Raw genomic sequence first — 57,671 nt, 5'->3', positions numbered from 1 at the left:
TGGTGAGACTGTTGGCAAAAGGTTGTTTCAGGCGCATGCGAATATGATGGAGTTGAATTCGCTCCGGCTTCATCGGCGCTTCTCCTCCTGTACCAATCTCGCTTTTAACTTCCGCCGCAACAATTTATTGGAGGCATTGCGTGGAAGATGATTGGTTTGGATGATGCGAACCGGCACTTTATACCGGGCCAACCGTTCCCGACAATGCTGAATAAGCACCTCTTCAACCAACTCCTCCCCTGCACGCAAAACGACAAAAGCGACAGGCACTTCCCCCCAGCGATCATGGGGTTCCCCCACCACACCCGCTTCCGCCACGGCAGGATGAGACAGCAGTGCCGCCTCCACCTCCGCCGGATACACATTTTCTCCTCCCGATAAAATGAGATCACTGCGTCGATCCAACACATACAAATAACCGTCTTGATCCACATATCCGATATCACCGGTATACAACCATCCTTCTTGGATCGCCTGCTGCGTCGCCTCCGGCCTGCGCCAATATCCAGGTGTCACATGGGGACCGCGCACAGCGATCTCCCCCTCTTCACCAGGTGACAACTCCCGCTCCCCTTCACGGATGGACAATTCTCCCGGAAACAGCGGTTTGCCCGCAGAACCCAACTTGGCCAAACTATCTTCCGGCGCTAAGGTGACGGACTGGGAAGCCGTCTCTGTCATCCCATATGTTTGAAAGACGGGCACCCCCTTTGCCTTGCATCGCTCCAACAAAGGGCGGGGTGCCGGACCTCCTCCCATCAGCATACAGCGAAATCGATCAGGATACACATGCTCCCCCAACTCATCCAGCATTCGTGTCGCCATATTACTAACCACCGAAATAAGGGTCACATGCCGCTCGCAGATGGCGCGATTGGCTTCCGCCGGATCAAACTGTGCTTGCACCTCGACCGCAATCCCATAGATAACGTTTCGCATCAGGATGGAAAGACCGCTCATATGAAACAGCGGCACACACGCCAACCATTTGTCATCCGTCTGTAAACCGAGATTGAGCACTGAACCAATGGCGCTCCACCAATGGTTGCCATAGGTAAGGATCACACCTTTGGGACGGCCGGTGGTGCCGGAGGTATACATAATCGTAGCCGGATCATCCATCTGGATACGCTCCAACAATGACGTCTCCCCACCCGATGCTGATGCCGCTTCCACTTCCGCTCGTGAAAGGCAAAGCGTTTTTGTTTCCAACGTGATCGCTTGCACCGTTTGCGCAAAGGATTCGTCAAACACCCACACCTTCGCTTCAGCATCCGTCACCTGCCATGCCCATTCCACCGGGGCAAGGCGGGTATTGAGCGGAACCGCCACTGCCCCTAAAAAAGAGAGACCATGGATAAACGCGGCATATTCCATGTGGTTATATAGCAACAGCGCAACCCGATCACCACTTTTTACGCCAAAACCGGCTAATTTTTGGGCTAGTGCTTCCGCCCTTTCATGTAACTCTTGAAACGTCCACATCCTGTAACCATCGGAGATCGCTTCCCGCTCGGGGGTCAGAAAAGCCCGCTTTGTCAACCAATGCGGCATCTCGTTAACGGTGGGAACCATTTTGCTTCACCTCTTCATTGCTACGTACCGTTTGTATTTCTTTCTATTATACCTGACGGCATGAATCGTTTCTAAATGGGGTCACCGTACCATTTCGGGTAAAGTGTACGCTAAGACACATTTTGGATATAAAAAAGCCGACATCCTGTACGTTAAGGAAGTCGGCTTTTTTCACAGGGGTCCTTAACCAGATCCCTCGCCCTGATCCTCTTAGCGTGCCTCTCAGGGTGTTTTATATCTACCTGAATACACGGAGTTAGTCGGGGCTGGGGTGGATATTGCTATAGTTGCAGAATTAGTTGGTCACGCAGATATAAATATGACCAGGCGATACGCCAAACCGTCACCGAAAGAACTGGAGCAGACTATCGACAAGGCGTTTCGTTCTTGCAAATGATTTTAATCATTTCAGTACGAGAAAAACCCCCTCAACTCTAGCATACACATAGTTGGGGGGGTACATATGGAACGAATTACACAGACATTAATGGTTCTGGAAATTGTACAGTGCCATGTACTTTCTCCAATGAATTTTTTTTCAATTCACATACCATAAATGTCTCATTTGGAACTTCAAAAGGTGCTTTGATTCCTTTAGTTATAGCCGGGATAAACCCAAATCTCGGATAGTAATTGGGGTGTCCTAATACAACAACATGTTTAAATCCCATTTTTCCACATCTGTTTAAACCTTCTCTTATTAATGTAGAACCAACACCTTGACTCTGATACTTTGGTGTAATAGCCATAGGTGCCAACACTAAAGATTTAACAGATTCTTCTTTTGTTTGAATCGAAATGATACTAAACAGAATATGTCCAACAACCTCTCCATCTCCTGTCTCTGCAATTAAAGACAGTTGCGGAATAAAGTGAGGAGATTTTCTGATAGCATCAACAATATTCGATTCGGTTTCTCTTCCAAAAGCAAGATCATTTATTTCCTTTATCTTTCTCAAATCTATTGATTTTTCTTCTCTGATTTTTAAATCCCAACCTAATCTCATTTTTGTCCTCCTATTTCATATAGAAGGATAGAATTAACAGTTCGTTAAATATTTCCCCATCCTTCTGATAAATTTGGAACATTCAACCCATTTACTACAATATCCATCATCACCACTCCGATCTTAAAGATAATACAATTATATATTTGAATAGATACATTAGGGGGAATTAATTGTATCTGAAATGGAACGGTCCAGCGTGGCTCCAAAGTTGAGTGCCGCTCCCTCTCCCGCAATTATGAAGGTTCAGCGCATCGAAATATACTCCTAGCGGGGAATATATGGTGCGATAGAATAAATAACCGATGATCCCATAGCGTACGAGATGTCGGGTATTTTGCGGTCTGAAATATGTCAGCGTACATTTTGCCCGAAATGATCCGGTGACCCCTAAATGGCAACAAAAAAGACGGCGAAAGAGCCGTCTTGAATCATTAATAAACCCCAGCCCGATTATCCCGAATATCCATGCAGCGGACTTCCCGGTGAAACCTCACTCACCTCACTCCCACATCCGCCTCTATTTTCTCATGATCCCATGCTTTCCCTACATTAATTTTCCGAATCACATCCAAGTTAATCTTGGGTTGACGATCATAGGTTAAGAGGCCGTTGATCTCTTGTTCCACGTCGGTCAACTGTGTATAGCAAAAACCTTGTACCAGCGGGGATTCCAGCAAGGCGGAAACCACCGCTTCATATCGTTCGGCAAAATCCTGATCATCGGTGGCCCCAGAGTAGCCCCAACCTTCCCAGTCGCTCTTTTTGTAGGCGATTCCCCCAAATTCCGTTACCATAATCGGCTCACCTTGGTACGTGTGACCGGGAATATACAGGGGACGTTGTGCCGGCAAGGAGGAGGTCAGATGGTTATAGGCGGCATAGCGCTCTTTTAAAACATGTTTATAAGGATGATAGTCATGGACGGTCAACAGATCCGAGTCAGCGTGTTCCCAGCCGTCATTGGAGACCACCAATCTTGTCGCGTCCAGTGATTTCGTCAAATGAACCATCGCACGTAAATGAGCTTGCTGCTGGGAGTCGGTAAGTAAGTGTGGCACTCCCCAGCTTTCATTGATCGGAACCCAGACCACTACCGAGGGGTGATTGTAATCCCGTTCCACCGCTTGTTGCCACTCCTGTGTCATCCGGCGAACCCCATCGGTTGAATACGTGTAACTATTGGCCATCTCTCCCCATACCAACAGACCTAAACGGTCCGCCCAGTACAAATAGCGTGGATCTTCCACTTTTTGATGTTTACGTACACCATTAAAGCCCATCTCTTTCGTTAATTGTACATCACGGCGAATCGCTTCATCCGACGGCGGCGTCAACAGCCCGTCAGGAAAATACCCTTGATCCAGGACTAATTTCATATAATAAGGCCGGTTGTTTAAACAGATCCGCCCCTGTTCAATCGAGATCTTTCTCATTCCAAAATAACTTTTTACCTGATCCAAGTTCACCCCGTTCCGCCTCAGGGTGAAGGTGACATCGTATAAGTGGGGGTGTTCCGGTGACCATATCCGTCCTTCGTGGTGCACATGAAAATCATTGAGTCGTATCGCCCGCTGTGATCGTTGATGATGGAGTTGAATCAATTCTGTCGCCACTGGATTGCCGTCAAAGGTGATTGCGATCTCCAGTTGATCATCGGGGAGTGGGTTTCGCACTTGATACTCGATCACAATCTCATCCCGGTCAATGTCAGGGGTCATCCAAACGCGCTCCAAATGGGTGGGAGAGACTGCCTCCAGCCAAACAGTCTGCCAGATTCCCGTCGTGCGCGTATAAAAAATCGATTCCGATTCTTCTTTCCAATACTGTTTTCCGCGCGGTTGATCCAAGGCGTCGGAAGGATCTTCTGCACGTACCACTACCTCGTTTTCCCCTTCGCGTAAAAAAGGTGTAATCTCGGCGTGGAATGGCACATGCCCTCCCTCATGGAAACAAACCTGTTGTCCATTGATCCATACCCACGCCCGATAATCGACCGCTCCAAAATGGAGAAAAATCAACTGGTCGTTCATCTGCGACGGGATGTGAAACGTTCGTTTATACCAGACGATATCGTGAAATTCCACCTCCCCGATCCCGCTCAATTGGCTTTGGTAGGCAAACGGAACCCGAATGCCGCGGGAAAAATCCTTCCCGTGAAACCATTCCTCCTTGATCCCCACATCGTGATCATCAAATTCAAACTGCCAGATACCGTTAAGATTGATCCATTCGTTGCGCTGAAATTGAGGACGCGGATAATCGGGACGTGGAAGTTTGCTCATTCTCTGCTCACACTCCTATCAAGGTAAATTGAATCAAGGGGAACGAAGTGACCATAGCGAGACTGGTGCAGTAGGTGCTCGTTTCCCCTTCCGTGACGTTTTCACTAAGTGGCACAGGAAAGGCACTTCGTTTTCAGATATTCCCCTCCATCACCATGAGACTGTTCTCCCCCCTCTTGGACTCCACCCTGCATAAGGGATACTGAATTTGCCTACTTCCATACTGGGCCTGTCATCGGCTCTGTGCTGGGAACCAATCCCTCCACCTGAGGCCAACCATCTTTCCAACGCAATCGATCGATCAACAGGGGACGTCGCGTCGCTCCTCCCAGCAAGTAAGGATTGGTAGGATCGATCCCATGGTAGACAATCCAGTCAGTCCCATCATCATCACGGAACACGGCGTTATGACCTGGGCCGACGAATCTCTTCTCTTTTTCAGCCTCCTGATCCCCAACCAAAACCGGGCTACCGTTGGAATGGAGCAGATCATTTCCTTCCCGATCACGATACGGGCCCTCAATCGCCTCCGCCCGACCTACTGCCACATGGTACGTGCTGGATTCTCCTTCACAGCAGGAACCAAGAGAGACAAAAAGATAATAGTTGCCGTCCCGTTTAATCAGATACGGGGCTTCAAAGGCGTTGCCCGCAATCGGAAATTTTTCGCCTTCCGTTTTTAAACCGTCGTCAGACAGACGAATACCATAAATTCCATGAAAGCTTCCCCAGATAAGCGTGGGTTTGCCGTCATCCACAAAGAACATGGGGTCTATCGAGTTGTCTACACCAATCTCCTCGCTGGTAAACAACGGTCCCTGATCCTGAAATGGACCCGCTGGATGGCTGGCTGTCGCCACACCAATTCCAGGATTAGGATCTCCCCAAGTGGACATCGAATAATAGAGGAGATAGGTGCCCTGATGATAGGCGATATGGGGTGCCCATAAACCGCCCTCCTCTTTCCAGTCCGGCTTGGATGCAAAAGCGTCATCCACATACTCCCACTCTGTCATATTGTCGGAGCGAAGGATCGGGATTAAGTGCGGACCGGCCCCATCCCCCCAATCATCCTCAGTTCCATAAGCATAAAAGGTTCCATCCTCCGCCCGAATCAACGTCGGATCGGCCAAAACCGGCTCAAACACCGGGTTTTCATATTGCGATACAGACTCTGCCACTGTACTCACCCCCATCATTCCTACACCCAGCAATAGCAATCCCAGCGAAATAATCTTTTTCAAATCATACGCACCCTCTCTTTAGCCCTTAATTCCGGAGAGCGTGATTCCTTTGATAAAGAATCGCTGTGCAAACAGAAATACCACCAAAACGGGAATTGCGGAAATCACCGTCGAAGCGGTTAGCTTCCCGAACTGAATGTTGTAATACCCTTGCAGCAATGACAGCCCCACCGGCAACGTCCGCATCTCCAAGCTATTGGTTACAATCAGAGGCCACAAAAAATCGTTCCAGTTGCCCATAAAGGTAAAAATAGCCAATGTAACCAAAGCCGGCTTAGACAGCGGCAGAAAGATACGGCTAAAGATCTGCCAGGAATTTGCACCGTCAATGCGAGCCGCTTCCTCTAGCTCCACCGGGATGCCGACAAAGAATTGGCGCAGCAGAAAAATACCGAATACACCGCCCAATCCGGGAAAGATCATCGCCCAGGGAGTATCGATCCACCCCAACTGATCCACCATGGCATACAAGGGAATATAGTTGAGTACCGGCGGGAACATCATCGTTAACATCAACAGCCAAAACAGCCACTCGCGGCCGGGAAAGCGCATCCGGGCAAACGCATAAGCGGACATTGCGTTAAACAGGAGCATCAATGCGGTGTGGGCAGTGGCGATAAACAAGCTATTGCCAAACCAGCGCAAGATCGGGCTGTTGTCCGTATTGGTCAAAACCTGGGCGTAATTTTCCAAGGTGAAGGTTTGCGGGATCCATGTCAGCGGATTGGCAATCACCTCGCTCTCCGGCTTCAAAGAGGAAGACAATACCCACAGCAGAGGAAAAATCCACACCGCCGCCATCACCAGCAAAAAAACCGTCGTAAAAATGCGCAACCCTCGTTGATTGTTACCATTTTGCATGGTTGCCCCCCCCTTAACGGGAATCCGTCCGGGTATGAAAACGAAACTGAATATAACTGATGACAAGTAGAAATACGGCCATGATCAGGGCCATTGCTGAAGCGGAGCCCATCTGAAAATCAGAAAAAGCGGTCTTGCGAATCAGCATCATCAATACCTCCGTTTCCGTCCCAGGTCCCCCTTGTGTGGCCATATGTGGCTGTCCAAATACGTTAAACGATGCAACAGTCGTCATAATGGTGATAAACGTAAAGGGGCCGGACAGCCCCGGCAGCGTCACATGCACAAATCGTTGCCAAGCGTTGGCTCCGTCGATCCATGCCGCTTCATACAGGTGATCAGGGATATCCTGCAAACCGGCTAAAAACAGAATCATGTTGGTACCTACCGTCCACCAAACAGTGATTACGACGAGCGAAACCCAGACCCACGGGGTATTACTCAGCCAGGGAATCGCTTGATCCAAATAATAATTGACAACTCCAGCGTTGGTATCTAAAATCCACACCCAGATGAGGACAATCGTGGCCACCGAAAACATCGTCGGAATAAAAAAGATAGAGCGAAACCAGTTACGTCCCCTCACATCGGTGTTGACGCCTAATGCCAGCATCAGAGGGATGACGATCAACAGGGGGACGGTCAGTACCACAAAAAAGAGGGTATTTCCAAATGCATTCCAAAATTCCTGAAACTCGATCGATCTCGGCATCCATAGCAGTCGTTGATAGTTTTCAAGACCGACGAATTCAGGCTCCGTCAGATAATTCCAGTTATGAAGGCTGATGTAGATGCCGTAGAATACCGGAACGACCAGAAAAACGATAAAAAAGAGCAGATGGGGGGCAAGAAAGAGATACGGGGTAACTTTACGATGCATCTTTTTTCTCCTCCTTTCCAGGCACAGGGAGCGATGAAAGAGAGGAGAGACTCACATTCATTACCCGGCTCCTCGCAACCTGGCAGGCCAAATGTGGGTAGGGGCATCCCGTATACCACCTTGCCAAACGTAGCTGGGGCCAGCGAAAGAAGTTGTTCTCCCCATTTCATCGCTTCTCCCCTCTTTCGATCTCCCGTTTACCTCGCTGCCGCCTCCGCTTTCTTCTCCCCTTTGTCCGCCGCTTGTTTTAACGCTGTTTTCGCCTCTTTTTTACCCAACAAAATTTCATTGAGCGCTTCTTCCGCTGGTACCCACACATCTACATAGGTGGGGGAGGGATACGGGAACACCAATGTATCTACATCGGCAAAATGCGACTGGAATTTTATATCTTGAAACTCCTCGCTCTCCCGCACCGAGTTTTTCGCTGGAATTTGCCCGGCATGAGCCCATTCGATACTATGGTCGGTCACGTATTCGATAAAGGTCATCGCCGCTTCAATCCGCTTAGGATCCGTTTTTTTCTGTCGTGGTAGCACAAAATTGTGGGAACCGGCCCAAGTGGCCGACTTCTCGCCAAAGGTAGGCATCGGAGCTACATCGAAGTTGAGTCCCTTCTGTTCCTTGAAGGCGTTGATCATCCAAATCCCGTTGATATGCATCGCCGCTTTTCCCTGACGGAAAAGCGTTACTTCCCCATCCTGTTGAATGTTTTTGGGAGAGACTTGATGCTCACTGATAAAGCTCTCCAACAACTGGGCGGCTTTTACCCCTTCCGGGCTGTTGTACAAAGCTTTTAAGCCGTCCTTCGATACCGCCTCCCCACCCATTTGATACAGCGTCGAAAAGTAGATCATACCACTGGGCCACTTGATAGGCATGGGAAAGCCCCACTGATCGATCTTGCCGTCACGATTGCCATCGATTGTCGTCGCTTCTGCCACTTCCAAGAATTCCTCCATGGTTGCAGGCGGCTTCTCAAATCCTGCTTCCTTTAACAAGTCGACGTTATAGTAAAGACCGATCGGATGGACATCGAGGGGAATGGCATACCGCTGATCCTTATACATGCCCGCCTCCCATACCGCAGGCAAAAAGTCTTCTTCTTTTAGCTCAAAATCCTGGATATACTCATCAATCGGCATGATCACGCCCAAATCTGCTTGCTTCGGCAACTGATCCACATGCATAATCGCCACATCCGGCGCTTGACCGGAGGAGACCACCGTCCGGATTTTATCGTAATATTCGCCCCAAGGCATAGTTTGGGCTTTGATTTGAATCTCGCCTTTGTGTTCTTGATTAAATTGGTCGATGATCCGTTTCATATCTTCTCCATCCGGACCGGTAAACCCATTCCAAAAGGTGAGTGTTAACTCCCCTCCATCCGCTACCTGCTTCCCCCCGGAACACGCCGGCAACAATGCGATCACCGCAACCAACAGCAGTATCCAGCCTTTGCTCCACTTCATCTTCTGCATCTTCAACCTCTCCTTTGTGGAGTGATGGTGTAAAAAAGCAACCCGTGCCGCCCGGACCCCCTCAGAGTTGGCTATGCTACTGAATAACTCCCACTGGTAGGGGAGAAATTGTGGCTAACCCAGCGATTGAATCAATCTGTGGTATGCTTCCGCTGCCGGTGTCGAAGTTCGCTGAAACACCTGCCCCCGTTTTTCCAAGCTCCACAATCCCATCGGTTCCACAAACTTTTCCACGGGATCGCTGCTTTCCCGGTAATCCCAATTAATCAAATCAAACAAGGGCCACCACGTATAACCGATGATGGGGATCGACTTCCGCATCTCCCTGATCGATTTCGTCGATTGTTCCAACCAATGAAGACGCTGGGCCGCAGAGCCATTGGTACTGGTCTCCGTCAGCATGATCGGCCTTTGATAACGCTGATAATAGCTTTGCAACAGCTGCTCCAACGCCCATGTTCCACCCCATCCATCGGTAAAAACCTTCTCTCCCTGTAGAGACACTTCTTGAACCGAAAGGTCGGGGTAATAGTTAAGCCCCATCACATCCACTTCGATCGCATGTGTGACAAACCAGTCAAAATCCGCTTCCGACACGCCGTTTACACGCAACCACTCATAGAGTGGATGGGAGGAATCAACTCGACCGGTGATCCAATCGAAGTAGAGAAAGCGAAGTGCCTGCTGATGCTCAATCCATGGCTGCATAGAGTGATCCTTTGTCACCAGCAACCCGGTTGCTTCTACATGGACCATGACGCTGTTCGGCTGTATCGCTTTCAACGTACGGACCGTTTCCACCGCCCCGCGGGCCAACTGCTTCATCAGCCGTATAAAACCGTCATCCCCGGTATCATAGGGAGGCCAACGGCCTGTTCGACCACAAAACTCCGCATGGATAAACGGCTCATTTAAAGGTGTGTACATCTGGACAAAATCGCCGTAACGCTGAGCGAAAGCCCCTACGTAAGCGCTTACATATTTCGGGTAATCACGATGAAGAAACGCATCCTTCATCCACAGGGGAGTGCCATAATGAACCAGGTCGATGATTGGCTTCAATCCTTTTGTCTGCATCCATGCCATCACCTCATCCACCCATTCCCATCGAAACCTATCCGGCTGTGGATGAACCTTGTACCAAGGGATTCCATAGCGAATAAAATCGACTCCTAACTCCTGACACAACGCCAAATCATTTCGCCACTGTCCGTCATGTTGGGTCAACTCGTACTCGTCCAATCGGCGGCGGCCCGGTTCGCTCTGAGGAACGAACGTATCTTCAATCCCGACTCCCCATTGAAACTTCTCCATTCGCTTCACCCCGCTGTCGATGCAACTCTGTTAAATATTCAATAAAACATAAATTATATCGAACTATATTAAAACTTTGCTCAAAAAAAGGGGGAGCTTATTTCCGCTGGTAATGGATTCGTAGCAGCAGATCCAGCTCATAATTGCCGAAGCGTCGCCCAAATAGGTTGATTCCACCGATATTGTCCGCTTCGTCTTTCACCCCTAAACGAACCGTCAAATACGATTTTTCATAAAGGTTTAACTCATTTATCGTTATAGGCGAAAGGGGCTCACCGTCGATATAGCTCCCCTTGCCATTGATTCGCCATTTTTTTAACAAACCGAACTGTGTGCTGTCCGTATCCCACCATTCCGGCGTTAACATCCCCCGCTCCCCGCCAAAATCACCAGGGCTCAACCACGTTCCCACTTCCACTCCATTTACCCACAGAGAGAGATCCGAAGGCCATTGCTCTTGATGCAACGGGGCCTCTGAACAGACTTCCATCGTCAGTTCCAGCGACTGCACAACGGAATCTGACGGTGTTTTATTGGGAAAACGGTATTCGACATACCCCTTGCGGAACCAGAGAAGCTGGGCTTGAGTCCGTTCCGGTTCATAAAAGGAAGCAGGATCATCCAACAACCCGATAATGCCGTCCTCAGAGAGCAGCCCACATGTGGGACTTACTTCACAGTCGACAAAGTTGCCAATCGGCATACTGATGGAAACGGAATTATCCTCCTCCTTTTGCCCCCCTTCCATATCGATGACAATACGGTCATAAATGGCAGAACATACCTTTTGCGATCCGCGGCTACCTGGTAACAGTTCGGTACGAATCAGACCGGCTTCTTCCAACTTACGGATATTGACAGTCGCCGAGGAGGCAGGCATGTTAAAGCGTTGACTGATTTCGTTGACATTCATCGGTTGCTTTTGCAGTGCGCGAAAGATATCGATTCGCACTTTGTTGGAAAGCGCTTTTGCAATCGCTTCCATCTCTTCGAGCTCCAACTTTAGTTCTCGAACCATCGCTCGTCTCCCAACATCAAAATCAATTGTTTAACCAAAAATGAATTTAATCAATATTATTTGTATTAAAGCTAGCATGTAAAACAGACTGCCGTCAAGTCCTAAAATACATCACAAAAAACAGAAGATATTGTTATGTGAATAAGCTTGACGAGAAAGCGTAAATGGGCATCACCTCTCCACGCTCTTCCGTTGACCACTCTGGTCTATTCATGATATATTCGACTCGACCAGTATGGTCTAGGAAGAAAAAGGATGTGGGAAGTTGAAAACCTTCGAAAGTCTAGAAGAAGAAAAACGGCAACGAATTTTGAACGCTGCATTGCAAGAATTTGCGGAAAAAGGATTTGATGAAGCATCGACGAACACGATTGTGAAACAAGCCAATATTGGAAAAGGGATGCTCTTTTATTACTTCAAAAATAAACAAACACTGTATGACTATTTAGTGGATTATGCAATAACAACTGTCGATGAACAATACGTGCAAAAAATCGATATGGATAATCGTGACTTTATCGATCGCCTGCAGGATACCGCAAAGAAAAAACTTGCTTGTTACAACGAATATCCACACCTGTTTACCTTTTTAGGAAATGTCTCTTTAAATGAAATGACGTTGTTAAAAAAAGATTTACACGATCGGATGCTCTCGTTACAACAGCTAGCACAAAGCAAAATGTACGATAACATCGATCTGACACGATTCCGCGCGGATGTCGATGTCGAAAAAGCGTTACAACTAATGAAATGGGCGATAGAAGGGTATCAACAACAACTCATGCAAACTTTTCAAGCCCAATCGATCACAAAGATTGATTTTAGCCCCTATTGGGATGAGTTTGATGAGTATTTGGCGGTTTTAAAAACAAGCTTTTACGCATAGGGGGAGTTGCGATGGCTGTTGTACAGACAAATGAAATAGTGAAAAAATTTGGCAAGCAAACGGTATTGAACGGTGTGAACATACAAGTAGAGGAAGGCGAAGTGTACGGGTTCATCGGTCCAAACGGTGCTGGAAAATCGACAACGATTCGCATCTTACTCGGCATGTTAAAAGCGACTTCTGGCACGGCGACCATTTTTGGTCACGACGTGTGGCGGGATGCGGTTGCGATTCATGAACGATTGGCGTATGTGCCAGGGGATGTAAATCTGTGGCTAAACTTATCGGGTGGCGAAGTGCTCGACTTATTCGCCTCCATGAAAAAGCAGTATAGCAAAAAAAGAGAACGTTTCCTCATTGACCAATTCGCTTTAGACGTATCAAAAAAATGCCGCACGTATTCAAAAGGGAACCGACAAAAAGTTGCGCTTATCTCTGCGTTTGCTTCCGAAGCGGATTTGTATATATTGGACGAACCGACGTCTGGTCTCGATCCGTTAATGGAACGCATTTTTCAAGAATGTATCCTCGATGCGAAATCACGTGAAAAGAGCGTATTGCTGTCCAGTCATATTTTGTCCGAAGTTGAGCGACTTTGTGACCGCATCGGCATTATTCGTCACGGTGAAATCATTGAATCGGGTACCTTGCAAGAAATGCGACATTTAACCAGAACCAACTTACGCATGACGACAGTGAAGCCACCTATTCAGTTAGAACAACAACCAGGTGTGCACGAAGTCGTCAAAGAGGGGGATATCGTCACGTTTCAAGTCGATACCGAACATCTCGCATCCGTCATTCAATACGTCAGTTCCTTCGGTGTCACCTCACTCGAAAGTGCTCAACCGACGCTAGAAGATTTGTTCATGCGTCATTATGAAGGAAGTGAGCAACGATGAAAGAATCATACGCCCAAATAGGGAGGATGTCGCGTTTCATCTTAAAACGTGACCGTCTTCGTATCATCATTTGGATAATGGCACTCGCTGCATTCACATTTTTAGTCGCAAGCTCTTTTACAGATTTATATGCGACGGATGCGGCGCGCCAAGGAATCGCTGAAACGATGAAAAATCCGGCGATGACCGCAATAGTCGGCAAAGGATACGGCCTTACTGATTACACGATTGGCGCGATGATGGCCCATCAAATGTTGCTGTTTACAGCACTCGCCGTTGCAGTGATGAATATTTTGCTCGTCGCTCGTCATACGCGCTCCGATGAAGAAAATGGTACGATGGAAATGTTGCTTGCACTGCCGATCGGACGACAAACGAGTTTAGCGGCAACCATGGTCGTCAATGGTGGGTTGAATCTGTTGTTAGCACTCATCATCGGTTGCGGGTTGTACGCACTTCGCATCGATAGTCTCGATTTAGAAGGATCACTTTTATACGGAGCTGCACTTGGTGTCGTTGGGATTTTCTTCGCAGCTGTCACCGCTTTGTTTGCACAATTGTCGGATAATGTGCGTGGTACAATCGGCTTATCCTTCGCTTTACTGGGTATATCTTATGTGCTTCGTGCCGCAGGTGACTTAGGGGATGAAAGGTTAACGACCGTGTCACCACTCGGATTAGCCACATTAACGAAAGTGTACGTCCACAATGAATGGTGGCCGCTTTTTATATTAGCTGGCATCGGCGTTGTCTCTGTCATCCTTGCGTTTTATTTACATCAAAAACGTGACATGGGTGCGGGGTTATTGTCGCATAAAAAAGGGCGCATGCACGCATCCGTGTTTTTACAAGGCCCCGTCGGGCTATTCGCTCGTTTACAACGAACGGCGCTCGTATCGTGGGCACTTGGATTATGTTTATTAGGCGCCTCATACGGTTCGGTTCTCGGGGATATTGAATCGTTTTTTGAACAAAATGAGATGATTGCGCAAATGATGGAGGCGACAAACGGCTCATCATTAACGACGACGTTTGTGACGATGATTATGTCAGTGTTGGCGATAATCGGTACCATTCCTGTCATCACAGCTGTCTTAAAAATAAAAGGGGAAGAGAAAAAAGGCCGTATTGACCATTTTTTTAGTCGCCCGATTTCTCGTACACGTTTACTGAGCAGTGCGACACTACTTGCTTGTATCGTTGCACTTACCATGATGTCACTCGCCGCGATTGGGCTCGGTGTTGTTGGCACGTCTATGATCGAAAAAGAGATGTCTTTGCGCACCTTTTATGAAGCGGGTATGGTTTACGTACCAGCGATACTCGTCATGATGAGCATCACGGTTTTATTAATCGGTGTGGCACCGAAATTGACAGGTTTAACGTGGATCTATTTGTTATATTCATTTGTCGTCGTTTATTTAGGCGGATTGCTACAATTCCCTGATTGGATGGCTAAACTCACACCCTTCGGTCATGTACCACAATTGCCAGTTGAGGAAATGGACTGGATGGCGATGATCACACTGCTCATGATTGCTGTCGGATGCACAGCGATCGGTTTCAGCGGCTATCAGAAGCGTGATATACAATGAATCCGGCTTGATGTTTTCGGATCTGTTTAGGCATCGACCCTTGCAGATGTGAGTAAATGGCCCAGGAAGTCACTTCGAGGTGAGACTGTTCAAATAACTGAAAACGTCGTTTAAGTTGGTAAGCTTTACCAAATCAGAACAAGCGTCTTTGATATTTACTACGAGCGAAATTGCAAAAACCCGTCTCCCCAATTGAGGAGCCGGGTTTTCCATATCGGTTTACGGAAAGCGTGGGAACTTGCCGAAGTCCGGTTTCCGTTTCTCTTTAAAGGCGTCGCGTCCTTCTTTGGCTTCATCGGTGGTGTAATAGAGCAGGGTAGCATCACCGCCAAATTGTTGTAAACCGGCTAGGCCGTCGGTGTCGGCGTTAAAGGAGGCTTTAAGAAAGCGCAGTGCCGTAGGGGATTTCTCCAGAATTTCTTCACACCACTGGATCGTCTCTTCCTCCAGCCGCTCCAGGGGAACCACGGTATTGACCAGCCCCATATCCAATGCTTCCTGGGCATTGTACTGCCGGCACAGATACCAGATCTCCCGCGCTTTTTTATGACCGACGATTCGGGCCAAATAACCGGCACCGTAACCGGCGTCAAAGCTGCCCACCTTGGGACCGGTCTGGCCGAAGATGGCGTTATCGGCGGCGATGGTTAAATCACACACCACATGGAGTACATGGCCACCACCGATGGCGTAGCCCGACACCATCGCAATCACCGGTTTGGGAATCATGCGGATCAGCCGCTGTAAATCCAGCACATTGAGGCGCGGGATCTCATCATCACCCACATATCCACCATGGCCCCGCACCTTTTGGTCTCCACCGGAACAGAAGGCTTTATCACCTTCTCCAGCCAAAATGATTACCCCGATGTCGGCGTTGTCCCGGGCACGGGCAAAAGCGTCAATCATCTCCGTCACCGTTTGTGGACGAAAGGCATTGCGCACCTCGGGTCGATTAATCGTGATTTTAGCAATACCATTGTAGTACTCATATTTGATATCTTCGTATTGGCGCAAACTTTTCCATTCGACAGCCACTGTTTCATCCTCCTTCAACATCCCTGAAAGTCTAAAATAAAATCCGCTACTATTGTACCAAAACGGCGGGGTTGTTCGACATGGACCGCATGCCCCGCTCCATCCACCATCTGCAAGCGAGCACCGGGAAGCTTTGTCTTTATCCGTTTTGCAATCCGGCAAAACTTTTCATCCTCTTCCCCTGTTATCAACAGAACCGGCCGGGTAAGCGACTCCAATTTTCCCCACCAGGAGGGTTGTGCACCAGTTCCCATTCCGCGTAGGCTGGCAGCTAAACCCGCCGCAGTCTGGTTTAAGCGCTCGCCTCGGATTTGCTCCCGAACGGCGACAGGCAGCCGCTTTTGGCTGGCGAAAAGGGGAATCTCTTCCCAACGACGTACAAACGCCACCACTCCCTCCGCCTCAATTCGCCGGGCCAACGCTTCATCCCGAACTACCCGCTCCTGCCTCTCCTCCGCTTGCTCCAATCCCGGGGAAGCGCTCTCCAACACCAGCGCCCGTACCCGCTCAGGATAGGTGAGGGCGAAGGAGAGGGCGGTTCGTCCACCAAGAGAATAGCCTAAGACACTGGCCCGTTCCACCCCAATGCGATCCAAGATTCCGGCGAGATCGCGGCACACCTGTACCATCTCAATACGGCTAGGATCTTTTGGTGTAGCGGTTTTACCATGACCGGGTAAATCCACTCGCACCACTTGAAAACGGGTAGCCCAGTCAGTGATCCAAGGATCCCATGTATGGATGGAGCCGGTAAACCCGTGTAAGAGCAACAAAGTCGGCCCTGATCCCTTCACCTGCACATGGTACTTTAAGCCATCCACCGTCACTTCCATGTCGGTGCCTCCTTTTGCAGATATTGCTCTACATCCACCGACACATGGTTCCACCGTTCCCGGTGCATCGCTACATTCACCGACCGAACCGTCGGAACTTCCACCACATGCAAGCCGCCATCTTCCAGTGACCCTCCCACAGCCTCACGGAAATCGTTCCAACTCTTCACTCGTGTAAATCGACCGCCGTACATCCGCACCGCCGGTTCATAATCTAAGCCGAGAGGCGTGCCAAACAGCCGTTCAAAGGAAGCGGAAGACGACCCTTCAGCCTGGGGTAAAAATGAAAAAATGCCGCCACCGTCGTTATTGACCACGATAATGGTGAGATTCAACTGATGCAGTTTCGCTGCCAACAAACCGTTGAGATCATGATAAAAGGAGAGATCGCCGATCACCAGCGCCGTCCGCTCAAAGGAAAACGATGCGCCCAGAGCAGTGGAGATCACCCCGTCAATCCCGTTGGCGCCCCGATTGGCCATAGTACGGATCAGCTTTTGCGGACGAATCAAAAAGCTATCTAAATCCCGTACCGGCATACTGTTGCCGACAAACAAAAGGCTGTGTTCCGGCAGGAGATCGACTAACTCCGAGATCACCCGGCCCTCGGATAACTCCTGCCGCTCCGCTTCCCGCACCATCGCCGCTCGCGCCATCTCATCCAACCGCTGCCATGTGTGCCCCCACTCCTTGGATGCTCTTGCCCTCACCGTAGCCGTCAGCGCTTGAGCCAGTGTAACCGGATCAGCATAAACCATCTCCGCCGCCGTCAACACAGGATCACGCCAGCCTCCATAAGGATCCACCACCACTTGTAAAACATCAGAATACGTTGATAAATACTGGGTCAACGTTTTGGAGACAGGCATGGCGCCAAAACGGAGCACCACCTCCGGCACCAGAGCTGTTTTTGCTTCCGATGTCCGCAAAAAGGCATCATAGCTGTCCAAAATCTTTTCTCCCTGTCCAGGACGGCGCAGTCCGGATAAGGGGTCGGCCAATACGGGAAAACCGGTGACGTCCGCCAATTCAGCGATAGCGGTAGGCAAGTCCGAATCATCTTGAGGCCCGCACACAATCAGCCCCCTTTTTCCATTACAAGCAGCCGCTAAGCGCTCCACTTCTCTTTTTCCAATCCCCCGGTTTCCTTCCATCACTCGAACATATGCATCGGCACGCTCTCCTTGCCGGTACCAATCAGGGGAGGAAAGGTCCAACAACAACGGCTCACGAAAAGGAAAATTGAGATGAATCGGTCCCATCGGCCCGCCGCTAGCGGTGGCAATCGCACGTCCGGCGGCGGTACGCACATATCGCAACAGCTGCTCACTCGCTTCAGGAATCGCCATCTCGCTAAACCATTTGACATGTGTGCCATAGAGGCCCAATTGATCGATCGCTTGGGGCGCCCCCACATCCCGTAGCTCATGGGGGCGATCGGCGGTTAGAACCACCAGCGGCACACGCGCCAGCTTCGCCTCCACAACAGCGGGAAAATAGTTGGCCGCCGCTGTTCCCGACGTACACAGCAAAGCAGCCGGCTTTCCTGTCGCCTTGGCCAAACCCAATGCGAAAAAGCCGGCGGAACGTTCATCTACATGCATCCAAACCCGCAACTTCGGATGGGCTTCCAGCGCCAACGCCAACGGCGTGGACCGAGAACCGGGACTTATGACTGCATGAGAGAGCCCGTTTTTGGCCAGCTCATCCACAAATGCGCCGACATAAGCGGCCAGTGTCCGCGCTGCGCTCATTCTTCACCGGCTCCCTTCAATGCCGACAACATCGGTTGAAACTTAATCTTCGTCTCCTCATATTCACTCTCCGGATCGGAATCGCCTACAATCCCACAACCGGCGAAGAGAAAAGCGCACTTATCTCGCAACACACCGGAGCGGATGGCCACCACAAACTCGCCGTCTCCGTTGCGATCGATCCATCCTACCGGCCCCGCAAACCAACCGCGATCCATTCCTTCCCGCTCCCGGATCATGGCAGTCGCATCCGCTTGCGGAAATCCGCCCATCGCCGGTGTGGGATGGAGGTGACCCACCATCGACAGCAGCGTTGTATCCGAGCGGGTATATCCGGTCACAGGAGTGAAAAGATGATGCATATTTCGTACCGTATACAACGTAGGAGCATCCGGAATTTCAACAGACTCGCACTCTCGTTGGAACACTGCGCGGATCATACTGACTACCGCCGCGTGCTCCTCCCGGTTTTTCGCATCCTGCATCAACTGCTCTTTTAATTGCCGATCTTCGTCTGGGTCTTCACTTCGCCGAATCGTACTGGCCATGCAAGCGGAAAGGAGTTGATCACCATCACGCTTTACCAACCGCTCCGGGGTCGCCCCGACAAAACAGCTGTTTCCCCGTTCCATCGCAAATAAATAATTATTCGTCTGTTCCCGGCGTAGTTGAGATAACACCGCCTCCGGTACAAACGGGTGGGCAGCCTTCAACCGGAGTTCCCGTGCCAATACCACTTTGCGTAGGATGCCGGCACGAATATCGGCGGCGGATTGGCGTACCGTTTCCTTCCAACGTTGGGGGGCTACTTCTTCCACTTCCCATGTAGCCGGTCCCTTGTCCCGTAGTGATTGGCTGGCTCGCTGCAACAGTTCCGCCTGCTCCTGTTCCCATATGCGGGCGATTTCTGTTTCATTTTCATCCGGTGCAATCCAGCGGTTAGCGGTTAGCCAGCATCCATCCTTACGGACGGTAAGCAGGTATTTCGGAAGAACAAAAGAGGCCGAAAGGTGCGTTTTCCAGGTGTTACTCCCCGGCTGTTCCGGGTCAAAAGCAAATCCTCCCATCAATAGGGGTCCTGCTCCCTTTATAAACGGTCCTTCCGTCACTAATCGCTCCAGGCGACGATTCCACTCTTTTTCCACCGTTGTAAAACGGCTACGGGAGGAAGTTTGTACGTCAATGCGGTCACAGACGCCCACTCCTACCAAAGTAAGCATTTCTCCCGGATCAGCCAGTACTCCACGCTCTCCCCCATATGAGTCGGTTCCAGCCGCAAAGAAATCCAAGGGATCAACCGCATCGATGCGGAGGGTGCGGCTGATAAGCACAGCTTGCCGCTGCTGACGTGCCAAAGCTGCGGCCCGTTCTACTCCTGAGCAGTGCTCCAATTGATTGATCGTTGACACAACGATTCCCCCACTTTCTCCGAGCACGGTTGTCCCATACGCAGAAAAGCGCCCCTGTCGAGGCGTGAGGCTGCTGACAAAGCAAGTCACTGAAGAGGTAACTCTCAATGTGTCCGTCAGATCTGGCACCCCTGTTGAGGCATCTTTGTAATGAGACGCGGCCCTACATCTGTCTATCCTGGGCGGCGATTCTTTCGTTTTCTACATCCATGCTCGTGTTTCACTCACGTTTAGTATACAGAATTCATCCGTTCATTTCTACTGATGGCACAGGCTCCCCTGTCCTTCCCACAGCAACGTCATCCCTTATCAGATGATCAGGATTGTTGGATTAGCCAGTATTTGAGCCAGCGTGCTCTTGCTGCTTGCAAAAAAGGAAGGAATTGTCCGCTTCAGCACCGAGACGGAAGCGGACAAAATTCGCTGTCGCTCAATCCGATTGCAGTGCGAGACTTGGGTACGAAGTGACCAAGCAAGGCTTGTGCTGCAAAGCGCCGCTTTTTCCACCCTCGGCATCTTCCGCTGACCCACACAGCAAAGGCACTCCGCTTTCAAAAATCCCTTCCATCATTCGGAGAATCTGTCTTCCGGTAACCGCCCTCACTGGAAGTCCGACCATCTGCACGGTATAATAAAAGCATTTGAGCGAACGAAAAAAGGGGAGAGAAGAGTTGGAGCAAACACAACCGGCACAAACCGGATGGAAGGTATGGTGGCAACTGCTGCGGCCCCACACATTGACGGCTTCCTTTGTCCCCGTCTTGATCGGAACCGCGTTGGCCATTCCTCATACGGGGATTCACCTTCCCCTGTTTACCGCAATGCTGATCGCCTCCATTTTAATTCAGGCGGCTACCAATATGTTTAATGAGTATTACGATTACAAACGAGGATTGGATACAGCGGAATCTGTGGGTATCGGTGGAGCTATTGTGCGATACGGCATCGCCCCCAAGACTGTGATGGTCCTCGCCGTCAGCTTTTGCGCCGTTGCCGTCTTGCTGGGTGTCTACATTTGTATGGAAAGCTCATGGTGGCTGGCCACAGTCGGGAGCATTTGTATCGCCGTCGGTTATCTCTATACCGGCGGTCCCTGGCCAATCGCCTATACGCCCTTTGGAGAGCTGGTGTCCGGACTTTTTATGGGTGTCATCCTGATACAGATCGCCTTCTTTATCCAGACGGGGACGCTCACCTTTCCCAGCCTGCTCACCTCCGTTCCTACGGCTATATTGGTAGGAGCCATCCTAATGGCCAACAATATTCGTGACCGGGAAGGCGATCAACGAAGCGGCCGCCGCACCTTGGCTATTCTGCTGGGACATGATGGAGCCGTCCGCTTTTTGACGGGCATGTTTATCTCCGCTTATCTATGGGTGTTGCTGTTGATGGTGGTAGGCATTGCCCCTGTATGGCTCTTGCTGGTCTTTCTTAGCTTGCCGAAAGCGTTTCAAGCTTCCAAGGCTTTTCACGGGAAGAGCAAAAATACGGAAATGGTGTCCGCCATGAAAGCTACCGCTCAACTAAACACCATTTTTGGCTTTTTGTTGGCTTTGGGACTGTTTTTGGGTTATACACTATCCTGATAACTGGCTTTACCACTAAACTGCCTGCCAAGTCACGCGGAGTTGGCTCAATGCGGGGTGGTGCATCCCTTTGCTACTAAATACTACCCGTAGGGGGTAGCTGGTCAACTTTTGTGGCCGGGTGATAAAATCATCACCATCAATTCAATACACCATTTTAGACAAAAACCCCAGCGATCCTTTTGGGATCTGCTGAGGTTTTTTCTTTATGACAAACTTTGGCTCCAATCTACGGTAGCGGCTCCCTCCAGGAACTTTTCACAATCCATTGCCGCCATACAGCCGGTACCAGCGGCGGTGATCGCCTGGCGATAAATGTGATCCTGCACATCACCACAGGCGAAGACACCCTCCACATTGGTTTTGGTGGTTCCAGGTTCCACCACGATATAGCCCAGTTCATCCGTTTTTACTTGACCCTTCAAAAAGCTGGTATTGGGGTTATGACCGATAGCGACAAAGACACCGTCAGTCTCCAGGAGCTCTTCATCTCCTGTTTCTTTGTTTTGCACCTTTAATCCTTTGACACCGCCATCTTCCTTGGTAATCACTTCTACCGGTACCCGGTTTAATGCCCACTTGATTTTTTCGTTTTCTCTGGCACGGTCCTGCATAATCTTGGAGGCCCGAAGCTCATCACGGCGGTGTACCACGGTTACTTCTGAGGCAAATTTGGTCAGGAAGTTGGCTTCTTCCATCGCTGAATCGCCCCCGCCGACTACAATGATCTTTTTACCACGGTAGAAAAAGCCGTCACAGGTGGCGCAGGTGCTTACCCCTTGCCCCATGTTTTCTTTTTCACCGGGGATACCCAAGAGCTTGGCTGATGCTCCTGTGGAAATGACCAGGGATTCCGCCTGTAACTCACCTAAGCTGTCCACCTGAATGCGAAAGGGGCGGTTGGAAAGATCAACATCAGTCACCCACCCGCGTTTAAACTCTGCTCCAAAGCGTTCTGCCTGCTTACGCATATGATTCATTAGCTCCGGCCCAAGGATACCGTCGGGAAATCCAGGGAAATTTTCCACATCGGTGGTGGTAGTCAGCTGTCCTCCCGGTTCCGGTCCCTCCACCACCAACGGCTTCATGTTTGCCCGGGCCAAATAGATGGCGGCGGTTAATCCTGCCGGACCGGTTCCAAGAATGATCACTTTGTTCATTTTACGAAACCCTCCTCGCTATGTGTTAAGATCCAGACCTGTGTGATTATCTCGCACTCCTTGCACCAGTTTCCCCTCGGTCATTCGATCGCCGAGTCTTACTTTACAAGCAACAAACCTTTACCGATCACATCTCCCTCGATTAAGCTGGGAGCACCAAAGCTGCAATGAAAAGGTGGCCAATCCGGTTATCATGTATAGCTTATCAGTCACAAATCCCTTTTTTGCCCTCTTGCTTCAGCTGTTCCAGTTCATGCCTCGCATCGGGTAAGTGTTCCAATATAGCCGGATAAAAAGGCAAATCCTCACCGGAAAGGGAGTAATATACCCATTGACCTTGGCGCCGTTCCTTCACTAAACCGGCGAGGCGCAGTTTGCGCACATGCTGGGAAACCGCCGGCTGGGTCATGTCCAGAATCGAGACAAGCTCACCTACACATAGATCCTCTTCTTTTAATAGGGCTAAAATGCGCAGCCGAGTCTTATCCGCTAACGCCTTGTAGAAATCCGCCAACCGATTGTAATCCATCCCCATCACCCGATTATATATAAGCATATACTTATATTATTGTCAAGGCACTTTCTTTCGATATCATTGCCCTCTTCCTGTTAAAACAAAACGCTTCCGAGATTGATGACAAAGTGGACCCGGGTCCCGGTTTCCAATATAGTTTGTCAGGAGCCTCTTCCTTTTGTTATTTACAATCCATCGAGAGTGGTGTACCATAGTTGCAACAAATCCGGAATATCCAATATGAATTAGAGGTGATCACAATGGCACTGCCATCCTCCGCCGTGGGCAGATCCACTGATATGCCACTGCAGCGGCCGACATTGCCCAATGTGCAAACGGGTATTGTCACTCTCGCTCTCGTTGCTGCCATCCTTTTATCCTTTACAATCTGGAACGGATATGGAACCCAACAAACCGTCTTATATGGAATCGGCTTTTTATTGGGATATACCCTGTTCCATGCCCGTTTCGGCTTTACCTCCGCCTTTCGCCGGTTGCTGTCCGTGGGGCAGGGGGCGGGCTTACGGTCCCATATGTTAATGTTGGCCGTCGCTTCTACCCTATTTGCCCCGATTCTCGCCAGCGGATTCAGCTTTTTCGGCAATGAACCGACGGCATCCGTCTCTCCCGTCGGTGTCAGTTTGGTGGTAGGGGCACTGCTGTTTGGCATTGGTATGCAATTGGGCGGCGGTTGTGCTTCCGGCACCTTGTATGCTGTCGGAGGCGGAAGCTCATCGGTTTTGTTTACGCTGTTCGGTTTTATCACAGGTTCCGTCATTGGAGCTTGGCATTGGGACTTTTGGACCAACCACACGCCTTCCCTTCCTCCGTTTTCCCTCGCGGAAAACACCGGTCTGGGCTATGGTGGAGCCCTGGTTGTGCAATTGGTCGCCTTTGCCGCCGTCGCATGGTTAACGTTGTGGATTGCAAAGAAGCGTCGTCCACCGGCGATGAAGCCTCTACCCAGTGCGGACGGCTGGAAGCGAATCATCCGGGGAGCATGGCCGCTATGGGGCGCCGCGATCCTGTTGGCCGTTTTAAACGCCGCCACGCTGCTGGTTCGGGGACAGCCCTGGGGAATCACCTCCGCTTTTGCCCTTTGGGGTTCCAAAATCGCTTCCTACCTTGGTATCGATGTGACACAGTGGGCTTATTGGTCCGGCGAGCGGGGAGCTCCCTTGGAAGCCTCCGTGTTAGCGGACGCCACCAGCGTGATGAACTTCGGCATCATTTTGGGTGCGATGCTCGCATCCGCCGCCAGTGGTGCCTTCGTTCTCCGCAAGCTACGCGGAAAAGTGGTGACCGCTTCCCTGATTGGCGGTCTGATCATGGGTTATGGTGCCCGCTTGGCATATGGCTGCAATATTGGGGCCTTTTTCTCCGGTATCGCTTCCTTCAGCCTACACGGATGGGTATGGGTGATTATGGCCTTAATCGGAACCTATATCGGCTTACTTTTCCGTCCATGGTTTGGCCTGTCCAATCCCAAACCGGACGATTCCGTCTGCTGAACTGTCCCGGGTCTCCATGGCCAGATTGATGACAAAGGGGGCACGGGTCCCGATTTCCATCTTCGCGCCTCTTTCCCTTACAAGGATGTGAAGCTGTCCGCTCTGTCTCCTCCATCCCCAACCAGCGGCCAAAAGAAAAGCATATGTGGCCGCCAAACGGTTGGGGACTGCGAAGACTCCGGTAGGTAGTTGGTCAAAAGGGCGCTACGCCGGAAATCGCTCCCCTCTTCCCTTTAACAGGGTATGTCAGCAGCTCCCCGGGCCACCATGGCCCGGCTTTTCTTTTGTCCAGGCGTTCTCTTGTTTGCGGACATATGATAATGACAAAACGTTCTATTTTCGGCTCAGCCAACAACTCCCGGGGGATCGGTCCCTTCACGATGGAAGTTTCACGCGATTGGAGAGAGTGGAATGTTTTTTACGTTTCCATTTCTAGGGAAGATCAGGAAGTTCGTTTTAATCCAGGTGTTGGTAATTGTGTTTTTTACCCTGCTGTCGGTTATCCCATTTTTCTTCTTATGGTTTTAGGCTGTAAACGCAACAAACCCGCTTCGCCACTGGTGAAGCGGGTTTGTTGGTTCAAATGCTGCAGGACGATTGTCCGCGCTTCTGTAGATAGCGTTGGTGATACTCCTCTGCCCGATAAAAACTTGTCGCAGGTACGATCTGAGTTACAACTGGATCTTTCCATTTTCCCGATGCGTCCAGCTCTTGCTTTAGCTGTTCGGCCTGTTCCTTTTGCTCCACCGTATGATAAAATACGACAGAACGGTACTGTGTACCGATATCGGGGCCCTGGCGATTCAGTGTAGTTGGGTTGTGATTGTCCCAAAAGATGTGCAGCAATTCCCGGTACGATACGATAGACGGGTCAAACGTGAGATCCACCACTTCCGCATGACCTGTCCGGTCTGTGCATACTTCTTCATAAGTGGGATTTTCAGTGGTGCCTCCCATATAGCCAACGGCCGTATCCGTCACTCCCTCCACTTGCCGGAAGCGTTCTTCTACACCCCAAAAACAGCCAGCGCCAAACGATGCTCGTTCCATCACGATCCACTCCTTTCCTGATGTATGTTATCCTTTATCGTACCGCAAACGGATCCTTGTCAGCAAGCAGGATACAAGTGAACATTTCTTGCTCCACTTCCCTCACTTTCATATAATAGAAACTGATGATGAAACGACATCGTTTACATAAGAAGAGGAAGAAGTGCCAACTGCAACTTCTTCCTCTGTCCATTCGTCTATGATTGGCGGCAGTAAAAAAAGGGGGTTTTTTCAACATGAAGAGCTTACGAATTTATGGGATTTTTGCTCTTATCGCTACGCTCACCTTCGGGATGTTGGCCCAACCTATGGCTGCATCCGCTGAAACCAACACAACTGTTGTAACGCTGGGTGCTGATCTGACTCAAGAACAGCGTAATGCAATGCTGCAGGAGATGGAAGTCGATTCCAATGTAGAAACCATCGATGTGAGCATCGAGGACATTCGCCAATACCTGACTGGAAACACAGGGGGAGGCACACCTGCTGCGGGTAGTAACAAAGCCTACTCCTCCGCTAAAATTACGCTTACCAAAGAGGGAAGCGGCATTAAAGTCATCGCTAAAAACGTCACCCGCGTCACTGAACCAATGTACGCTAATGCCCTTGTCACCGCAGGTATTACCGATGCCGACATCTATGTAACCTCTCCAGAGCCGGTGACGGGTACTGCCGCTCTTACCGGAATTATGATGGCTTTTGAAGAGGCGACAGATCAAGAAATCAGTCAAGAACAGCGGGAAGTCGCCAATGAGGAGATCATTCAAACTTCTAAACTGGGAGAAGCGATCGGCGATCCAGATAAAGCCGCCCAGTTTATGACCCAAGTGAAAGAAGAAATCGCCAAAGAACAGCCGAAGAGCGAAGAAGAAGTACGTAATATCGTCATCAATGTTGCCGGAGACCTAAACATCAACTTAAACGAAACCAATATCAATGAAGTCACCAATGTCATGTACAAATTTTCCCAGCTCAATATCGATTGGAGTGCCTTCAGCGATCAGCTGAACAAGTTGAAAGACGAATGGGAAAGCTTAATCAGCTCTGAAGAGGCCAAAGGCTTTTTTGACGGGTTTCTGGCTTGGCTGTCTGATCTGTGGGAGTCCATTAAATCGCTCTTCTCCAGCTGAACACTGATTATCAAAAAGCTGCCGATTTGTCGGCAGCTTTTTTGTATGACAAAGTGGTTCCGGGTCCCGATTTCCGTCTTCGCGGCCCTTTCCCTTGCACGGACGTAGGGCTGTCCGCTCCGTCTCCTTCGTCCACAACCAGCGGCCAAAAGAAAAGCCTGTGTGGCCGCAAACGGTTGGGGACTTCAGAGACTCCACTGGGTAGTCGGTCAAAGGGCGCTACACCGGAAATCGCTCCCCTCTTCCCATTAACTGAGTTTGTCAGCAACCTCACTGCATATCTGTCGGCAGCTTTTTTTAATCTCAATCGACTTGGACCACCTTTGTCAGAGCTTGCCGAACAGCCGTGGTAAATGCAGCAAAAGCGGCAGTCGGTGTTTCCCGCCTCCCCCGATGGCTAAAATCCACAAAAAAGGAGCGGCGCAGCGCTGTTGTCAGTTCCAGCTGCACACCGATCCCTTCCTTGCCGCGGTTACAGATATTACGACGGTGGGTGCCTCCTAAAGTAGAAGGGGCCTTTTGCACGGCTACTCCGCTTCCCTTAATCTGGCGAGCGATCTCTTCCGTCGTCTTGTGATCCCGTCCGCCGATGAAACAGACTGGTTCATCCCCACGAGCGCCATGAATACTGATGATCCGCCGACTGTGGGATAAAATCGGAGCCAATCGCGGTTCATCAAAGCGGGTAGAGGTCAAATGCAGATCCCGATTTTTTCCCGGCTGCTTCATCCCTTCAAATCGATACCCGTTCCACTCTTCTCCGGCAATGGCTGTCGCCAATTCCGATGTTCCGCGCTCAATCCCGCCACCGTGAATAGCGACTACGGCAAAAAAACGCCCCCCGCGCAGTGTCGACTCTACCCGAAAATCGACTCCCTCTCGCTCGTGACGGGTCAACTCGTCAAAGTTGCGGTACCGATCCGGCATCGTCTCCCTCCTACTTTCATAATATGATCAGTCTTATCCCAGTTCAGGCACATGTTTTTAGCATATTCGATCAACCCTTTCGGTTCCAACCGTGCATGCGACAAAAAAATTACACTCACCTGCATAGATGAGTGCAATCAAAAAATCAGTTCATGAGGCGGCGGAAAATTTTGAGGCCGTTCTTGCTGTTGGGATAACGAAACGATACATCGAAACGAGTCGTCTGTTTCAGTATGCTTTTGTGGTGGGAAAAGCAGTCAAAACTATATTTTCCATGGTAGCTCCCCATCCCGCTGTTTCCCACTCCCCCAAAAGGAAGATAGGGAGTGGCCAAGTGTAAAAAGGTGTCATTGATACATCCGCCGCCAAAGGAGATCTGTTCCAAGATGGTATCCTGTTGGGAACGATTTTCGGAAAAATAGTATAAGGCCAAGGGTTTGGGATGATGGTTCACCATCTTCACTACTTCTGCTAGGTCGCGGTAGGAGAGCACCGGAAGGATTGGGCCAAATATCTCCTCCTGCATGACAGCGTTCTCCCAAGTGACGCCATCCAGCACCGTAGGAGCAATTCGCAACGAAGCGGGATCAGTTTGGCCACCTACAATCACATCGCCTTCCTGTAAAAATGAAGTAAGACGTTCAAAGTGTTTCTGGTTAACAATGCGGCCGTAATCGAGATTCCGCAAGGGATCCTCACCGTAAAAGGACGTAATCGTTTTCCGAATCTCGCTTACCAACTCCGTTTTCACACTTTCATGAACCAGAAGGTAATCTGGAGCGACACACGTTTGGCCGGCGTTTAGAAATTTCCCCCAGGCGATCCGCTTAGCCGCCAGTGTAAGGTTGGCATCTTCCGATATAATCGCGGGGCTTTTCCCTCCCAACTCCAGTGTGAGAGGAGTCAGATTTTTAGCGGCCGCTTCCATTACAATTCGACCCACAGCCACACTGCCGGTAAAAAAGATAAAGTCAAAAGGTTGCTCCAACAGAGCGGTGCTGGTATCCACCTCTCCTTCCATCACTGTGACATACTCCGGTGCAAATGTATCCGCCACCAATTCCGCCAACAGTTTTGACGTATGGGGTGTCAATTCCGAGGGTTTAATCACTGCACAGTTGCCGGCAGCGATGGCACCGATCAAGGGTGCGAGCGCCAGTTGAAATGGATAATTCCAGGGCGCGATAATCAGGGAGACCCCATAGGGCTCCGGGTAGATCAAACTTTTGGAACCTAAGTGGATTTTACCTGTTTTCACCTTTTGTGGTTTAGCCCACGATCGCAAATGTTTTCGCGTAAATTTAATCTCTTCCAGCAAATACCCGACCTCGGTGGCATATGCCTCCATCTCCGATTTATTCAGATCCTGGCGCAACGCTTCCAATACCTGAGGTTCATATTTTTTTATCGCATTTCGCAAAGCGTCCAGTTGCTGTAGTCGAAAATCCATTTCACGTGTACGACCCGATTGGAAGAACAACTGCTGTTCTTCCCAAACCGCGCGACTCTGTTCCCGTATCCCCTTCATTTTTTATCCCTCCCGAGGTATTTCGATCGCCTCCTCCTCATTTTAGCATCAAATAAAAATTTAGATTCTAGATTGATTTCTAGATTGATGACAAATTAAACCCGGGTTCCGATATTCGTCTTCGCGCCTCTTTCCCTTGCAACGATAAAGAACTGTCCGCTTCGTCTCCTTCGTCCCCAATCAGCGTACATCAGAAAAATCATTTGTAGGCGCTACACCGTAAATCGCTCCCTCTTTCTATTTTCAGTAAGTCAACAGCCTTGGAATAGTAGCTGGCTCCCTTTTGTCCAATCACCGTTTCAACCCTAATCAATCCACACTTTCTTTTTGCAACCCATCCAATTCACGTCTCGTCTTCTGAATCTCCGACCAAAGTTGCTTCCGTTTTTCCTCTTCCTCCGGCTCCTCCATCCCCATCAATTGAATCAACCGTAGCTTTAACCGATGGATCTGATCTTGGTGGGGGTTTGTCATCGCTTTCTTCTCACTTTTTTGTTCCCGGTATGCCTGATATCCGTCCTCAAACAAAGTGAGGCGCCCTTGCTCCAAAACGGCAACCCGGTTGGCGATACGGGAAAGGAGGAAACGATCATGGGAAACGACAATGATGGAGCCAGGATAGTGAGCCAATGCTTCCTCCATTCGCTCTCGAGTCGGGATATCCAGGTAATTGGTCGGTTCATCCAGGATCAGCAGGTTGGCATGAGAGAAGTAGAGGCGGACAAAAGCTACCCGGCAGCGTTCTCCCATACTGAGTGAACCAATCCGTTGAAACACCCTCTCTTTGCGGAACAAAAACGAAGCTAAAATATTGCGGGCCTCCGTCTGGGTCATGCCGGGAAGGCGCAATAAGCTGTCCACGATTGTTTCGTTTGGATCAAGGGTTTCCAACTCCTGAGCAAAGTAGCCGATCCGTAGTTCGGGATGATGACGCACGGTTCCCTGTTGCGGCTGCAAACGGTGAGCCAGCAGCTTTAGCAGGGTCGTTTTACCACTGCCATTGGCGCCAATCAAGGCGAGCCGATCGCCACGCTGCACCTGGAGATTAACTTCTTGCAGCAGCGGCTGCTTCCCATAGGCGAAGGTACCATCTTCTACCGTCAACAAACGCCTCCCTTCCATCGAAGCCGTGTCCAATCGCACCTGGACGACCGGTTCATCGCGAGGACGCTCCACCTGCTTTTTCTCCAGCCGCTTTAGCGCTTCTTCCTTTGCCTGTGAGCGGGTGATATTTTTTTGCGCCTTCTTCTTCATAAATGGATTGCGCTCTCCAGCCGCGGTATGAGCACGATTAAACCACTCCCGATATCGCCGGATCGATTCCTCCAATTTCTTCTTTTCCTGCTCCTGCTTGCGCCATAAAGCCTCCTGGGATTTGCGTTCATGCTCCTGCTGTTGCGCAAAGCGGCTGTATCCCCCGCGGATGGCGCGCGTTCCGCTTTTAGACAACTCCACCGTCACATCCGCCACCTGATCGATAAACCATCGATCGTGAGAAACAAACAACACCGCCCCCTCCCAGTCCGACAACCATCGTGCCAACCACTCCAAGGTGGAGGCATCCAGATGGTTCGTCGGTTCATCCAACAGCAAAAAGGTTGGCTGTTTTACCACCAGTTGGGCCAATTGGGTTCGTGTCTTCTGCCCACCACTCAGTTGGGCGATGGAAGCGGTAGCTATTTCCCCGGTTAACCCCAGTTGATTCAGCGTCCTTTGCACTTCCACCTCCCATTCATAGCCGTCCATCTGCTGATATAATTCCTGACAGACGCCATAATGAGCGACGAGGGGGTCTAACGCTTCCCCTGTGGCATTGGCCATCTCCTGCTCCACCTTGGTTAGTTCCTGATAAAGCTGAGCCAGCTCCGGTCGGCCTGAGCGTACATACGCTTCTACTGTTACATCTGGCGGCCATGGTTGATGCTGGCTTAACACACCCCAGGATTGTACGGGAACCGCTCGAAAGACTGATCCGCTCTCCGGGTTAACTTCCCCTGTCAACGTCTGCAACAAGCTGGTTTTCCCCATACCGTTGGCGCCGATCAGGGCCACTTTTTCCCCTGCGTGAATTTCAATATCCACATTTTCAAACAACAACCGGCTGCCCCGTTCCACTTTCAGTCCTTCTGCTTTTACGAGCAACATCGAGACGCCCCCCTTTTTCTTACAAATAAAAAACACAGGTATCACCTGTGCGTAAGCAAAGGGTCGGAAAACAGCTGGATTCCGCTCGGTATACGCTACCGATGAAATTCAGCCTTCACCCGATTGTTTGTTTATCCGAAAAAGGACAGACTGCCCCTACCGCTTTGCCCCGTACAGGCAATGAACACCATGGTATGGATTTCAGTAAGGTGTTAGCGGTCATTTTTCATGTTGGTTAGGGAGCAATCCTCCTTCTGTATTTGTTAATACTATATCATTTTTCACATCGATTTGTGAAGATACACCGGAAAAAGGAGTAGCAGCAGGAAACTCCGTTTCAATCGTAGAATCAAGTTGACAACCCTTTCCGCTTTTCCAGCTTGATCGATTAGCGTATAGTGGACATAATCCGGTCATGGGAGGAGAGAAACATCTTGATGGAGTGGTTAAAATCCTTGGCGATCGCCGGCGTGATCGCAGTAGCAGCTATTATTGTCTACGCAGTGGTTAAGAGCATCATCGCCCGCCTGCTTGAAAACCGGATCCGTAACCACGAAGAAGCGGAATTGCGCATCAATACTTTGAAAACCTTGTTATCCAGCTTAGTCGGTTATGCGATATTTTTTATCGCATTAGTGGCCATTCTGCGGGAGTTTGGGGTTGATACCACCGGTATCATCGCCAGTGCCGGCATTATTGGTCTGGCCGTCGGTTTTGGTGCACAAGGAGTCGTAAGCGACATCGTGACCGGTTTTTTTGTTCTACTGGAAAATCAGGTAAACGTGGGGGAGTATATCACCATCAACAACTACTCCGGCATTGTAGAGGAAACAGGACTTCGTTATATTAAGGTACGCGCCTTTAACGGCGATCTTCATTATATTCCCAACCGGGAGATCGGAGCCTTAACCAATCACTCCCGCGGCAATATGCAGGCATTAGTTGATATCGCCATCACGTATGATACCAATGTGGACGAAGCAATCCAAGTGATGCAAAAAACGTGTGACCGCTTGGCCCAGTACACTCCCGCAATCGTAGACGGTCCCAATGTGTTAGGTGTACAAAGCCTCAGCGATTCCAACTGGGTGATCCGTATCATCGCCAAAACGGAGAATGGGGAACAATGGGCAGTGGAACGCACTTTACGCAAGGAATTAAAAAAAGCGTTGGATGAAGCGGGAATCTAGTGTCTCATCCGCAAAGTTGGCATACCCCTCCTCTCCAACGCATACAAACCATTTGGGGACACTTTTTAAGGGTAGTCTGTTCCCGTGCAAAGGAGAGTGTGGGATGAAACGAACAGCGGAATTTGTATTAGGGTTAATTGGTGGCATCTTTGGAGCGGGAATCGGTTTACTTGTGGTTGCTGGGGGATTATTTGGGCAAGCGTATATGGATATGATGGATGAAGCCGAATCAGTAGCCGTAGTCGACTCCACTTGGCTCACAATCAGCGGTGGATTGTTACTGTTATTATCCATCGTGGCGATTATTTTTGCCATCCCCTCCTTGATCAGCAAGAATCATATTCGAAGCGGCATCATCCAATTGATCGCCGGTGTGGGAGGATTTCTTCTCGCCAGCCTATTGTGGTTAATTCCCGGCATTCTCATGATCATCTCAGGCGCCTTGTGTTTTCGTAAACCAAAGCCCAGTGACAATCCTTCTTCCTGAGTAAATGGAAGTTTAACAAACTATTAAAATTTACTTAGCACTGATTGGTTACCCTGTAATCAGCGGTAACCCCCTTTACCGTATCCAGCAAATGATGAACTCACATTCCGGTTCAGCTTCCGGAATCGTGGGTTATTTTTTTGTATCCTGAAGGAAAGAAGACGGAAGTAAAGAAAACGTATTCATAACCAAAGAACACCGATGAGCCCTACATTGGAAGAAGGAGGAAGATCCATGTATCATCTCACCGTTTACGACAATGAGGGAAAGAAACTTCTGGACCAACCCCTTACCGCCCGCGACGAGAACGGGGCTAAAGCGGAAGGGCATCAACGATTACAGGAAAGGGAGTATTCCACTTATCCATATCGGATCATTCATTCATCGGGGCGGTTGGTGGAATTTTTAAGCCATAAAGCGAAATCGGCAAAAAACGTTTCTTCCTGATGACAAAAGCGGGAGAAGGTGTGTCGTCCTCTCCCGCTTTTGCTGTCGTGTCTCCCCAATTATTCCGCCCCTCGGACCTTTTGCCCACATTCCGTTATACAGTTAATAAAAATGATCCTTATATCTCTTCGCCAAAAGACTTGCGTGAAATCTGTGGCTACAATCCCACTTCCTCCACCATACGGGAACCATTTGATAAGCACATACCACTTTAATCCGTTACCGTCGATATATTCGCCTCTACGGCCAACTCCACATTGCCGCGAAGAGCATTGGAGATCATACAGTGTCGCTCTGCTCGTTCTGTCGCCGCTTCCGTTTGTTTCCGCTGATCAGCGGTAGCGGAAGAGGCCAGAATCACCTGTGGACGATGGGTGATACGCTCAAACTTTAACCCTCTCTCCTCCCGTACCACTCCTTCGGTTTTCAGTGACAACTCCTGCACCGGGATATTCTGACGCTCCAACATCGCCGCCAGTGTGATCAAATAACATGTAGCTGCTGAACCGATCAACATCTCATCGGGATTGGTTCCCACTCCCGGCCCCCGCATCTCCTTCGGGATGGAGATCACACTTTTCAGATTCCCAGCATCGATCGTACCGGTGCCGTTGCGTCCTCCTTCCCATTGGGCGGTTAAGTGAAAATGGTGTTGTGCCATCAGAAACCCTCCTTGTCTTGTTTTCCCAGTGTATCATGATCAAAAGCAGCCTGATCGATAAAAAGGACGATCAGGCTGCTTGTTTGTGGACGTATTCGTTTTTTATAGGGAGTAAAGCTCGCCGAATTTTGTTTTTAGATAGCGCATATAAGGATCGATGGTAAGCGAAGAACCGGTAGCGCGCTCCGTCAATTCCAGTGCGCCGTATTTGGCACCGTGCTGGTAGATATTTTCCCTTAACCAACGGTGCAGAGTAGAGAACTCCCCTTGGCGGGTCTGGTCTGGAATCTCCGGATGAGCTTTTAGCGCAGCCTCATAATACTGTGCACTTAAGATATTGCCCAAAGTATAACCCTGGAACATGCCTCCGATGGGTCCAAAGTGCCAGTGAACATCTTGCAGCACACCATCCTGATCTCCCGAATCAAAAACGCCTAAATCGCTCTTGTAGCGTTCGCGCCACGCTTCCGGCAAATCCTTGATTGCCAGTTTTCCTTCCAGCATAGCCAACTCCAGATCAAACCGAATCATCACATGCAGATTATAGGTCAACTCATCGGCACTGGTCCGGATCAGCGAGGGTTCTATCCGGTTAATGGCACGGTAAAACGTGTCTAGATCCACGTTTTTCAATTGCTGCGGGAACGTTTCCTGCAGTTGCGGATAAAAATGCTGCCAAAATCCGCGGCTGCGGCCGACGATATTTTCCCACAAGCGGGACTGGCTCTCGTGTACCCCGGAAGACGTTCCACCGGCCAGCGGCGTTCCCTCCAACTCCATGCGGATTCCCTGTTCATACATGGCATGACCCGCTTCGTGGATGGTGCTAAAGAGCCCTTCACCTAAATCATTCTCCTTGAAGCGGGTGGTGATGCGAACATCACCCAAAGAAAATTTCGTCATAAACGGATGATGAGTTTTATCCTGGCGTCCCCGCTGAAAATCATAGCCCAACTGCTTAATGACTTTCACACCAAAATCCCACTGTTGCTGCTCAGGAAAATGGCGCCGCAAACAAGCATCATCCAGCGGTTTCCGCTCGGTTACCTGTTTGACCAAGGGCACCAACTGCTCCCGCAAGTCGGTAAAGAGCGCACGGATGGTCTCGGTCTTCAGCCCTTCCTCTGCATAATAATCGATCAAGGGATCGGCAATATGATCGTATTCAAAGTAATCCGCAAATCGTCGGCTGTACTCCAACGTCTTCTCCAGATACGGCTCTACCATGGAAAAGTCGTTGGCGGGACGTGCCTGTGTCCACACTTGGTATGTATCGGCAAAATGGTTGCTCATCGCTGCCATAAAATCGGAGGGTACCTTTGTTGCCCGCTCATAATTTTTTCGCGCTATACGCAAGATGGCGGCATCATCGGAATCATAGGGCAAACTCTCCCCGTAGGATTGTAACTCCTCCAGCAGACGTCCCACCGCAGGATCAGTCAGCTTTTCATGAGCCAGCTGTTCGACAAGTGCCGTCTGCCGACCGCGCGCTGTCGCTCCCCCCGACGGCATGTAGGTAGACTGATCCCAGTATAGTAATGAGGCTGCACACTGCAAGTCATAAACTTCTGTCAATCGTTTTTTTAATTCCTTCAACTTCGCTTCCATCTCAATTCCCCCTCAAGATAAAAGACAAACAGACTCATGATTTCATCGTACCCTTACCTTCCAACCATTTTCAACCGAAAAATGAAGGCACATGATTTCTTGACAAGGGGTGAGAAATACGGTTAGATGATTATTGTACTACTTAACATAGTACAATTAATACAAATCATACACATGATGATCCCGGTAGCGAAAGGGGGAACACCCATGTGGTTTGACGTTGATCCTCGTCAAGAAACACCGCTGTATCAACAATTGATACATAATGTAAAAACCGCCGTCGCCAAAGGCATTTTAACAGAAGGGGATCGGTTGCCTTCGGTGCGGGATTTGGCGGGGATGATTCGCGTCAATCCCAACACCATCGCCAAATCGTATCGGGAGCTGGAACGAGAGGGAATCATTGAAACACTGCGCGGCCGGGGAACATTTATCGCCGCTCAATCCGTTCGCGGAAGCCGGGAGGATAAAAAGGCAATGTTAAAGGAGAAATTGGAACCCATCCTGGTAGAAGCTCACTATTTAGACATGGATGAAGAGGAGTTCGTTTCGTTTATTGAGGAGATCATACGCGATTGGTATCGAGAGAGGAGGCGGGTGCATGAGTAGCTGGACAGTTGAAACGGTTCATTTGACGAAAACTTATCAGGGGACATCCGTAGTGGATCACGTCAATCTACAAGTGGAGAAAGGAAGTATTTATGGCTTATTGGGACCAAACGGTGCCGGAAAAAGTACGCTGATTCGCATGCTGATGGGGTCCATCCTTCCCACTTCCGGAGAAGCCCGTCTCTTTGGTGAAACGGTATCAGAAGCGACAACCCATCTGCGGCAACGGGTGGGATTTGTAACCGACCAGCCGATATTTTATCCTTTTTTCCGGGTGGAAGAACTGATCGCTTTTTACGCGAAAACCTATGAAGGTTGGGATAGGGAACGCTGTCGCACCTTGATCGATCAATTTCAAATCCCCTTAAAAAAGTGGACCCGATCGCTCTCCAAGGGGATGAAAATGCAACTAGCACTAATTCTAGCACTCTCTATCCGTCCACAGCTGCTTGTGTTAGATGAGCCGACTAGCGGTCTTGATGCGGTCATTAAACAGCAGGTATATCGCCTAATCCTGGAGGAGGTCGCCACTGGAGAGACTACGGTTTTGCTGGCGACACACCATCTGGGAGAGTTGGAGCGGATCGCCGATCATGTGGCTGTCCTGTATCGAGGACAAATTCTTTGGTCTCGTCACTTAGAAGAGCTAAAGGCGCACTCCCGCAAGATCCAAGCCGTCTTTCCCGAGGGATTGCCTGCTGAAGTGAAGGAGTGGTCCCAGTTGCTCCATTGTGAAAATCAGGGCAGTGTACACACCTTGATCATCGACGGCGACATCCAGGTAGCAATGAAACAATTAAACGAGCACAATCCTCTGTATATGGAAAGCCTCCCCCTTACGCTGGAGGAAATCTTTATCCACCATACCGGGAAGGAGGGATACGGCGATGCTTTCCGTCAACTCGTCTAAAGCTTTGTGGTGGAAGGAGTGGCGTCAGAATCGGTGGTGGTTACTGATTCTATCGACTATATTGACATGGAAGCCCATTGGAGAGGTCGCCCTCAAATTTTTAGTCAATGATCCTTATCCCGCCGAATGGAAAGGGGTCGAGCGAAGTATCGCTTGGTCATATGAAGTGTTGGAAGTGATTGTACCTAGCAACTATGTCAAATACTCTTTTCTTTTTAATTCCCCCTCCCTTGACCTGTTGCTGCCTGTGCTTCTTTTTGGTGTCTGGTTGGTCGCTCAAGAGCGTACACCTGACACATACTCCTTTCTGTCTGCCGCCCCTTTTACCCGGGATCAAATCATAACCGTCAAGTTTCTGTTGGGTGCTGGATCGGTACTAGCGGCGATGATCTTCAATCTTCTTTTTGTCTTAGTGATGCAGTTGGTGTTACCAGCGGTCTATTCTTCTATGGATGGCTTGTTGTGGTTCGCTTTTGTTACACCGATACTGCTGGTGACATTTGCCATCGGTTTTTTTGCCGCCACCTGGACGGGACATCCGATTGTCGCTGGCATCGCGGCACTTGGGTTGTTCTTTTGGCCCATATTGCTTCGTAAATTCGCCATGTCATACTTTGAGGTAAATTATTGGGTGATTAAGGTACTGTGGGAGATTGAGCGCAATATCAGCCTTGATCATGCCCTCCATTGGTATCGAGGAAGCTCTGGTCCTTGGTGGAAACCCCCGCTCTTTCTCGTTGTAACAGTAATTCTCTTCTTTTTATCGCGTTGGATTTTTGTACGGAATCCCTTTGAAAACAATGGACAACCGCAACTATTGATATGGGGAACCACCTGGCAACTGGGTGCAATTTTGATCCCTATCGCAGGGGGGATTTTAGCGATGATCGTCTACCCAATTTTTTTCACTCGCCTGCATACAACCTTTCCGATATTTTTGGCCGGTGTTGTTCTCGGCTTGATCGCATACCGCTTGTGGCGAAACAGTTCTCAAGCCAAAGAAACGTAACTCTGGACCACTGACTAATTCACACATCGATTGCCTCGTTGGCTACGGGTAGGGATTATAATGCACGTTCCTATTAACTGGTCAGTAGGAGCAAACGAGCCCCGCTGCCCAAACCGGACCGACCCATTCGATCATCACCGCTGGTTCGATAAATTTATCATGCCTTTATAGAAAGGAAGATCACACATGACCGTTTTATCCCTCGATGGAGTCAGCAAACGAATCGGCTCCCGCACACTGGTGCAGGATATCGCCATGACGGTGGAACCCGGTGAAGTGTATGGCTTTCTCGGTCCCAACGGTGCCGGCAAAACCACCACCATCCGCATGATTGTGGGCTTAATCAAACCGACCGCCGGCCAGATCCACATCTGTGGCCACGATATCCAAAAAGAGCGCCGCGAAGCGCTCCGCTCCGTGGGGACGATTGTGGAGAATCCGGAGACTTACTCCTATTTGAGCGGACGGCAAAACCTTCTTCACTACGCTCGTCTCACCGGGATTCCTCGTAAAAAAATAAAACCACGCATCGATGAAGTAGCGGAAATCGTCGGGCTCTCTGATCGTCTCGATGATCTGGTGAAGCGCTATTCCCTCGGGATGCGGCAGCGCTTAGGGGTGGCGCAGGCATTGTTGGCTCAGCCCCGTTTGCTAGTGCTGGATGAGCCGACGAATGGCCTTGATCCTGCCGGTATCCGTGAATTTCGCCAATTGATCCGTAATCTGGCTGCTGACGGCATGTCCGTTTTTATTTCCAGTCATATGTTGAGTGAAATCCAGCAGATGTGTGATCGTGTCGCTGTTTTAAACCAAGGTAAAATCCTTACCGAAAAAGCGGTAACCGAACTGTTGGATTCCGAACCTCGCTACCGTCTGTGTGTCTCATCGCTCCCCCTAGCCCAATCTATCTTGCAAAGCTGGGGCAAGGAAGCAACCGAAGCAGGGAAAAATGAGCTGCTCATCACCATCGATCACAAAGAAGTACCCGCGATGGTGCGCCTCCTGGTGGAAAGCAATGTAGATATCCATGGGGTGGCAGAAGATAAAAGTTCCCTTGAAGAAGCGTTCCTGGCTATGACCGGTGAAGAAGGGGAGGCTGCAATCGTCGCAGGGAAAGGAGAAGAAAAAGATGCTTAACTGGGTACAGGAATTGGGACGGGTATATATAAACGAATGGATGAAACTGATGCGACGCCGCCGTTTGTGGATAACGTTACTTTTGGGCGTAATTGTCCTCGCCGGATTATCCTATATTTCGTGGTCTCAATATCAAAATGGACTGGAATACAATAGCTTAGAGGCGAGAGAACGGTATTTGCAACAGGATAAGGATCGAGTGGCCGACTTACAGGAACAACTGAAGAAAGGTGTCCCGGAGGAAGAAGAAAATAACATCAAGCAAGAGATCGAATTGGCAAAAGAATCGATCGCCTCCATGGAACCCGCTTTAAAAGAGGAGCAGGAGCTGGTCTATGGCGATTGGAAAAAGATATTAACAGAGCAAAAAGAAGGATTGGAGCTTTCCATTAAAGAGATGGAGGAGGCGGGTGAGACCGACAGTTATGCCCAACAGGCGCTTATGCTCAATCAGTATCACTTGGACAACAATATTCGTCCGCTCCAACATTGGGAAGGGTCTGCTTTTGCCTCTACCTCCGATCTGCTCTATTTTACTTCGCTCGTCTTTTTACCGATGTTGGTCGTGATTTTGGTGGCGGATATGGTTTCCGGTGAAACAACCAGCGGCACGATCAAACTGTTGTTGGTTCGCCCAGTCTCCCGCTTTACCATCCTGCTGGGAAAATGGTTGGTGGCAATTTCAGCGACAGTCGTACTTACACTAGCTTTTTGTGCGATTCTTTTTGGAATTCAGTTACTGTTGTTTGGCGGTGAAGGAGCGGATCAACCACAAATGGTAGGTGTTACCTACACCTTTGAACAACAAATGATAGAGGGTACACCCCAAACCGTCGCCATCGGACACTATGACAACGCATCGATCATCCCTCAATATGAATACATCTTAGGAAGCATCGGATTGCTCGCCTTGGCAATGATGGCCGTGGCTACCCTTACCTTTTTCACTTCCACTTGGTTTCAATCAGCCATGGTCAGCACCGGTGTCGCATTCGGCATCGTCATCGTCGGCAACATTATCACCCAGATGGTCAGCAGTGGAAAATGGCTGTTTTGGCTCTTCTCTCTCTATCTTCACCCCGCATTGCTCTGGACGGGAGAGATGAGTCGAGATCTGGAATTCTCCTTCACACTGGGAGCAGGGTTAGCCGTTCTCGCCGCTTGGACCATTGTCGGTTTGCTGCTGTCGATTATCCGCTTTCAGCGGAAGGATATTTTGCAGGCATAACTTTCGCCTTCAAAGATAAGCTTGTGAAATAAATGACCCCTGTCGTGTAGACAGGGGTTTTCAGCGTGATTACTCTCCATCCAAAACCTCTAACTCCGCCAGCAACTGTAAAAGAAGAGTCTCCCTACTCACTTTCAGAAAATACGTCCCGGCAAAAACGGCTTCTACTCCCCTTCCAATCGAAGATGAGCCTTCACCTTCTCATTGCCGTTTTTCAAGAAGTGGCTGGAAAACGTCCTTCACACCGACTAGGCCTAAAATGGTCATGTACGTCCGTTGCGGTCCAAGATAAGCATCGGTGGGGTCAAACCATTCATCCACGGTATGAGCTCCTCCTCCTTTTCCACCTTGACCAAGAGTGAGAGAAGGAATTCCCAAACTCATCGGATAATTGGCATCGGTGCTACTGGGATCTTTTAATTTGGGTTCCTGCTCAATGGAACTGGTGGATGCCCAAGCGGACTGAATGATCGTAGCGTCCTTCGGCTGGGAAGCGGCTGGCCGATCCCCTACCTGCTTGATATCGACTTTCATCTCGTCACTATTCCAGCGCTTGTTTTCCTTCTGAGCGGCTTCTTTCACAATGGCCAACACTTTTTTCTCCAGCTTCAAGAGTTCCTCTTCGTCGTTGGAACGCATGTCAACGAGCATTTTCGCTTCCTCTGCAATAGCGTTAACCGACGTTCCTCCTTCTACGGTTCCGACGGTAAAGGTGGTCTTCGGATCAGAAGGCGTTTTCAAATCGGCAATATCTGCAATGGCTCGCCCCATAGCATGAGTGGCACTCGGAGAACCAAAGCTATTGAAGCTGTGTCCTCCCGGTCCCTTGTATGTAATCTCATATCGATGGCTACCCGTTGCCAGATAAGTAATTTCAGAGGCACCCAGACCATCCATGGAGATAAAACCATCCACTTCGGGATGCTTACTGAAGAAGTACTTCATTCCACGTAAATCGCCCAGTCCTTCTTCGCCGACGTTTCCACCCAGGATGATGTCCCCTACGGGTTGTACACCCGATTCCTTGAATGCGCGAACGACCGAAAGAAGAGAGGCCAGTCCACGTCCGTCATCCCCGATTCCTGGAGCGTACAATTTTCCGTCCTTTTCCTTCACTTTCGTATCTGTTCCTTCTGGGAATACGGTGTCCAGATGAGCGGAAACATACAGCGTCGGTCCATTCCCAACTCCTTTAATCGTACCAAAGACATTCCCTTCTTCATCCTGTTGAACATCTGCCAGTCCGAGCTCTTGCAGTCGACTCATGTAGTATTTAGCCCGTTCCTCTTCTTTAAATGGGGGAGCCGGAATTTCAGTAATGGTAATTTGATCTTGAATCGTTTGATCATGATCGTCTTTGATAAATGCAAGTCCTCGTTGAATAGCCTCATGCTGATTCAACTGTTGGTAAGCTTGCTGGACTTCAGGAGAGAGTTCATAAGGATCTTCTTTCTTTGCTGGCTGAGCTTGGGTGTTGCTGTCCGAGAAACCGATTAACAGACTGGCAATGGCGATAGAAGTGACAGCACTAACGACGAGTGTTTTTTTTCTTTTCATCAGAATGTCCTCCTTTTTTCTTCCCATGATCTAATATTTCGATATCCTTAAATAAAAACCTTTAAAAAGAGGAGAACCTGCAACGCAGTGAGATTTGCAATCTACTAGAAGGTGCTGGAAAAGGCGATGGGAACTTCTCAGTCCGCTACATTCCAAAAGAGGCCAACGAAGCCCACGGACAATGGCTTGCTGCATGGTACGCATACGATCGAATCTTACACGGAGATAAGTTTTATATCGGCTTCAGATAATCGCAACTAAGATCAGGAAGAGGATAGCCAAAGCTGTCCTCAAAGTGGAGAGAGTACTTCTTTGCTAAAAAGGGGTACTTTCTCTTCTTTTTTGGGCATTATTAATCCCTTTACAGGAATATTCGTTTCGGGTTATATTCTAAGTATAGGATGATAACCTTTTTGAAGATGAACCATAAGTCAAATCAATGTGAAAGCCTTGTTTCGCTTATGCGATTCGGATGGGAGGAAGCGGAAGAAAGTGAAGACAGCCACGTTGAAAGCGCTCGCTGAACCTAACCGATTACAAATTGTTGAGCTCTTACGTAGCGGTCCCCACACAGTGGGTGAAATCACCGAACGACTGGGGCTCCGCCAACCACAAGCTTCCAAACATCTCCGTATACTTAGTGACGCCGAAATCGTCGAAGTACATGCAGTCGCTAATCGGCGAATCTACAAATTGCGGCATCAGGCATTCCAAGAGCTGGACACTTGGCTGGACTCTTTCCGCCGCCTCTGGGACGAAAAACTCGACCGCTTGGACGATTATTTGCAGGAACTGCAAGAAAAGGAGGTGTGCCGTGAAGATAAGTAGTAATCCTGCCAAAACAGACGCTGGATCGCCTGTGTTCACTGAGTTGAATCGATGGGAGAGAACGGCTGTAAACGTTTCTTGTAAAACCACAATTTAAAGCCAAGATGGCATAGGAGGAAAAACTATGACAAACCACATTTCATCCCCAATAAACCATCGTATGGAAGACGAAGGAACAACGCTCGTTCTGGAGCGTATCTTTAACGCTCCCCGCTCTCTTGTATTTCAAACCTTCTCTCAGGAAGAGCACCTGAAGCGCTGGTGGTCACCGATGGGCTGGTCGATGCCGGTGTGCAACATCGACTTTCGTCCGGGCGGCGTGTGGCATTTCTGCATGAAGTGTATGGATGAAAATCAGGAATATTATGGGCAAGAGTCTTGGGGAAAAGTCGTCTATCAGGAAATCGAGGAGCCGGAACGGATCGTCTTTATCGATTCGTTCTCCGATGCGGAAGGCAATATTGTGGAGGATTTCCCCACGACACAAGTCACGTTAACATTCATCGAGCAAGAAGGGAAGACAACGTTAATCAGCCGTGCCCAATACGCGTCGACCGAAGCGTTGAAGTCGGTGCTGGATATGGGAATGCTTGAAGGTGTGACCCAAACTTGGGACAAACTAGCCGCCCTGTTGGAAGAGCTTCAAGCCAAGTGAGATAGTTGCTGAAAAAAAACACGTTGGCGGATTTGAGTTTGATGATAAAGCCCTGTGCCTAAAAGCGACAGGGCTTTGTTGCAACTACAACTTCGTAAGATCGTGATCCGTTTTGAGGTGAACTGCTTTGTGGGAAGCAGAGTCCTTTTCTTTATGTTTGACACACGCAGTCAGGAGACCTTACACCACCACTTTTCCAAGTTCCCTCAGTCATACCTATCTAAGCCCAGAAGTTCTTTCACGTCGACAAAACTTTTTCCCTTATTGACTTTAACGGTTCTTCTTTAACTGTTCTTTTGCACTCTCCCACGCAATGTTGGTCCCTCTCTTCACACAACCTTCATCAAAGACCGCCCGACAAACCATCGCTAGGCCACATATTCTCATTCTTTAGTCGATATAAAAAGGCTGCTGAGCTTTATCAGCAGCCTTGAAACAGACTCCTCGTGTGTCAATCAAAACTCATAACCTCTTGCAACTCTGCCAACGACGTTACCGGTTGGCGACAAGCAAAGTTTTCGCAGATGTAGGCGGTCGCTTTGCCGTTCACCGCCGTCTGCTCCACCGTAAAAGGAGCCAAACGGGCGATCACATCAGCCGTTTCTTTCGATCGATAGATCAAGACCGCTTCCGGAAGATAAGCGGTTTGCACCTCATGCAGCATCGCTTCCGTCTTCTCATCCCCGTCAGAACCAGCGATAACGATCTCCCGCGTCGTTCCCATCGCCATCTGTACCGCAATCAGGAAAAAGGAGAAGGCTAGTGGTGCACGGCGGATGGTTCCAGCAAAGGATTTCAGCTGTCGATCCGCCTGCTCCATCCACTCCGGTGAACCGGTGATATGGGCAATTCGCATCAGATTGTAAGCAGCGACAGCGTTGCCGGAAGGCATCGCTCCGTCATAAGCTTCCTTATGCCGCGCCAGCAACTGTTCCGCATCGTTGCCGTAAAAGAAGAGTCCCCCTTCTTCCTCATCGCTAAACAGCGTTAACATTGCTTGTGACAATGTCAAGGCGTGGTCCAGATAGGACGGTGAAAAGGTAGCATCATACATTTCCAGCAGTCCCCACACGAAGTTAGCATAATCATCCACATAGGCTAAAACCGCCGCTTCGCCATCCCGGTACCGGGCCAACAGCCGCCCGTCCTCTCGACGCAATGACGCCAAAATAAACTGGACTGCCTTTTCCGCTGCCTGCCGATAAGACTCATCCTGCAAAACCCGCGCCCCGCGAGCCAGTGCCGCGATCATCAGGCCGTTCCAGGATGTGAGAATTTTATCGTCTTTATAAGGATGCACCCGTTTCTCGCGAGCGGCAAACAAACGCTTACGCGATTCTTCCAGCTCCTCCCGCAATGCTTCTTCTACCATGCCATAGCGGGTAGCGACAGCAGATAACGAAACCGCGATCTGGTTGGGGATACTATTCCCTTCAAAATTGCCCGATGGTGTGATGTCAAAACACTGGCAGAAGCGCTTCCCTTTTTCTTCGCCCAGGACTTCTTTTACTTCGGTGGGAGTCCAAACATAAAACTTCCCTTCCACTCCTTCGGAGTCCGCATCCTCCGCCGAATAAAATCCACCCTCCGGCGATGTCATATCTCGCAATACATAGCTAAAAATCTCCCGCGCCACCTGGGCGTATTCCTCTTTTTGCGTCGCCTGGAACGCTTCTAAATACGCTAGGGCCAATAAGGCATTGTCGTACAGCATTTTTTCAAAATGGGGAACCAACCACTTTTCATCAACGGAATAACGGGCAAAGCCAAAGCCGATATGGTCAAACATCCCCCCATGCCGCATGGAGTCCAGGGTCTTCTCCACCATGTGTAGCGCTTTTTCCTCTTTTTGTTCCCGCCAATACCGCAACAAAAATAACAGATCATGAGGACGGGGAAACTTAGGTGCAGAGCCAAAACCACCATACTGATCATCGAAGGAAGAGACAAACTGCTGATACCCCTCTTTAATGATCTCGGGCGTCAGTTCCCCGCCTTCCGTTTCTTTTATCTGCGTCTGTAAGGCGCGGGCAATTTGCTCGCCGGTAGTCTCCACTTTCTCCCGTTCGCTTGTCCAGGCTTGCGCAATCCGTTCCAGTACATCCATCAAGCCGCTCTGCCCATACCGACTCACTTTCGGAAAATAGGTCCCAGCAAAAAACGGCTTCTGCTCCGGTGTCAAGATCACCGTCAAGGGCCAGCCCCCATGCCCCGTCAACGCTTGACACACCGCCATATAGAGATGGTCCACATCCGGCCGTTCCTCCCGGTCCACCTTGATCGATATGTATTCTCGGTTGAGCAGCTCCGCCACTTCATCATCCTCAAAAGATTCCCGTTCCATCACATGACACCAATGACAAGTCGATGGTTAATCACAGCCCCTAAGGGGCTACGAATAGCCGATCGACAGGAAGACCGGCTTCTCTTCCTTTCTTGCTTTCTCAAAAGCCGCATCTCCCCATGGATGCCAATCCACCGGATTATAGGCATGTTGGAGCAGATAGGGCGACTTTTCTTTGATCAGTCGATTCGGCTCATTCATTGGACCACCCCCTTTTTAGGTTGTTGGTATATCTTAACATAATACAGTGTAACCAAAAACCAGATTAACTCACCACTAATTCACTTACTTTTGCATACAAGAAGTCAGATGCATTTCGGATCGCTTCCTGGGACGGTTTGTTTGCAACAGAAACAACCTTAAATCCGGAATCTTGACCGTAAATGTACCGTTTTCCGCTTTCCCATTCGATCTTCTCGATCTTGAAAGGCTCCGTTGTTTGCTTAAAAATCACCAAACATCCCCCCCATGATTGGTGGATCATCCTCACAAAAATAAGCTCAACGCAATTGGTGGACTAACCGAAAAAAGGCATCCGACAAAATGAGTCGAATGCCTTCTTCCTAAAAACCTTTCCTTATTATTATTCCTATTTTAAAGGAGGCATCGCGCCGCTTTTTTCCATCTTTATTCCGCACGCTTCTTCTCATTTTTCATTCGGTTCCACATCTAAAATCACCCGATACGGATTTCGGGAAATTGCTACCTTAATCCCATGAACCGTCCGGGGGGCTTCCACGTGGTTAGCGCCGGACACTGACTCAGTTGGTACCAAATAGCCGCGTAAAACAGACAATCAATCCGTTTCACCGGCTACCCGCATCCAAGAAGCTCGGCTTGCAAAGGGATTGCTTATCCAAGAATTGTCCAACCGAATTGGAATCAGCCCTACTGCTTTAAGTAAGCTGGAGAACGGTCAAACCAAGCCCAACTAAGCACACTATATATCTCTTGTCTCAGGCACTAAATGTCCCCGTTGCTCATCGTTAAGGAAAATTCAATATTAGATCCTAAATTCTTAATTTTAAGTGAATAAATCAGGCTTTTTTCATTGCAACCAAAAATCAAGAGCTAATGGGCTGACCATCTCGGTGTTAAGGGGTGAACAGCTTCCATTGACCCTCGGAAACAACTTCAACGGCCCCATCGGTCACTTTGATGGCCGTCTGATCGTCAATCGCGTACCCCGGCACTGAGATGCCGGCGGCCCACTTTTCTGCATTGGCCAAGGTGTTATCCGGTAACATCTCGTGGTCTAGGTGAGGAAACATCGCAAAATCCACCAGGTCCAGTATTTTATCTCCCCCTGTGGGCGGACGCCAGCCTACGAATTCTTCACCGATATTAGGGGCCATCACCATGCTCCCAGCGCTCATTCCCACATAGACTGCATCCAGTGATGGCAAGAGGTCTGCCAGACCAGATTGCCTCATCCAGTGGTACAGGTAGAGGGCGTCGCCTCCCGCCACTAGCAGGACGTCAGTCTCCCGGACAAGAGGCAACCAACGGTCTTCGTCAATGCTTGGCAGCGCTGTGAGCTCTAGAACGCCAACAGACTTCCAGCCCAGGTCGACCATGGGATTCTTAGAATTCCCGCTGATGAACTGCCAGGCTTTGACGCCGGGACCGACCCAAGGGTGTCCGTACATCGCGGTAGGGATGCACAGAGCGTTAGAGTCGGCGATCGGCTTGCCCAGCATGTCAACCAGCGCGTTGTGGATAGTCGAGTTAATGATGCCCCCGGAAGTTAGCAGAAGTTTCATTCCAAACGTCTCAGCGGTCTTGGAATCTCCCAGGTAATTATGCGACATATGTTTTTCATCCTTAGGGCCCGAAGTTCAGTTTTTTGGTTCACTAACTTCCATATCCTGAAAGGTCGGGCAAAGAAATCCCTTCTTCAATGGTTAAATATCTTCCATTCATTTTATCATGTTTCCTCCATATGAATCTCAAGAAGTTTGTGTGTAAATGACGGAAAGATGTATTTTGGCGGATTGCGGTTTCGGATGATACCAACCAGCAAAGCCACAGCCGCAATCAACATCACATACTCCAAGGTAGCGGAGCCTTTTTGAGAGCGGGGAACGCGAAAATATTCGATTATGAATTAGTGGCATTATACATTGCATTGGAAAAATGAAGTAATATGAAATTTTTTGGCGCGCTTAAAGGAAGGTGCAGATTCTCTTTGTGACTCTAGAAACTCAATTGGCCGGCCTGTCTTCTGCCATGATTGCCAGTACAACATGATCCTCCCATCTTCCGTTGATTTTTACGTTTTTGCGAGCAACTCCCTCTTTTACAAACCCCAGTTTTTCCAGTACGCGGATGGAACCCGGATTCCGGGGTATCACACCGGCTTCAATCCGGTGAAGTCCCAGCTCCCCGAATGCAAAATCGATGGCCAGCCGGACGGCTTCGGTCATATAACCTTTGCCGTTGTACTGCCGATCCAGAAAATATCCAATAAAACAACTCTGCAGGTTCTTTCGACGTATGTCCATCAAAGTAACTTCACCGATGAGTTCATCGGTTGCCTTCAGAAACACGCCGAAGGTGTAGTCTTCATCTCCGAAAGCCAGGATTTCTCAATCCGGTCGGCCCCTTTTTAATGTTCGTGGTACGGCCAAATGTAAAAAGGTTGCCGCCGCCATGGATCATAAGGACATTCCGTGGGCTTTTCTCTTCATAAAGATCACTTTTTTATGGTTATCCCTCTCTGCCTTTACTCGCATACAGGAAACGGGAAGCATGCCCTTTAAAGAGAGAGAGGTGTTCTTGCGGTATTCCCGTTTCCCGCGCGAAACGTTCCAGATTGCGTTGAAGAACCGTAAACTGTTCAAAGCCGGCTTCTTTGGCCAGATTTCTCAGATCATTGTCCTCATAGAAGCGAAGTCGCGATTCCATCGGCTCCGGTGCAGCAGGTGTGCCCCGAAGCTCGGGATCGCTTCCCGAAACAATGAGGCGACCGCCTTCACACAACACTCGACGAATTTCCGACAGGATCTTAACTGGATCGGACAAAAAACCCAATACACCGGTCATTACCGCCGACGTAAACGTATTATCGGAAAAAGGTAAGCAATGGGCATCAGCCTCCAGAACTTCCAGGCAGCCCGTAGCCACCGCATGGTGGTTTGCGTCCCGTGCCGCCTGTACCATATCCGGGCTGTGGTCGACCGCAGCGGCTCGGCATCCGCTCTGTAGTGCCTCTTTCAGCAGAGCACCGCCGCCACAGCCAACTTCAAGCAAATAATCGGTCGGTGTCAATGCAAGTTCCGACAAGATGACTCGAAAGTTGGGATAATGATAGAGAGGATCCCGATAAGTGGCACGGGCTTGTGAACCTGAGGGGCGTCGTGCCCTGCGGTCAGTAATCCAGTCACCCAATCCTTCCGGGCCGATTGCTATATTATTTTGCATTAAGTCCCCACCGGTACCCTCTTCTAAATGAATCCCTTTCTGATCCAGTGCCGCTTTTAACTCCACAACCAAGGAGTTGAAAACAGCCAAAGGCTCTAGGTCAATAGTGATATTCATTTGGACAGTTCCATCACGCTCTTTCACCCTGAAACACCCCTTTCCATTCTCCGTATATCCTCTGAGGAGAAAGACGCCCTAGAAGCGGGATATACGAAGATGTGTTAGATCAAAGACTTACACTCGAACGCTCCACCTAGCCCACGCTGGGCTTTGGTGGGACGTTTTTTTGATAAAATGGGACGGAAGTCATCTTTTGCGTCAGTCTTAACGTGCAGTAACTCCCGCTTTTATCTCGTCATGACTTCTTAGCGTACAAAATTCTTTTTTTGGTGTGGTCACCCCAATTAGTGCACAATTAATGCAACAGTAAAAATATTTTGTTTCATGTTTCGATTTATTGCCTCAAGTCATATCCCTAGGTATAGTTTGCAGTTTCGCACCAATTTATATAAAGTAAAAAAGAGGAATACACTGATACCGTGACAGATACGAGTAAGTCGCCCCACATCAGCCATATCGAGCTGATCATTATTGACGAGGCCGAGCGGATTTCGGTGACAGCCCTCGAATATCTCCGGGACGTGTTCGATCGTGAAGTGTCGGCTTCGCCCGGCCAAGTCTGCGGCTTCCGGCAACATGACCAGACGATTGCCGGAACGAGTAAACAATTTGCGCTGCAAGCGGTCTTCCAAGCCTCGTAGATGCTGACTTACTGCGACATGCGTCACCTTGAGCGAATCCGCAGCAGCACCGACAGAGCCGGTTTCATGGATCGCCGCGAAGGCACGAAGGGAATTCAGCGGCAACCAAGCGATATCGTTCCACTTTATCATAAACCTTAAATTATATAAACGGAGGTAAAATCAAGATGGCATACATTTTTTCTAATTATCATGCTGAAAACGTCTCCACCCGTCAGGTTCCTGCTTCCGGCATTGATCAGGAGACAGTTCACCGAATCCGCCACCAGGGACGGAACGAGCGGGCGAAAAATGTTCGTCAGTGCTTTACAATACTCAAGCCCATTGCCACGGCAGCTTACTCCGGCGGGGGCATCTCATGAGCCGTCTAACCAGCGACGTGCAAGCATTCGAAGCCCACGCACCCGACACTGACCTCGACGACCTGCGCGCGCGACTGGCCGCAGCACGGCTGCCGGAAGCTGAGACAGTTTACCGCGCCGCGCCCGACCCTCATCGATGGAAACAGGGCGTTCCTCTTGCCGACCTCGTGGACGTCGTGAACTACTGGCGCACGGAATACAACTGGCGGTCGTTTGAAACGCGCCTCAACCAGATCGGCCAGTTCCGCACGACCATTGATGATCTGGGAATCCACTTCCTGCACCGCCGATCCGCTCGCGCAGATGCCACTCCTCTGATCTTGACGCACGGCTGGCCAGGCAGCATTGCTGAGTTCACCCATGTAATAGACGAACTGGCAGATCCGAAAAACGCAGACGCACCAGCGTTCCACGTCGTAGTCCCGTCGCTGCCAGGTTTTGGTTACAGCGACAAACCGGCCACCACCGGGTGGGGAACCGAAAAGATCGCGGCCGCATGGGTGGAACTGATGGGGAGGCTCGGCTACAGCAAGTTTGTAGCCCACGGCGGCGACTGGGGAGGTAATATCACCACGGTCCTCAGCGGCAGGTTCCCGGAGCACGTTCTCGGCATCCACACAACGTTCGCAGAGGGCCCGCCCGGGTTGACAACGGATGGGCTGACGGCGACCGAACGCAGATGGGCCGAGGAAACCCGTGATTTCTGGAGCCACCGCGCGGCGTACGCGAAGCAGCAGGCGACCCGACCGCAGACCATTGGCTACTCGCTCGTCGACTCACCGGTCGGGCTTCTCGCATGGATCCTTGACAAGTTCGCTGAGTGGACAGATACCGAAGACAGCCCGTTCGAGACGATTTCCAGAGACCGCGTTCTTGATAACGTCACCCTGTATTGGCTGACGCGGACCGGCGCGTCGTCTGCCCGCATTTACTACGAAAGCCACAACTCACTCGACCCCGAACTTCGGGTCGATGTCCCGTCAGCAATCACTATGTATCCCCGCGACATTGAAAAGTGTCCGCGCCCCTGGGCACAGGAGCGGTACCGACAGATCGTTCGGTGGAGGTCGCCTGAAACCGGGGGACATTTCCCGTCGCTGGAGGTTCCCGAGTATTTCGTCAAGGATCTACAAGAAGGCCTCGCGGCGGTATTGGCCGCTAGCGGTAGTTCGTCATGACGTTGTCGACGCTTCGTCCCACACGCGTTCTTGGAGGTCGTGCCGATCATGCAAATGAGTTGCGATGCCCAGCAATTCATGATACGCACTGTAACTCGCCTCACTAAGCCGCTCATACCTCTTGCACACCCCATCACCAACGGTGGGGTGTTTCCTTTTGGTCAGGTGTTGTTTCATCCGTAGACATCACATAAAATAAAAAGGAACATACGATCGTGTTCGGCGCGAGTAAAAGAGAAAGAACCAACCCTATTTGCGTAAACAAGACACTCATATCCCCGACAAAACAAGGGGGTTGTTGTCTCGTTTAGGTACAATCTCACAAAACAGACAACAACCACTCTCATAATTATGTCTCATCTTGACTCCCTACTTTGTCCCACCGTTATGTCTAAAAACCCGACTGTCATGAGCCGACTTCCCCTCTCTTTCCGGACATAACTCCCCTTATTCTACTTTGCTTTGCACATCGATTAAGTCAGACTGAAACTGACCACTCCTTTACTCAGTGCACTTGTCCTTTACCGGAACTCCTACTTGTAAATACCGCTTGAAATTTATTTGTGACAAGGAGAAGAGTGCGAGCGCGACCCATATGAATCCAAAGCTGATAAAATGTGTATTCGTGAATGTTTCACGGAAAAAATAGATTCCAACGAGCAGCTGAAGGGTCGGGTTGATGTATTGAAGGAAGCCGATCGTCGATAAGGGGACCTTTTGTGCCCCTTTTGAGAACCATAAAAGCGGGAGCGCAGTGACAGCGCCGGCACCAAGTAAGAAAATCGTTTCAAGAATGGACACATGACCGAGAGACGCGGTTCCTTTTACCTGGAGGAAAAGAAGATAGGTTAGGACAAGTGGTAGAATGAACAGCGTTTCCAAGGTCACAGAAACAAGTGGTTCGACCTTGACGACTTTTTTCACCGCCCCATACAAGGCAAATGTCAGTGCAATGATCAGCGCAACCCAGGGGACTTGACCGAATTGGATGGTCATGATCAACACACCGGTGGCAGCAAGCAACAGAGAAAGGACCTTCCAGTAATTCAATTTTTCCCGGAAAATGATGACACCTAACGCAATACTTATTAGAGGATTAATGTAATACCCTAAGCTTGCACCGATCACATGATTCGTTGTGACCGCCCATATGAAAATGAACCAGTTTACACTAATTAAAACAGCGGCTAAAAACACCCATGAAGCTTGAACCCGATTGGAAAGCACTTTTTTCACTTGTGGCCATCCACCGATCAACAACAAGATGAATGCGGCAAAAACGAAAGACCATAGAATCCGGTGAGCAAAAATTTCATAGGCAGGTATTTCCTTGAGAAAATACCAGTAGATCGGCAAAACACCCCAGACAACAAAGGCTGCAAGAGTGTAAATCATTCCAACAACAGAATCAGACAGTCTATTCAACATACAATGTACCTCCCAATAATTGTTTATCAATAACATACGTCATCTCTTCGCATTAGTACAATGAATCTTTATAATGGTTAACATGAGTGAAATTAATGAAGGCAGGTGGACAACAATCCTTATGACGATGATTCAAATGGAGATTTTTGTAAAAATAGTTGAAACGAAAAGCTTCACAAAGGCAGGGGAAGAATTAGGCATGACGCAGTCCGCAGTAAGCCATGCCATATCCAGCTTGGAATCCGCTCTGGGATTTCAATTGATCATCCGTAACCGTTCCGGTGCCGTCATTACAACAAACGGAGAAAAGATGCTGGCGCATATGCGGAACATACTGCGGCATACGGAGCTAATGAAGCAGGACGCAGAAAGCATCATGGGGTTGCAGAAAGGCAAAGTCCGAGTGGGTACATTCGAAAGCGTGATGATCAACTGGATGCCAGATATCCTTGGACAATTTCAACATCAGTTCCCTGACATTAAAGTAGAACTGATCGAAGGTGATTATCAAGCGATCATCCAATGGCTTCTGGAGGGAAGGCTCGATTTAGGCTTTATCCTTGAAATGGAGCGGATGAATGTCGATTTCCATCCGCTTAAAGATGATCATTTATCTCTGCTGATTCCATGGGATCACCCCCTCAGCCAGGAACGTGAGCCCTCGATCGAGCAAGTTGCTGCATATCCTTTTATCATGCCGAAAAAAGGGTGTGATGAGCATGTGCGGAGAATGTTCCAAGCGCAAGATCTGGATCCGGATGTCCGTTTTGTAATCAAAGATGTCCATTCGATTATAGCGATGGTCAAATCAAGAATCGGAATAAGCATCATGCCTGAATTGACATTACCGAAACACATGGATAAGGTCAAAACGACGAGGATCTGTGAAGAGGTCTACCGCACAATCGGGATCGCAGCCCCGGCATTTGGTCGGCTATCGCCTGCTGCCAAGAAGTTTTTCGAGTTGACCAAGTCTTGGGTCGGGAATAAATCGACTTTTGATGAGAGGAGTTTGTAGTTGATGAGCAAGTGAATAACGTAAAAATACCGAAGGAAGCTATTCAAGCATCAAAAATTGTAGAGGAGTTGCTTGGAAGTTCGATAGTCGGGGGATATTTGGTTCTGCAGTAAATGACGGCTTACGCATAAACTTTAGGATAATCCGAAGCTTCTCCCCATCTTCTGATGTAGATGTTCTAGTGGCCATGAATCATAGTTTGTCTGAATTAAATCGAAAAAAACTAAAAGACAGACTCATGCTTATATCTGGAAAGATTGGATTGCTTCCAGGGATGGTTTATTTGCTACAGAGATGACCTTGTATCCAGAATCCTCGCCGTAAACCACGTCTTAATTTTAAGACGGTTAAATCTAAGTATTACTGCACAATCGCACCCTTAGCTTAATAAGAAAACGCCTTATTCAAATACAATCAGTTCTCCGACATCTATAAATCCAAAGCGTTTATAGATATTTTCCCCATCCTCTGAAGCCTGTAAAACAACTGGTTTTTGTTTATTCTTTGTTTGATTTAAAAGGAATTGAAACATTTCACTGCCGTATCCTTTACCTCTAAATGTTTCTTTTGTCATCACATCATAAATACCATAACTATCTTTGCTTTCTATTAATAAACCAGTAGTTACAGTCATTTTACCTATGCACCCAATAAACATTTGAACTTCTGAACCTAATTTTACTTGTGAAAACTTATTAAAATAACGTTCTAACGCATCTTTTTCTGGCGCACCTTCAAATAGACTCATAAAAACCTCTTTATATCCCATGAGTTCTTCCTTATTTCTGACTTGATTAATCAAGAGATGATGGGAAATTCTTTGACCAACATGAAGCGTATTTTCAAGTTTCATCATTACATTACGCTCTACTTCTTTTCGGTCATATTCTTGCATGAGTTTTTTCCAGTCAGCGTTTAAATACTGAGCATTAATCCAAGTACTATAGGGATATTCTTTAAAAGAAAAAGTATCGATTCCATGTCTAATCTTACTTAACTGTATTTTTGATATTTGGAGATTTCGGCAATAATACATTGAATGTATCAGTGGGGATTTCTGTATTAGCGATGACGAAATCTTCTTCCTTTATAAGTTCTCCACCCACTGCATGAGTAAATACTTTTAATTTTTCTTCAAAGTTGTTTATAACTAACTGTTGATCTGTCATCATTTTTTTGCACCTTCCAATTTCATTTCGCGCGCTCTTTTTTATTATAAGGTCAATTAGATATAAAAAAACTGTGTTCACGGTATTTATATCCTCCCATAATTTTCAGACTGCCGCCTAGTGATCAGAGAAGAATGGGAATCTGGATGAATCATCGGTTATCCGGTACGACCGACGTTCCAAGCATTTATCAATGAATTGTTCATCCGATCGATATATGGGAAGTAGAAACATGGCTTTCCCGGCCACAGTAAAGGAGCTTAACACATGGTCAAAAACCTAACATCAATCGTTATTGACGATTGTATTGGGTCCTGATATATTAATAGTAATTTCATACTCTCAAAGGGGAGTAGCTTATTCAACAAAGTCGTCATCACGTGGCTGACGCCTCCGGCTTTGTTGCAACACTACCATGTTGTTAGCGAGACCTTTGCCGACTTTGGCAAAGGTCTTTATATGTATTCATTTCCAACCCTTGCCAATCGCGGCAAGGGTTTTTTTAATAAAAATTAAAGGAGCTATGATGATGGACTTATCTCTTCTTATCGAGTATGGCTGGGTGTTGCTTGTACTCATCGCCCTGGAGGGGTTATTGGCCGCAGACAACGCATTGGTGTTGGCCATTATGGTCAAGCATCTGCCGGATCAGGAGCGAAAGAGGGCCTTGTTTTACGGACTAGCCGGCGCTTTTGTCTTCCGGTTCGCTTCACTTTTCGCCATCTCCTTCTTAGTGGATGTTTGGCAAGTTCAAGCAATCGGCGCTATATATTTGATATTTATTGCTCTTAATCATCTATATCGGAAACTTGTCGTCAAAAAATCGGAGAACAACGCCAAGACCAGTACCCAGCCGCAGAAGAAAGGTGCAGGCTTTTGGACGACCGTCCTAAAGGTAGAATTGGCCGATATTGCCTTTGCCGTCGATTCAATTCTGGCAGCTGTTGCCTTAGCGATGGCTTTGCCTCAAACCTCCTTGCCGCAAATTGGCGGAATGGATGGAGGCCAGTTTCTCGTTATTTTTGCAGGGGGATTCATCGGCTTAATCATCATGCGGTTTGCCGCTACCTTTTTCGTCAAGCTGTTGCAGCAGCGACCGGGTTTAGAAGTTGCGGCCTTTCTCATCGTTGGATGGGTAGGCGTCAAATTGTGCATTTATACTCTTTCGCACCCTGCGCTTTCCGTTTTGCCGGAAGGCTTTGCAAAGGATCCAGTCTGGAAAGGAACTTTTTACATTGTTCTCGTGTTGATTGCGCTCGGCGGATGGTTTCTATCGAAGGAAACGAAGGAGACGGAAGAAGCACAGGAAAAACCGGAAGAGGTGCAACAGGAGATTGCCCGTTAGCAGTAGTTGCATAAGCTAAGCATACATTCAGGAATTTGACATACCTGTCGCTAGATTCTGAGGTGGCCAATTGATGTGCGACAACTACAAGTATCAACCATAGAATCGTCGCTTTGAACCAGAACAGAAATTGCTATAATATCCTTCTTGATCTCTACTCTGTGATCGGATTGATCTTACCGAATATAACCGCGCAACTAGCGCGGTTTTTTTCTGTTCAACATTACACATAAAAAAACCGATTAAGAGATAAACGGATAGAAAAAATATTTGAAAACTGCTTTGACACTCACCTTTATGTAAGTACCTGTACTAAAAGTGCATACTTATAAATTTGCAGTGTGCACTTTATACTTAAACCATCAATTCTTAAGGAGGATAAGTCTTTGAAAACTCTTGTTATCGTAACTCACCCTAACATGGAAACATCCGTCATCAATAAGCGATGGGTAGAAGAGCTCAAAAAATATCCGGAAAAGTACACTGTTCACGAATTATATAAGGTTTACCCTGATGAAAATATAGACGTGGAGAAAGAACAAAAATTGATTGAATCGCATGGTAATCTTGTTTTACAGTTTCCGATCTATTGGTTTCATGGTCCGCCTCTCCTTAAAAAATGGTTGGACGATGTTTTCACTTATGGATGGGCTTATGGTTCCAATGGCGGGGATAAATTAAAGG

At 49.0% G+C, this 57,671-nt stretch carries 50 protein-coding genes and 5 pseudogenes (2 of these 55 cut by a window edge); 23 read left to right on the top strand and 32 right to left on the bottom strand.

The window, feature by feature from the left end:
* Both menC and C8J48_RS02050 read right to left on the bottom strand, forming a co-directional pair.
* Positions 1-73: the beginning of an o-succinylbenzoate synthase gene (menC, locus tag C8J48_RS02055; protein ID WP_107724716.1), read on the bottom strand. It extends 1,037 nt beyond the left edge of the window; only the first 73 of its 1,110 coding nucleotides appear in the window; it begins with the start codon at positions 71-73; the stop codon falls past the left edge of the window.
* Positions 70-1,575, bottom strand: coding sequence for an o-succinylbenzoate--CoA ligase (locus C8J48_RS02050; protein ID WP_245891040.1), 1,506 nt, complete (start codon positions 1,573-1,575; stop codon positions 70-72). The genes menC and C8J48_RS02050 overlap by 4 nt, the downstream gene beginning before the upstream one ends.
* A 262-nt stretch (positions 1,576-1,837) precedes the next feature.
* On the opposite strand from C8J48_RS02050, the pseudogene C8J48_RS19170 reads away from it, so the two are divergent.
* Positions 1,838-1,972, top strand: a pseudogene (locus tag C8J48_RS19170) (tyrosine-type recombinase/integrase); the annotation flags it as partial.
* 76 nt (positions 1,973-2,048) lie between these two features.
* Here C8J48_RS19170 and C8J48_RS02040 read toward each other — a convergent pair.
* The 8 genes from C8J48_RS02040 to C8J48_RS02005 all read right to left on the bottom strand — a co-directional run bounded on the left by C8J48_RS02040 (position 2,049) and on the right by C8J48_RS02005 (position 11,665).
* Complete coding sequence (locus C8J48_RS02040; RefSeq protein ID WP_107724714.1) at positions 2,049-2,582, bottom strand: GNAT family N-acetyltransferase; 534 nt, start codon at positions 2,580-2,582, stop codon at positions 2,049-2,051.
* A gap of 497 nt (positions 2,583-3,079) precedes the next feature.
* Complete coding sequence (locus tag C8J48_RS02035) at positions 3,080-4,867, bottom strand: glycoside hydrolase family 2 protein (RefSeq protein WP_107724713.1); 1,788 nt, start codon at positions 4,865-4,867, stop codon at positions 3,080-3,082.
* Positions 4,868-5,079: 212 nt separating this feature from the next.
* Positions 5,080-6,111 (bottom strand): family 43 glycosylhydrolase, encoded by a 1,032-nt coding sequence (locus C8J48_RS02030; protein WP_245891039.1) that lies wholly within the window; start codon positions 6,109-6,111, stop codon positions 5,080-5,082.
* 18 nt (positions 6,112-6,129) lie between these two features.
* Positions 6,130-6,972: a carbohydrate ABC transporter permease gene (locus tag C8J48_RS02025; RefSeq protein ID WP_107724712.1), complete on the bottom strand. Its 843-nt coding sequence runs from the start codon at positions 6,970-6,972 to the stop codon at positions 6,130-6,132.
* Positions 6,973-6,985: 13 nt separating this feature from the next.
* A complete protein-coding gene (locus C8J48_RS02020; protein WP_107724711.1) occupies positions 6,986-7,852 on the bottom strand; it encodes a carbohydrate ABC transporter permease in 867 nt (288 codons plus the stop codon).
* A 197-nt stretch (positions 7,853-8,049) separates the two neighbouring features.
* A complete protein-coding gene (locus C8J48_RS02015; protein WP_107724710.1) occupies positions 8,050-9,333 on the bottom strand; it encodes an ABC transporter substrate-binding protein in 1,284 nt (427 codons plus the stop codon).
* A 114-nt stretch (positions 9,334-9,447) separates the two neighbouring features.
* Positions 9,448-10,647, bottom strand: a complete 1,200-nt coding sequence (locus C8J48_RS02010; RefSeq protein ID WP_107724709.1) for a family 1 glycosylhydrolase — start codon at positions 10,645-10,647, stop codon at positions 9,448-9,450.
* Between the two features lie 97 nt (positions 10,648-10,744).
* Positions 10,745-11,665 (bottom strand): ArsR/SmtB family transcription factor, encoded by a 921-nt coding sequence (locus tag C8J48_RS02005; RefSeq protein ID WP_107724708.1) that lies wholly within the window; start codon positions 11,663-11,665, stop codon positions 10,745-10,747.
* Between the two features lie 265 nt (positions 11,666-11,930).
* Between C8J48_RS02005 and C8J48_RS02000 the strand changes: the two genes are divergently transcribed.
* From C8J48_RS02000 to C8J48_RS01990, 3 genes are read left to right on the top strand one after another with little or no spacing between them, the layout of a single operon-like run.
* The gene (locus C8J48_RS02000) at positions 11,931-12,551 is read left to right on the top strand and encodes a TetR/AcrR family transcriptional regulator (RefSeq protein ID WP_107724707.1); all 621 of its coding nucleotides are present in this window, start codon (positions 11,931-11,933) and stop codon (positions 12,549-12,551) included.
* A gap of 11 nt (positions 12,552-12,562) precedes the next feature.
* Positions 12,563-13,453 carry an ABC transporter ATP-binding protein gene (locus tag C8J48_RS01995; RefSeq protein WP_107724706.1) on the top strand — a complete coding sequence of 297 codons (891 nt, stop codon included), beginning with the start codon at positions 12,563-12,565 and terminating at the stop codon, positions 13,451-13,453.
* Positions 13,450-15,048, top strand: coding sequence for an ABC transporter permease (locus C8J48_RS01990; protein ID WP_107724705.1), 1,599 nt, complete (start codon positions 13,450-13,452; stop codon positions 15,046-15,048). Before C8J48_RS01995 ends, C8J48_RS01990 begins: the two co-directional genes overlap by 4 nt.
* Before the next feature lie 219 nt (positions 15,049-15,267).
* On the opposite strand, the gene menB is transcribed toward C8J48_RS01990, so the two are convergent.
* The 5 genes from menB to C8J48_RS18510 all read right to left on the bottom strand — a co-directional run bounded on the left by menB (position 15,268) and on the right by C8J48_RS18510 (position 20,613).
* Positions 15,268-16,107 (bottom strand): 1,4-dihydroxy-2-naphthoyl-CoA synthase, encoded by an 840-nt coding sequence (gene menB, locus C8J48_RS01985; RefSeq protein WP_211316577.1) that lies wholly within the window; start codon positions 16,105-16,107, stop codon positions 15,268-15,270.
* Complete coding sequence (gene menH / locus C8J48_RS01980; RefSeq protein ID WP_107724703.1) at positions 16,101-16,919, bottom strand: 2-succinyl-6-hydroxy-2,4-cyclohexadiene-1-carboxylate synthase; 819 nt, start codon at positions 16,917-16,919, stop codon at positions 16,101-16,103. The genes menB and menH overlap by 7 nt, the downstream gene beginning before the upstream one ends.
* Positions 16,910-18,673, bottom strand: coding sequence for a 2-succinyl-5-enolpyruvyl-6-hydroxy-3-cyclohexene-1-carboxylic-acid synthase (gene menD / locus C8J48_RS01975; RefSeq protein ID WP_107724702.1), 1,764 nt, complete (start codon positions 18,671-18,673; stop codon positions 16,910-16,912). The genes menH and menD overlap by 10 nt, the downstream gene beginning before the upstream one ends.
* Complete coding sequence (locus C8J48_RS01970) at positions 18,670-20,082, bottom strand: isochorismate synthase (protein WP_107724701.1); 1,413 nt, start codon at positions 20,080-20,082, stop codon at positions 18,670-18,672. The genes menD and C8J48_RS01970 overlap by 4 nt, the downstream gene beginning before the upstream one ends.
* A gap of 309 nt (positions 20,083-20,391) precedes the next feature.
* The gene (locus C8J48_RS18510) at positions 20,392-20,613 is read right to left on the bottom strand and encodes a hypothetical protein (RefSeq protein ID WP_146160434.1); all 222 of its coding nucleotides are present in this window, start codon (positions 20,611-20,613) and stop codon (positions 20,392-20,394) included.
* A gap of 140 nt (positions 20,614-20,753) precedes the next feature.
* On the opposite strand from C8J48_RS18510, the gene C8J48_RS01965 reads away from it, so the two are divergent.
* Positions 20,754-21,668 (top strand): 1,4-dihydroxy-2-naphthoate polyprenyltransferase, encoded by a 915-nt coding sequence (locus C8J48_RS01965; RefSeq protein WP_245891038.1) that lies wholly within the window; start codon positions 20,754-20,756, stop codon positions 21,666-21,668.
* 206 nt (positions 21,669-21,874) lie between these two features.
* Here C8J48_RS01965 and trxB read toward each other — a convergent pair whose 3' ends face one another.
* On the bottom strand, positions 21,875-22,828 hold the full coding sequence (gene trxB / locus C8J48_RS01960; RefSeq protein WP_107724699.1) for a thioredoxin-disulfide reductase: 954 nt from the start codon (positions 22,826-22,828) through the stop codon (positions 21,875-21,877).
* Between the two features lie 205 nt (positions 22,829-23,033).
* On the bottom strand, positions 23,034-23,357 hold the full coding sequence (locus C8J48_RS01955) for an ArsR/SmtB family transcription factor (RefSeq protein WP_107724698.1): 324 nt from the start codon (positions 23,355-23,357) through the stop codon (positions 23,034-23,036).
* Between the two features lie 284 nt (positions 23,358-23,641).
* Here C8J48_RS01955 and C8J48_RS01950 point away from each other — a divergent pair, with 284 nt between their 5' ends.
* Positions 23,642-24,853 carry a YeeE/YedE family protein gene (locus C8J48_RS01950; RefSeq protein WP_245891165.1) on the top strand — a complete coding sequence of 404 codons (1,212 nt, stop codon included), beginning with the start codon at positions 23,642-23,644 and terminating at the stop codon, positions 24,851-24,853.
* A 579-nt stretch (positions 24,854-25,432) separates the two neighbouring features.
* Here the strand turns inward: C8J48_RS01950 and msrA are convergent.
* Positions 25,433-25,903, bottom strand: a complete 471-nt coding sequence (gene msrA / locus C8J48_RS01945; RefSeq protein WP_107724697.1) for a peptide-methionine (S)-S-oxide reductase MsrA — start codon at positions 25,901-25,903, stop codon at positions 25,433-25,435.
* Between the two features lie 236 nt (positions 25,904-26,139).
* Here msrA and C8J48_RS01940 point away from each other — a divergent pair, with 236 nt between their 5' ends.
* Positions 26,140-27,033, top strand: a complete 894-nt coding sequence (locus C8J48_RS01940) for a DUF1002 domain-containing protein (RefSeq protein ID WP_107724696.1) — start codon at positions 26,140-26,142, stop codon at positions 27,031-27,033.
* Positions 27,034-27,336: 303 nt separating this feature from the next.
* On the opposite strand, the gene C8J48_RS01930 is transcribed toward C8J48_RS01940, so the two are convergent.
* From C8J48_RS01930 to abc-f, 3 genes are all read right to left on the bottom strand, one after another.
* On the bottom strand, positions 27,337-27,960 hold the full coding sequence (locus C8J48_RS01930; RefSeq protein WP_107724694.1) for a poly-gamma-glutamate hydrolase family protein: 624 nt from the start codon (positions 27,958-27,960) through the stop codon (positions 27,337-27,339).
* A 145-nt stretch (positions 27,961-28,105) separates the two neighbouring features.
* A complete protein-coding gene (locus C8J48_RS01925) occupies positions 28,106-29,488 on the bottom strand; it encodes an aldehyde dehydrogenase (RefSeq protein ID WP_107724693.1) in 1,383 nt (460 codons plus the stop codon).
* A gap of 309 nt (positions 29,489-29,797) precedes the next feature.
* The gene (abc-f, locus tag C8J48_RS01920) at positions 29,798-31,633 is read right to left on the bottom strand and encodes a ribosomal protection-like ABC-F family protein (protein WP_107724692.1); all 1,836 of its coding nucleotides are present in this window, start codon (positions 31,631-31,633) and stop codon (positions 29,798-29,800) included.
* Between the two features lie 437 nt (positions 31,634-32,070).
* Here abc-f and C8J48_RS01915 point away from each other — a divergent pair, with 437 nt between their 5' ends.
* The 3 genes from C8J48_RS01915 (at position 32,071) to C8J48_RS01905 (ending at position 33,757) form a co-directional block, all read left to right on the top strand.
* Entirely contained in the window at positions 32,071-32,823 is a 753-nt protein-coding gene (locus C8J48_RS01915) for a mechanosensitive ion channel family protein (protein WP_107727539.1), read from the top strand.
* A 103-nt stretch (positions 32,824-32,926) separates the two neighbouring features.
* Positions 32,927-33,310 carry a DUF4064 domain-containing protein gene (locus C8J48_RS01910; RefSeq protein WP_170105073.1) on the top strand — a complete coding sequence of 128 codons (384 nt, stop codon included), beginning with the start codon at positions 32,927-32,929 and terminating at the stop codon, positions 33,308-33,310.
* Between the two features lie 234 nt (positions 33,311-33,544).
* Positions 33,545-33,757, top strand: a complete 213-nt coding sequence (locus C8J48_RS01905; protein WP_170105071.1) for a YhzD family protein — start codon at positions 33,545-33,547, stop codon at positions 33,755-33,757.
* A 211-nt stretch (positions 33,758-33,968) separates the two neighbouring features.
* Here C8J48_RS01905 and C8J48_RS01900 read toward each other — a convergent pair whose 3' ends face one another.
* A complete protein-coding gene (locus tag C8J48_RS01900) occupies positions 33,969-34,418 on the bottom strand; it encodes an SACOL1771 family peroxiredoxin (RefSeq protein ID WP_107724689.1) in 450 nt (149 codons plus the stop codon).
* Between the two features lie 102 nt (positions 34,419-34,520).
* Positions 34,521-36,026 (bottom strand): carboxypeptidase M32, encoded by a 1,506-nt coding sequence (locus C8J48_RS01895; RefSeq protein WP_107724688.1) that lies wholly within the window; start codon positions 36,024-36,026, stop codon positions 34,521-34,523.
* 207 nt (positions 36,027-36,233) lie between these two features.
* Here C8J48_RS01895 and C8J48_RS01890 point away from each other — a divergent pair, with 207 nt between their 5' ends.
* From C8J48_RS01890 to C8J48_RS01870, 5 genes are all read left to right on the top strand, one after another.
* On the top strand, positions 36,234-36,635 hold the full coding sequence (locus tag C8J48_RS01890; protein ID WP_107724687.1) for a GntR family transcriptional regulator: 402 nt from the start codon (positions 36,234-36,236) through the stop codon (positions 36,633-36,635).
* Complete coding sequence (locus tag C8J48_RS01885) at positions 36,628-37,545, top strand: ABC transporter ATP-binding protein (RefSeq protein ID WP_170105069.1); 918 nt, start codon at positions 36,628-36,630, stop codon at positions 37,543-37,545. The genes C8J48_RS01890 and C8J48_RS01885 overlap by 8 nt, the downstream gene beginning before the upstream one ends.
* Positions 37,523-38,554, top strand: a complete 1,032-nt coding sequence (locus C8J48_RS01880; protein WP_107724685.1) for an ABC transporter permease — start codon at positions 37,523-37,525, stop codon at positions 38,552-38,554. Before C8J48_RS01885 ends, C8J48_RS01880 begins: the two co-directional genes overlap by 23 nt.
* Before the next feature lie 186 nt (positions 38,555-38,740).
* The gene (locus C8J48_RS01875; RefSeq protein ID WP_107724684.1) at positions 38,741-39,691 is read left to right on the top strand and encodes an ABC transporter ATP-binding protein; all 951 of its coding nucleotides are present in this window, start codon (positions 38,741-38,743) and stop codon (positions 39,689-39,691) included.
* Complete coding sequence (locus C8J48_RS01870; RefSeq protein WP_107724683.1) at positions 39,684-40,919, top strand: ABC transporter permease subunit; 1,236 nt, start codon at positions 39,684-39,686, stop codon at positions 40,917-40,919. The genes C8J48_RS01875 and C8J48_RS01870 overlap by 8 nt, the downstream gene beginning before the upstream one ends.
* A 201-nt stretch (positions 40,920-41,120) precedes the next feature.
* On the opposite strand, the gene C8J48_RS01865 is transcribed toward C8J48_RS01870, so the two are convergent.
* Positions 41,121-42,476 carry a M20/M25/M40 family metallo-hydrolase gene (locus tag C8J48_RS01865; protein WP_107724682.1) on the bottom strand — a complete coding sequence of 452 codons (1,356 nt, stop codon included), beginning with the start codon at positions 42,474-42,476 and terminating at the stop codon, positions 41,121-41,123.
* Between the two features lie 492 nt (positions 42,477-42,968).
* On the opposite strand from C8J48_RS01865, the gene C8J48_RS01855 reads away from it, so the two are divergent.
* Both C8J48_RS01855 and C8J48_RS01850 read left to right on the top strand, forming a co-directional pair.
* The gene (locus tag C8J48_RS01855; protein ID WP_107724681.1) at positions 42,969-43,304 is read left to right on the top strand and encodes an ArsR/SmtB family transcription factor; all 336 of its coding nucleotides are present in this window, start codon (positions 42,969-42,971) and stop codon (positions 43,302-43,304) included.
* 124 nt (positions 43,305-43,428) lie between these two features.
* Complete coding sequence (locus C8J48_RS01850) at positions 43,429-43,959, top strand: SRPBCC domain-containing protein (RefSeq protein WP_170105067.1); 531 nt, start codon at positions 43,429-43,431, stop codon at positions 43,957-43,959.
* Between the two features lie 451 nt (positions 43,960-44,410).
* Here the strand turns inward: C8J48_RS01850 and C8J48_RS01845 are convergent.
* Both C8J48_RS01845 and C8J48_RS01840 read right to left on the bottom strand, forming a co-directional pair.
* Positions 44,411-46,504 (bottom strand): annotated as a pseudogene (locus C8J48_RS01845) (thioredoxin domain-containing protein).
* 64 nt (positions 46,505-46,568) lie between these two features.
* Positions 46,569-46,757, bottom strand: coding sequence for a hypothetical protein (locus C8J48_RS01840; RefSeq protein ID WP_146160433.1), 189 nt, complete (start codon positions 46,755-46,757; stop codon positions 46,569-46,571).
* 367 nt (positions 46,758-47,124) lie between these two features.
* Here C8J48_RS01840 and C8J48_RS19305 point away from each other — a divergent pair, with 367 nt between their 5' ends.
* Positions 47,125-47,238 (top strand): helix-turn-helix domain-containing protein, encoded by a 114-nt coding sequence (locus C8J48_RS19305; RefSeq protein WP_107724679.1) that lies wholly within the window; start codon positions 47,125-47,127, stop codon positions 47,236-47,238.
* A 159-nt stretch (positions 47,239-47,397) separates the two neighbouring features.
* On the opposite strand, the gene C8J48_RS01830 is transcribed toward C8J48_RS19305, so the two are convergent.
* From C8J48_RS01830 to C8J48_RS18920, 4 genes and pseudogenes are all read right to left on the bottom strand, one after another.
* Positions 47,398-48,066, bottom strand: a complete 669-nt coding sequence (locus C8J48_RS01830) for a Type 1 glutamine amidotransferase-like domain-containing protein (protein ID WP_107727536.1) — start codon at positions 48,064-48,066, stop codon at positions 47,398-47,400.
* Positions 48,067-48,507: 441 nt separating this feature from the next.
* Positions 48,508-48,873, bottom strand: a pseudogene (locus tag C8J48_RS01825) (GNAT family N-acetyltransferase); the annotation flags it as partial.
* Between the two features lie 139 nt (positions 48,874-49,012).
* Positions 49,013-49,870: a class I SAM-dependent methyltransferase gene (locus tag C8J48_RS01820; RefSeq protein WP_107724677.1), complete on the bottom strand. Its 858-nt coding sequence runs from the start codon at positions 49,868-49,870 to the stop codon at positions 49,013-49,015.
* 323 nt (positions 49,871-50,193) lie between these two features.
* Positions 50,194-50,619: a helix-turn-helix domain-containing protein gene (locus tag C8J48_RS18920; protein WP_211316574.1), complete on the bottom strand. Its 426-nt coding sequence runs from the start codon at positions 50,617-50,619 to the stop codon at positions 50,194-50,196.
* Positions 50,620-50,845: 226 nt separating this feature from the next.
* On the opposite strand from C8J48_RS18920, the gene C8J48_RS01800 reads away from it, so the two are divergent.
* Positions 50,846-52,027 (top strand): epoxide hydrolase family protein, encoded by a 1,182-nt coding sequence (locus tag C8J48_RS01800; protein WP_107724675.1) that lies wholly within the window; start codon positions 50,846-50,848, stop codon positions 52,025-52,027.
* A 501-nt stretch (positions 52,028-52,528) separates the two neighbouring features.
* Here C8J48_RS01800 and rarD read toward each other — a convergent pair.
* On the bottom strand, positions 52,529-53,455 hold the full coding sequence (gene rarD, locus C8J48_RS01795; RefSeq protein WP_107724674.1) for an EamA family transporter RarD: 927 nt from the start codon (positions 53,453-53,455) through the stop codon (positions 52,529-52,531).
* 121 nt (positions 53,456-53,576) lie between these two features.
* Between rarD and C8J48_RS01790 the strand changes: the two genes are divergently transcribed.
* Both C8J48_RS01790 and C8J48_RS01785 read left to right on the top strand, forming a co-directional pair.
* Positions 53,577-54,473 carry a LysR family transcriptional regulator gene (locus C8J48_RS01790; RefSeq protein WP_170105065.1) on the top strand — a complete coding sequence of 299 codons (897 nt, stop codon included), beginning with the start codon at positions 53,577-53,579 and terminating at the stop codon, positions 54,471-54,473.
* A gap of 11 nt (positions 54,474-54,484) precedes the next feature.
* Positions 54,485-54,735 (top strand): annotated as a pseudogene (locus C8J48_RS01785) (hypothetical protein); the annotation flags it as partial.
* Positions 54,736-54,873: 138 nt separating this feature from the next.
* Here C8J48_RS01785 and C8J48_RS01780 read toward each other — a convergent pair.
* Positions 54,874-55,645: pseudogene (locus C8J48_RS01780) on the bottom strand (GNAT family N-acetyltransferase).
* A gap of 526 nt (positions 55,646-56,171) precedes the next feature.
* Here C8J48_RS01780 and C8J48_RS01775 point away from each other — a divergent pair.
* Positions 56,172-56,987 carry a TerC family protein gene (locus C8J48_RS01775; protein WP_107724672.1) on the top strand — a complete coding sequence of 272 codons (816 nt, stop codon included), beginning with the start codon at positions 56,172-56,174 and terminating at the stop codon, positions 56,985-56,987.
* 386 nt (positions 56,988-57,373) lie between these two features.
* Positions 57,374-57,671 carry the 5' portion of an NAD(P)H-dependent oxidoreductase gene (locus C8J48_RS01770; RefSeq protein ID WP_107724671.1) on the top strand. It continues 263 nt past the right edge of the window, so 298 of the gene's 561 nt are visible here — the first part of the coding sequence; its start codon is at positions 57,374-57,376; its stop codon lies beyond the right edge, outside the window.

The organism is Desmospora activa DSM 45169, assembly GCF_003046315.1.
GTDB lineage: Bacteria > Bacillota > Bacilli > Thermoactinomycetales > DSM-45169 > Desmospora > Desmospora activa.
The sequence above is the reverse complement of the archived record's forward strand: the minus strand, read 5'-3'. Positions and strand labels throughout refer to the sequence as shown.

Bases quoted from the DNA above. Each gene is read 5' to 3' on its own strand.
- C8J48_RS02050 (WP_245891040.1), bottom strand. From the start codon at position 1,575: ATGGTTCCCACCGTTAACGAGATGCCGCATTGGTTGACAAAGCGGGCT.
- C8J48_RS02040 (WP_107724714.1), bottom strand. From the start codon at position 2,582: ATGAGATTAGGTTGGGATTTAAAAATCAGAGAAGAAAAATCAATAGAT.
- C8J48_RS02035 (WP_107724713.1), bottom strand. From the start codon at position 4,867: ATGAGCAAACTTCCACGTCCCGATTATCCGCGTCCTCAATTTCAGCGC.
- C8J48_RS02025 (WP_107724712.1), bottom strand. From the start codon at position 6,972: ATGCAAAATGGTAACAATCAACGAGGGTTGCGCATTTTTACGACGGTT.
- C8J48_RS02020 (WP_107724711.1), bottom strand. From the start codon at position 7,852: ATGCATCGTAAAGTTACCCCGTATCTCTTTCTTGCCCCCCATCTGCTC.
- C8J48_RS02015 (WP_107724710.1), bottom strand. From the start codon at position 9,333: ATGCAGAAGATGAAGTGGAGCAAAGGCTGGATACTGCTGTTGGTTGCG.
- C8J48_RS02010 (WP_107724709.1), bottom strand. From the start codon at position 10,647: ATGGAGAAGTTTCAATGGGGAGTCGGGATTGAAGATACGTTCGTTCCT.
- C8J48_RS02005 (WP_107724708.1), bottom strand. From the start codon at position 11,665: ATGGTTCGAGAACTAAAGTTGGAGCTCGAAGAGATGGAAGCGATTGCA.
- C8J48_RS01995 (WP_107724706.1), top strand. From the start codon at position 12,563: ATGGCTGTTGTACAGACAAATGAAATAGTGAAAAAATTTGGCAAGCAA.
- C8J48_RS01990 (WP_107724705.1), top strand. From the start codon at position 13,450: ATGAAAGAATCATACGCCCAAATAGGGAGGATGTCGCGTTTCATCTTA.
- menB (WP_211316577.1), bottom strand. From the start codon at position 16,107: ATGTTGAAGGAGGATGAAACAGTGGCTGTCGAATGGAAAAGTTTGCGC.
- menH (WP_107724703.1), bottom strand. From the start codon at position 16,919: ATGGAAGTGACGGTGGATGGCTTAAAGTACCATGTGCAGGTGAAGGGA.
- menD (WP_107724702.1), bottom strand. From the start codon at position 18,673: ATGAGCGCAGCGCGGACACTGGCCGCTTATGTCGGCGCATTTGTGGAT.
- trxB (WP_107724699.1), bottom strand. From the start codon at position 22,828: ATGAACAAAGTGATCATTCTTGGAACCGGTCCGGCAGGATTAACCGCC.
- C8J48_RS01955 (WP_107724698.1), bottom strand. From the start codon at position 23,357: ATGGATTACAATCGGTTGGCGGATTTCTACAAGGCGTTAGCGGATAAG.
- C8J48_RS01950 (WP_245891165.1), top strand. From the start codon at position 23,642: ATGCCACTGCAGCGGCCGACATTGCCCAATGTGCAAACGGGTATTGTC.
- msrA (WP_107724697.1), bottom strand. From the start codon at position 25,903: ATGGAACGAGCATCGTTTGGCGCTGGCTGTTTTTGGGGTGTAGAAGAA.
- C8J48_RS01940 (WP_107724696.1), top strand. From the start codon at position 26,140: ATGAAGAGCTTACGAATTTATGGGATTTTTGCTCTTATCGCTACGCTC.
- C8J48_RS01930 (WP_107724694.1), bottom strand. From the start codon at position 27,960: ATGCCGGATCGGTACCGCAACTTTGACGAGTTGACCCGTCACGAGCGA.
- C8J48_RS01925 (WP_107724693.1), bottom strand. From the start codon at position 29,488: ATGAAGGGGATACGGGAACAGAGTCGCGCGGTTTGGGAAGAACAGCAG.
- abc-f (WP_107724692.1), bottom strand. From the start codon at position 31,633: ATGTTGCTCGTAAAAGCAGAAGGACTGAAAGTGGAACGGGGCAGCCGG.
- C8J48_RS01915 (WP_107727539.1), top strand. From the start codon at position 32,071: ATGGAGTGGTTAAAATCCTTGGCGATCGCCGGCGTGATCGCAGTAGCA.
- C8J48_RS01910 (WP_170105073.1), top strand. From the start codon at position 32,927: ATGAAACGAACAGCGGAATTTGTATTAGGGTTAATTGGTGGCATCTTT.
- C8J48_RS01905 (WP_170105071.1), top strand. From the start codon at position 33,545: ATGTATCATCTCACCGTTTACGACAATGAGGGAAAGAAACTTCTGGAC.
- C8J48_RS01900 (WP_107724689.1), bottom strand. From the start codon at position 34,418: ATGGCACAACACCATTTTCACTTAACCGCCCAATGGGAAGGAGGACGC.
- C8J48_RS01895 (WP_107724688.1), bottom strand. From the start codon at position 36,026: ATGGAAGCGAAGTTGAAGGAATTAAAAAAACGATTGACAGAAGTTTAT.
- C8J48_RS01890 (WP_107724687.1), top strand. From the start codon at position 36,234: ATGTGGTTTGACGTTGATCCTCGTCAAGAAACACCGCTGTATCAACAA.
- C8J48_RS01885 (WP_170105069.1), top strand. From the start codon at position 36,628: ATGAGTAGCTGGACAGTTGAAACGGTTCATTTGACGAAAACTTATCAG.
- C8J48_RS01880 (WP_107724685.1), top strand. From the start codon at position 37,523: ATGCTTTCCGTCAACTCGTCTAAAGCTTTGTGGTGGAAGGAGTGGCGT.
- C8J48_RS01875 (WP_107724684.1), top strand. From the start codon at position 38,741: ATGACCGTTTTATCCCTCGATGGAGTCAGCAAACGAATCGGCTCCCGC.
- C8J48_RS01870 (WP_107724683.1), top strand. From the start codon at position 39,684: ATGCTTAACTGGGTACAGGAATTGGGACGGGTATATATAAACGAATGG.
- C8J48_RS01865 (WP_107724682.1), bottom strand. From the start codon at position 42,476: ATGAAAAGAAAAAAAACACTCGTCGTTAGTGCTGTCACTTCTATCGCC.
- C8J48_RS01850 (WP_170105067.1), top strand. From the start codon at position 43,429: ATGACAAACCACATTTCATCCCCAATAAACCATCGTATGGAAGACGAA.
- C8J48_RS01830 (WP_107727536.1), bottom strand. From the start codon at position 48,066: ATGAAACTTCTGCTAACTTCCGGGGGCATCATTAACTCGACTATCCAC.
- C8J48_RS18920 (WP_211316574.1), bottom strand. From the start codon at position 50,619: ATGATAAAGTGGAACGATATCGCTTGGTTGCCGCTGAATTCCCTTCGT.
- C8J48_RS01800 (WP_107724675.1), top strand. From the start codon at position 50,846: ATGAGCCGTCTAACCAGCGACGTGCAAGCATTCGAAGCCCACGCACCC.
- rarD (WP_107724674.1), bottom strand. From the start codon at position 53,455: ATGTTGAATAGACTGTCTGATTCTGTTGTTGGAATGATTTACACTCTT.
- C8J48_RS01790 (WP_170105065.1), top strand. From the start codon at position 53,577: ATGACGATGATTCAAATGGAGATTTTTGTAAAAATAGTTGAAACGAAA.
- C8J48_RS01775 (WP_107724672.1), top strand. From the start codon at position 56,172: ATGGACTTATCTCTTCTTATCGAGTATGGCTGGGTGTTGCTTGTACTC.